This window comes from Streptacidiphilus fuscans, from assembly GCF_015690355.1.
Taxonomy (GTDB): domain Bacteria; phylum Actinomycetota; class Actinomycetes; order Streptomycetales; family Streptomycetaceae; genus Streptacidiphilus; species Streptacidiphilus fuscans.
Genome location: NZ_JADPRT010000002.1, coordinates 457715 through 507326 on the forward strand (window position 1 = coordinate 457715; position 49612 = coordinate 507326).

Genomic DNA, 49612 nt, shown 5'->3' on the forward strand with positions numbered 1-49612 from the left:
GTCTGAAGGCGGCGGCGTCCAAGGCGGAGGAGTTCACCACCGGCGGCTTCCGCCCGGTCATCGGCGACGACACGGTCGACCCGGCGAACGTGCGCAAGGTCGTGATCACGGCCGGCAAGTTCTACTACGACCTGGCCGCCGCCCGCACCGAGCGGGGCATCACCGACACGGCGATCGTCCGCGTCGAGCGGCTCTACCCGCTCCCGGTGAACGAGCTCCAGGAGGAGCTCAAGCGCTACGGCACGGACGTCCAGTACGTCTGGGCCCAGGAGGAGCCCTCCAACCAGGGCGCCTGGCCGTTCATCGCGCTGAACCTGGTGGACCACATCGACGTCGTCGTCGGCCCCTCCGCCAGCCGCCAGCGCCTCCGCCGCGTCGCCCGCCCGGCCTCCTCCGCCCCGGCGGTCGGCTCGGCCAAGCGCCACGCGCAGGAGCAGCAGCAGCTGATCGACGAGGTGTACACCCTCTGATCAAGCGGCCGATCAGGCGGTGACGCGTCACCGCTGACGCGCTGAAAGGACCCGGTACCCCGGTCGGGGTGCCGGGTCCCTTGTCTTCTGTCGGTGCGTAGACCCCCGCCCCGGCCCTCTGACGCCCGCCTGTAGCATCATTTCGGCCACGAAGAGATGTACACGACATCGGGAGGGTCGGATGGCCGGGGAAACACCAACCGCGTACTGGACCTGGCAGGTGGAACTGCCTACCGACGACGTCGTACGTGGCAGCCTGGATGCGGTCCTCACGGCCGTCTACCAGCTGGGTCGCGAACATCTGGCCGTCGCGGTGCCACACTTGACCATCCGTACGGGCGGAGTAGCCGCGGAATTCGCCGTGCAAGGCAGCTCCCTGGCCGAGAACGCGGAACGAATCGCAGATGAGGTACGGAACGCGGGCGGCGGTGCCCCGGACGGCGAAGTGACGATACTCGGTGACTGTGTCGGCACATGGGTCGGAGCCGATGGCGAATCACACCGGGAACCGCTGCTGACCCGCGTCCGCGCGGAAGCACGTGCCGGACAGTTGTCCATCGCCGTCGGGGCATTCGGCGACGCCTTCCTCCCCTGGGATCTGTCCGGCGCACCGCAGCCTGCGGTCTACCAGCGGAACGCGCCACGTCTCGCCGCCGCCCTGTCGGCGATCACCGTGGCACTGCGTTCGCCGATCCAGCCCGGCGACGAGACAGCGTTGGCTGTGCCCACTGCGGGCGGAGCAGTGAACCGGCTCAGCGCAGACGGCGAAGTGCTGGACCTGACCGCGCCCTTGGCACGGCTCACGCCGAGCACCCCCCTCTACGTGCCGACGCACCCCAGCGACGACCAGATGGTCTTCGAGCTTCTGGACAGTCCCGAGGGCGCGGTGCCGGTCGCTTTCACGTCGCTCGACCTGTTGATCGAACGGCTCGGATCTTCACAGCCATGGACCGCCGTGCGCGCAGAAAAATTCATCACGCTGATGGAGCGTCTTGGAGCCCCTCCGATCCGTCTTGACCCGCCGGTAGAACCAGAAGCGCGACGTTGGACGGCGGACGATGTACTCGCCTATGAGGAGGAGTTGAGTCGTGGGTAACGGCTATCAGGTCGTACTGGCGGATTTGGCCGCCATGGCGAAGACCTACCACACGCAAGCAGACGACTATCGCTCTCTGAAAATGCAGGTCACCCCACCCCTGGCGGACGGCGGCGACCCCGGGTTCAATGACGCACTGCAGACCATCATGAACGCCGTAGATTCACTGCATACCAAGGTGGGGGACAGGATCGCCGACCATGGCGACAAGCTCGGCTACGCGCATGACTCCTATCAACGTCGCGATGTGGACGTGCACGGCGTCTTCGAAGATCTGATGCCGGACTCATGAGCGGGGGAAGCAACAACTGGATCGGCGGCGACTTCGCCGGGCTCCAGCACATGGGCGCCACCCTGACCGGCGCCGTGGAGCCCCTTCAGACGGTAATCGCGTCCCTCGACAGCGGCGTCGACTCGCTGGTGAGCGCAGCCGGCTGGCAGGGTGACGCAGCCACCCAATTCCGGAAAGCCTGGACGACGGACTCGATCACAGCGGGCGGATACTCCGACCTGGTCGGCTCCGTTGGCAAGACATTGAGCAGCCTGGGCGACTCCCTCTCATCGCTCAACGACGCCCTCTACAACGCAGCACAGACCGCGAAGAGCAAGGGCCTCCAAGTCGGCCCGCACGGCGAACCGCTGACCACGGTGGCGAACGCGAGCGACGGCACGGCGCTCAACGAGTACACCCAGGTGTACGAAGCCATCACGCTGCAGGCGGAGAACGCTCGCGTTCAAGCCGCGACAGCCCTGCAGGGGTTCTACGCGGGAATTGACCCAGACCAGCCGATGCAAGCGAGCGACAAGATGACCGTCGCCGCGTTTCTCCGAGATCTCTACGCCACCAGCGACGACCGCAAGAGCGCGGCAGCCGACAAAGCGAACGAGGAGCTGGAGGAAGCCGAGAGGTCTCGGGACGCCGCTCGAGCTGCACTCAAAACCGAAGTCGCCTCGCTCGGTAAGAAGATGGAAGGCGTCCGGACAGACCTGAGCTCGTTCAAGGACTACAAGTCGGCCGTCGCCGACTTCAAGGCGAGCGAGACCGAACTGAATGCCGCCCTGGACAGCCGGAACGCCTTCTCGAAGCTCGTGAACTTCAAGACCGGTGACCTCGACGGCCTGAGTGAGTTGCTGTCTAAGTTCAAGTACGCTCCGGACTTCCTCAAGGACATCCCGGTGTTGGACGTGGCCGCAGCGCTGACCGGCTCGGGGTTCGAGGCAATAAAAGACCATGACGAAGGTTGGTCATGGACCCACTCGATCCTGGTGGACGGCGGCGCGGCGGTGGGCGGTGTGCTCGCTGGGGTTGGCCTCGCTGCTGCCGCCCCTGAGGGCCTGGCCGGTGCAGCCTATGTAGGCGCGACTTCATTGGAGCTGGCGGGTGCGGTCGCTGTTGGCGTCGGCATCGACAAAGCGGTCCATGAACACTGGAGCGAGGACGTCCACGACCACGGCGTCGTCGGCGGGCTGGCCTACGGGAGCTGGAACGTCGTCAAGGGAACCGGAAAATCTATGTGGGGCGATGTGACGGGAGCATGGCATGGAATCACCAGCCTCTTCTAAGGAGTACGCGCAGTACGCACCAACACCGTTGCGGGTGCAGTTTCTCGGCACGTCCTGGGTACAGCGGGGACCCGGGTACTGGGCGAGGCGGACGCTGCTGACCCTCGTAAGGTGCATCCTCATGGTGGCCATCGCGACCGTCGCCGGATCAGCGTTCTACGGCGTAGGGAGCTCCCACCTTCAGCCAACGGTCCGTGACCTGACGCTCGCCGCCATGGGAGTGCTCGTCCTGGTGGGCCTTGCATTCGGCGTCCGGGAGTCCGTTCTCGTCAATCGGACCACACTCACGCCCGAGGAGTGGCGTCAGCGCCGGCAGGAGGCTCGACGCCGCCTCCCCTGGCCGGTCAAGATGATGATGAATTCGGTCGTCCTCATCCTCTTGCTGCCTGCCACCGGGCCGGTGCTCTTCGGCTTCGCGCTCTCATGGCTGCCCGGCACCACGCTCGGACGGGAACTGCCGGAGGAGCGCGGCGCCCGTGCGCGCCTGCAAGCGGATCAGCAGCGCTACGACCGGCTCTTCCACCGCGACCCCGCCTGAGCTGTCGTACCCTTCGGGCGAGGACTTCTGCGAGAGGAAAAGCAACAGCCGTGTACTTCACCGACCGTGGCATCGAGGAGCTGCAGAACCGCCGGGGCGAGGAGGAGGTCAGCTTCGACTGGCTGGCGGACCGGCTGCAGGAGTTCGTGGACCTGAACCCCGAGTTCGAGGTGCCGGTGGAGCGGCTGGCGACGTGGCTGGCGCGGCTCGACGACGAGGACGACGAGTAGCGGCTCAGCCGATCCCCGAGTCGTCCCCAAGTCATCCCCGAGGTGACCCCGACACGATCCCGGACGCGACCCTGAGATTCGCGATATAGCTTGACTCCTGGCGAGTGCGATATATCGTGAAGAGCAGAAGGCCGCGCCCGGGTCGGCGCGGTGCAGCCGCGGCTACGCCGCACGCATCGGGGAGACCGGTATGTCGGAGCACTGGACGATCAGCGAGCCACGGAAACTCGTCTTCGACGAGCCGGTACGACGCCTCAAGGTGCGTACCATCGCCGGCGCGGTCAACGTGGTCGCCGGTGAGGGGCCCGCGCGGTTGGAGGTCACCGAGATCGAGGGGCCGCCGCTGCTGGTGAGCCTCGACGGGGGCGAGCTCGTGGTCACCTACGAGGACCTCACCATGAAGGACTTCCAGTGGAAGGCCATCGGCCGCTGGATCGAGGGTCTGCGGCAGAAGCGCCACGCCGTGGTCTCGCTCGTGGTCCCCGCCGACGTCGCGGTCGACCTCGGGTCCGCCTCGTCCGACGCGGTCGTCTCCGGGGTGACGGGGAAGGTCCACGCCAACACCGCCAGCGGCGATGTGACGCTGGTTCGGGTGAGCGGACCGGTCGACGCCAACACGGTTTCGGGCACGGTGGAGGCGCACGGCACCTCCGGAGGGCTTAAGATCAATACCGTGTCCGGCGCGCTCACCGTCTTCGCCGGCACCAGCGGCGCGCTGAAGGCCAACTCCGTCAGCGGCGCGATGACGGTCGACCTCGACCGTCCGACGGCCGCCGACGTGGAGCTGACCAATGTCTCCGGCGAGGTGGCCGTACGCATCCCCGCTCCGGCGGACGCCGAGGTCAGGGCCGACACGACGAGCGGCGACATCTCCTCCTCCTTCGACCAGTTGAAGGTCGGCGGCGCATGGGGCGCCAAGCGCATCACCGGGACGCTGGGCAAGGGCACCAGCCGTGTGAAGATCACCACGGTCTCCGGCTCCGTCGCCGTCCTGCGCCGCCCCAGCGACGAGGACGACGCCGCGCAGGACGCTCCCCAGGACGCCACTCCCGACTCCCCGCTCGCGATCGACTTCCAGAAGGGGGCTGACGAGGCATGAGCCGCCCTGTCTTCGCTCACGGACGCCTGCGCCTGTACCTGCTCAAGCTGTTGGACGAGGCTCCGCGCCACGGCTACGAGGTGATACGCCTGTTGGAGGAGCGCTTCCACGGCCTGTACGCGCCCTCCGCCGGAACGGTCTACCCCCGGCTGGCCAAGCTGGAGCAGGAGGGCCTGGTCGAGCACTCGGTCGAGGGCGGCCGCAAGGTCTACCGGATCACCGACGCCGGCCGCGCCGAACTCGCCTCCAGGGCATCCGAATTGGCCGAGCTTGAGGCCGAGATACACGACTCCGTCTCGCAGTTGGCCGACCAGATCCGCGAGGACGTCCGCGACTCCGCGCAGAGCCTGCGCGAGGAGATGCGCGCCGCCGCCCGGGAGTCGCGCCGCCAGGTGCGCTTCGGCGACGAGACCTGGCGCGCCGACCGTGAGTCCTGGCAGCGTGCCAAGGAGGAGTGGCGCGTCGCCAAGGAGCAGGCCAAGGAGCAGACGCGGGAGGCCAAGGAGCAGGCCCGGTCCGCCCGCGAGGAGGCCCGCGAGGCCAAGGAGCAGGCCCGCGCGGTGCGCGAGCAGGCCCGTCGCGAGGCGAGCCGGATCGGCGATCAGATCCGCTCGCACATCAAGAGCGGCGACTGGCCCACCGGCCTTTCCGAGGGCCTCTCGGAGCTGACCCGCACCCTCAGCGGCCTTGCCGATCCGAGCCGTTGGACTCCCCCGGGCAGCCCGGAGGGAAGGACACCGCCCGGCCGCCCCGTCGGCGAGCCGGTGGACGAGCCGGTCGACTTCGGCAAGTCCGGCCAGGACGACGAGGTGCCTGCGGACCTGCCCGGTTGGGCGACGGTTGACGAGTCCGGCGAGCCGCTGCGCGAACTGAGCGGCCTGCTGGACCGGTTCCGCGACGAGGTGCGCGACCAGGCACGCGACGCGGGCGTCACCGCGGACAGCCTGCAGCGCGCCCGATCGGTCCTGGCGGATGCCGCGGCGCGACTGCGTCGGCGGTAACTCCAAAGACCGGCCCGGGGGTTACGGGGGCAGATCGGCCAGGGACGTGGGGGCCCTGGCCGATCAGGCGTACGAGGGTGCGCCGCTGCGGCGTCCTACGGCTGCGACGGCTGCGACGGCTGCGACGTCCTACGGCTGCCGCACCCTACGGCTCCAGAACGATCTTTCCGAACACGTCGCCCTTGGCGATCCGCGCGAAGCCCTCGCGTGCCTCGGCGAGCGGCAGCACCGAGTCGATGACCGGGCGCACTCCCGCCGTCCGGCAGAAGTTGAGCAGGCCGGCCAGCTCCTCCTTGGTGCCCATGGTCGAGCCGACCACCTTGAGCTCCAGGAAGAAGATGCGGGTCAGCTCCGCCGCAGGCGGGTTGGGGCCGCTGGTGGCACCGGAGATGACCAGCGTCCCGCCGGGCCGGAGCGACTTGATCGAGTGCGACCAGGTCGCCGCACCGACGGTCTCCATGACGGCGTCGACGCGCTCGGGCAGCCGGGCCCCACTGGGGAACCAGGCGTCGGCGCCCAGTTCGACCGCACGGGCGCCCTTGGCCTCGTCGCGGCTGGTCGCCCAGACCCGCAGGCCCGCCGCCTTGCCCAGCACGATGAGCGCCGTGGCCACGCCGCCGCCCGCGCCCTGGACCAGGACGGTGTCGCCGGGCTTCACGCCCGCGTTGGTGAAGAGCATCCGATACGCCGTCAGCCACGCCGTCGGCAGGCAGGCCGCCTCCGCGAAGGAGAGCTCGGCGGGCTTGGGCAGCAGGTTCCAGGTCGGGACGGCGACCTTCTCGGCGAAGCTGCCCTGGTAGTGCTCGGTCAGGATGGACCGCGGCTCCTTGGGCCCGACGCCGTGACCGGTCTGGCCGATGACGGAGTGCAGGACGACCTCGTTGCCGTCCTCGTCGATGCCCGCGGCATCGCAGCCGAGGATCATCGGCAGCTTCTCGGCGGGGAGCCCGACCCCGCGCAGGGACCACAGATCGTGGTGGTTGAGTGAGGCGGCCTTGACGGTGACGATGCTCCAGCCGGGCCGCGCCTCGGGCTCGGGGCGCTCCCCCAGCTCGAGACCGCTCAGCGGGTCGTCCGGTGCGATACGGGCGGCATAGGCGGCGAACATGCCTTGACCCTAGAACCGCGCGCGACCGCCGGGGAACCGCGCCACGATGTGATCTACGGCTCCGCGACGGTCGCGGGGTGTGCGTGCTAGGACGCCGGGCGCCCAGCCTCAGGCGCGGGCGACGCCCTCGGCGCGGGCAGCCTCGGCGACCGCCTTGGAGACGGCGGGCGCGACCCGCGGGTCGAACGGGCTCGGGATGACCATGGCAGCGGACAGCTCGTCACCGACCAGCTCGGACAGCGCGGTGGCCGCGGCGATCTTCATGCCCTCGGTGATGCGCGAGGCGCGCACCTGGAAGGCGCCGGCGAAGATGCCGGGGAAGGCCAGCACGTTGTTGATCTGGTTCGGGAAGTCCGAACGACCGGTGGCCACGACCGCCGCGTACTTGTGCGCGACGTCCGGGTGCACCTCGGGGTTCGGGTTGGCCATGGCGAAGATCATGCAGTCCTTGGCCATGGTCGCCACGACGTCCTCGGGCACGGTGCCGCCGGAGACGCCGATGAAGACGTCGGCGCCGGCCAGCACGTCGGCCATCGAACCGGTCAGGCCACCGCGGTTGGTGAGCTCGGCGATCTCGCGCTTGACGTCGGTCAGGTCGGTGCGGCCGACGTGGACCACGCCCTTGCGGTCGCACAGGGCGACGTCGCCGATGCCCGCGCCGACCAGGATCTTGGCGATGGCGATGCCCGCCGCGCCCGCACCGGAGATGACGGCACGCAGGTCGGCCAGGGTGCGACCGGTCAGCTTGGCGGCGTTCCGCAGCGCGGCCAGGGTGACCACGGCGGTGCCGTGCTGGTCGTCGTGGAAGATCGGGATGTCGAGGGCCTCCTGCAGGCGGCGCTCGATCTCGAAGCAGCGCGGCGCGGAGATGTCCTCCAGGTTCACCCCACCGAAGGAGGGCGCGAGCCGGATCACGGTCTCGACGATCTCGTCGACGTCCTTGGTGTCCAGCGCGATCGGCACCGCGTCGACGCCACCGAACTGCTTGAACAGGATCGCCTTGCCCTCCATGACCGGGAGGGAGGCCTGCGGGCCGATGTCGCCGAGGCCGAGCACGGCGGTGCCGTCGGTGACGACCGCGACCACGTTGGAGGTCCAGGTGTAGTCGTGGACCAGCTCAGGGTGCTCGGCGATGGCCGTGCAGACCCGGGCGACGCCCGGGGTGTAGGCGAGGGAAAGGTCGTCCGCGTCACGCACCGGAACGGTCGCGTTGATCTCCATCTTGCCGCCGCGGTGCAGGGCGAAGGCGGGATCGATCGGATCCTTCTCGTCGAGGGGACGGGGACTGATGATCTCGGCTGCCACGAGGACCTCTTCGTCGTCGTTCTGTGAGGGTTGGTTTGTCTGGTGATGCGTCCGGTTCGATGCCGATCTCGACACTAGTCGCGGCGCTGGCGCCACAGCTTCGTCTTTTCGTCCCCCAGGTTCGGGGTCCAAGCTCGGTCGCGTCGTGAGATCCGCCCGCACAGACGGGACGCGAACCAGCAGATATGGACGAACGGTACAAACACCGCGAGCGGCGAGAGGCCGGATTACGGACCGGTGCCTCGGATCCGGAGCGCTGTCGTGCTTCCGGTCCTGCGCACCACCCGGATCGGTGCCGATCCGGTGGGCCTACTCGACTGACGGGGGTCACCCGTGAGCTGATTTTGGCACAGTCGCCTCGATCCTGGGCAACGAGCCCGCTCGAGATTCGGTCTTGTTCATCACATGTTCCGTTCAACCGCCATACTGCGGACGCCGTCCGCGCCCGGAGGTACGCGCATCGGAACCGATCGTAATACCCTGGCGGAGAGTACAGTCATTACCAGCGAGTACCACCGCACCACCCGGCACCACACTGCGCCCACCACGCGGTACCACCGGCGGCAGTCGGTGCCGGTCTGTCAGCTTTCACGGGACACGGACACCTCGGGACGACTCATGGAACTCACCACCTACGCGGAGTTCGCCGTCAGGCTGGTCAACACCGAGGAACCCGAGCGCGGCAAGGACGAACTGACCACGGTCGACGAGGTCCGCCGCCTGTTCAGCGCGGGCGGCCGGGGCACGAAGCTGGTCGAGGAGGCGGACGTCCCGCAGTTGCGGGCGGTCCGGCGACGGCTGCGGTCGGTCTTCGAGTCGGCGGCGGAGGGCGACCAGACGCGCGCCGTCGACATGCTCAACGAGCTGCTGATCGAGTACCCGGTCAGCCCGGTCATCTCGGGCCACGGATATCTCGACGAGAACGGCCGCCCGCTGTGGCACCTGCACCTGGCGGAGAACGCCTCGACCGCGACCTCGCTTTACGCGGCGCTGGCCAGCATGGGCCTGGCGATGCACCTCACCGCCCACGGCGCGGACCGTCTCGGCCTCTGCCAGGCGGCACCGTGCCGCAACGCGTATCTCGACACCTCCACCAACCGCAGCCGCCGCTACTGCAGCGACCGCTGCGCGACCCGCGCCAACGTCGCGGCGTACCGCGCGCGGAAGCGCGAAGCGGCTTCCGCCTAGGGGCGGGGATCTGGGCGAGCAACCACCGATGAGCGGATGGCCCTGTTCGTTCGGTGCTCGACCTGGGTGGGTGGCTTGTCGCGCAGTTCCTCGCGCCCCTAGAGGTGCAACTGGCCCGTCTGCCTAGAGGCTCGGGAGGCGGCGGAAGTCGCCGAGGCGGCGGGACATCGCGTACGGGAGGGCGCGGAGGGCCGGTTGCCACCAGGTGGAGGGGGCGAGCCAGGCGGGGCGGGGGGCATAGCGGAGCAGGACTCGGCCGAGGACCAACTCGTCCGGGACCGGGCCGTAGTCGCGGCTGTCGCTCTCGACCGCGCTGTTGTCGGAGAGGAGCCACCACCCGCCCGGGCGACGTTCCACCGCGCGCTTGACCACGATCAGGTCCTGGCGGAGCGGATGCTGTGCCACCACCACCGCGCCCGGCCGAAGTCGCGCGCCGTAGTGGCAGACCAGGCGATCGCCGTGGGACAGCGTGGGCGCCATCGACGGTCCGTCGACCACCAGCACGCCGAACCGGCCCTGGACCGCACCGCCCTCCGGGGGCTCCTGCGGCTCCCGCACCTGCGACTGCGGCTGTGGCTGCCCGCCGGGTTCACCCACTCGCTCGGCCATTCCGTTCATCCTCGCCCACCGCTCGGGACCCGTTCGGTTCCATCTTCGCAAGCCTGCGGGGCAAGTCCACCTCTCTTCTGCGTCTTCTACGTCTTCTACGACCTTTGCCCTAAGCCCCCGGGGCGGACGCGAGTCCGACGCCTTTCGGCGGTAACCTCCTCCTGGGAAGACGATCACAGGAAGGACTCCCATGTTCTCTCGGCTTTTTGCACCGCGGGTCACTGTCCACGCTCACTGCGACCTCCCCTGCGGCGTCTACGACCCCGCCCAGGCACGCATCGAGGCTGAGTCGGTCAAGGCCGTCCAGGAGAAGTACCAGGCCAACGAGGACCCGCACTTCCGCGCTCGCGCCACCGTGATCAAGGAGGAGCGCGCCGAGCTGGCCAAGCACCACGTCTCGGTGCTGTGGAGCGACTACTTCAAGGCCCCGCACTTCGAGAAGTACCCCCAGCTGAGCCAGCTGGTGAACGACACCCTGAAGGCCCTGTCCGCGGCCAAGGCCTCCACCGACCCGGCGACGGGCCAGAAGGCGCTCGACCTGATCGCGGAGATCGACAAGATCTTCTGGGAGACCAAGAAGGCCTGAGTCCACGGACTCTGAGGCTGGTACACGTGGGGCCCGACCGAGCAATCGGCCGGGCCCTTCGCCGTTCCCACGCTGCGTGCAGCGCCGCGGGCTCCGGCGGCGTCAGCCGATGACGACGGTGACCGTGTAGGTGCCCTGGCCGTCGGTGCAGCGGCGGGCCTCGCCGCAGGAGGTGCGGGTCTCGGTGATGGTGACCGTCCCGGCCTGGCGGGCAACGAAGCGGGTGGACTTGGTGCCGCAGCCGCTGCCGGGGTGGCAGTCGGTGCCGGGGCCGATCTCGGGCAGCCCGAGCGGCGACAGGTCGGCCGGGTTGGAGACCTTCGGCGTGCTCCAGGTGATGTTGTGCATGGTCAGCAGGACGGTGCCGCCGACGGGTACGTGCACCGTGTGTCCCTTGGCGTTCTCGTCGAGCTTGAGCACCGTCCCGGTACTGCTCGAACCGGTAGCCGAGGCGGACGGTGTCGCGACGGCGGACGCGGAGCCGGTCGCCGGGCCCGAAGCCCGGCCGGACGAGCCGGAAGACGAGCCGGAGGACGAACAGCCCGACAGCGCCACCCCTGCGGCGAGGCCGAGGGCCGCCACCGACAGCAGACGGAGGCGCTTCGACGACCGCGGAGCCGACGAGTCCGGAGCCCCGGAAGTGGTAAGGGCCTTGGTCATGTGCTTGCTCCTCTGTGCGGGCAGGATCCGGTTGACGGACAACTGCCGATTGGATGCGCTGGCCTGCGCATCGGTTCCCCTCCCGCTCCCCCTGTCCCCTGCCTCCGGGCTGTCTGCGGGTTGTCTCCCGGTCGGCGCGGCCGGGCCGGAGGCACCCCCCTCGAGTGCCTCCGAACCCGCCCGATCCGCGCGACATGAAGCGCCCGCCCGAACCGCACCCGGAACGCAGGCCGGGGGCCGGCCAGCGGCCGACCCCCGGGTGGTGCTGGTGACTGACTGGACGTCAGGAGACGTTCAGCGCGGTGTCGTCGATGACGAAGCTGGTGTTCGCCACGCCGTCCTGGGTGCCCGTGAAGGTGATGGTCACGGACTGACCGGCGTAGGAGGAGAGGTCGAAGCTCTCCTGGGTGTAGCCGGTGTTGGCGTCCAGGTTGGAGAACGAGCCGACCGTGTTGCCGTTCACCGTGACGACGAAGGTGTCGTGCGCAGTGCCGTCGGTCTGCGTGGTGTCAATGTGCTGCCAGTAGCTCAGCGTCGCCTTGCAGCCGCTCGGGATCTTCACCGTCTGGGAGACGGTGTCGGTGTGAGCGGTGCCGTAGCCGTCGAGCCAGGCGTCCCAGCTACCGGAGTGGGCCGGCTCCTGGGAGGAGTTGTTCAGCACGCCCGCGGTCGTGGTCCACGGAGCGGCGGTGCCGGTCTCGAAGCCCGCGTTGCCGAGCAGCTGGGCCGAGGTGCAGCCGGTCGGGGCGGCGGCCACGGTCCAGGAGAAGGTGGCGGTGCCCTTGGCGCCGGTGCCATCGGTCACGGTGACCGTCACCGAGGAGGTGCCCGCGGCGGTCGGGGTGCCGGAGATCAGGCCGGTCGAGGAGTTGATCGACAGGCCGGCCGGGAGGCCGCTCGCCGCGTAGGTGAGGGTCTGACCGGTCGCCGAGTCCGACGCCTTGACCTGCAGCGAGGCGGCGGTGCCGACGGTGCCGTTCTGGCCGGCCGGGGTGGTCACCGTGACGGTGTCGCCACCGGTGCCGCCACCGTGGGTCAGGATCGTGTGCGAGATGGCGCAGGAGTTGGTGTCGTTCGACCAGCTGGCCTGCTCGGCGAAGGTGCCGGTGCCCATGGTGACGTTGGCGGCGCCGCCGGCGGTGCCGGGCTGCAGCCAGGCGCACTCGTCCGAGTTCTCCTGGCCGTTGTACGACGAACCGGAGACGTGGTTGGTCCAACCACCGGCCGGGTACGTGTCCGACATCATCTCGTGCCACTCGTGGCCGAGGGTCATCGTGTACCCGTCCAGCTCACCAGCGGACGCGCCGTTGATGAAGCCGACGCCGCAGTTCTGGCCGGCGTCCATGTTGTACGGCTGGTTGGAGAAGGCGATGTCGCCGTAGGGCGAGGTCGCCGCACCGCCGCTGAGGGTGGTGTCACCGTTCCAGTCGTGCCAGGCGCAGTAGCCGGTGTTCGGGTCCTGGTAGCCGTCCGGGTCGGTGCCGTGGGGCGACAGGACGACGTAGTACGCGTAACGGTTCGACGCGGCGGTGGTGTTACCGAAGTGGCCGGCGGCCTTGATGGCCTCCTGGGCCAGCTGGTTGCCGGTCGCGTTGCTCGGCTCGGCGGCCGAGTTGTCGTTCCAGACACCGGCGAGGACGCCGCCGCTCTGGTACGGGACGAAGTTGGCGTTGGTCGGGCAGCTGGTCGCGCCGTTGGTGACACTCGCGCCGTCGCACCACTGGGTCAGGTCGGCCGACCAGGTCTCGCCGCCGGTGCCGATGCCCTTGAACATCTCCTGGGCGACCGGGGCCGCGCCGTCGACGTCACCGGAGAAGGTGGCGTCGCCCTTGGAGTTGGTGCTCTGGGTGCCCCACTGGTTACCGTCGAAGATCAGGTAGACCTTGACGTGGCCGCTCATGACGCCGACACCGTCGGTGCCGCCGCCGTAGGAGAGCGTCTCCTGGCCGGTGGCCGCCGCCGTCGCCTGGTGCGCGAGACGGTTGCGCTGCTGGGCCTCGTACTGCTTGAGCCCGGCGGTCTTGCTCGCGTTCAGCGAGGAGCTGTACGGGTTGAACTCGTTGCTGAAGGTGGCGTTGCCGCCGACCATGGCCGCGTTGTGGTGGGCCTGGCCGGAGTCGTGGTGGCCACCGCTCGCTGCCAACGCCGGGGAGGCGGCGAAGGAGAGCCCTGCCGCAGCGAGGGAAAGCGAGGCTATGCCGGCGACAGCCGCGCCTCTGAAGCGGGTGTTGCGCATGTGGGGAGCGTTCCTCTCTCGTCGCGGACGCCGTGGAGACCGCGCGGGGGTGACCCGCACGCGCTCGGGGAGTGCGCCCGCTTGCCCTGGGAGAACCGAAGGCTTCAAACCAGCTCGCACACGCCAACTCGCGTGCAAACGACCCGAGTTGGCATACTGTCACCACTTGTTGTGGTGCTCTCCGCCTTCGTGGGGGACAGCAAAGCAGGGTTGACGAATTTGGGTCAACAGGCGTCTCACAGGAAGAAATCACATGACGACTCACACCCGACCCACAGGTGAACAAACGGCGAGCTCAGCGCGCCACAACGCGCGTAGCCCGCCGCTCAGGGGTTTTTCGCCCCTCCCCTTGGGGGATTGTCGCTTCGTGCACGTCTGTGGCAGATATCAAGGCTGGGATTGCACCGCATGCGCACGGGCCTTGTCCACAACGGACCGCTCGCTGACGGTGCCCGCCAACGGGCAAGCAGGCAGCGGGTACTCGGGCAGGTCGATCGCCTCGGCCTGTCGGGTGGTCAGCCGGTCGAAGAAGCCGCTCATCATCCGGCTGCAGAGCATCCGGTAGATCCGGTTGCGCTGCCGGAGCTTGCCCGCCGTGGCCGGTGCCAGGAACGGCCCGGCTCCCCTGCCCTGCTTCTGGCATCCCGTCACGTACGGACGCATCCGCTCCTCGTAACGCCGGAGCACCACCGCCAGTCCCGTCGCACTCTGCGAGCCCCGCCCTGCCGCGAGTTCCGCCGCCAACTCCCCTGCCAGGACGTACGCGCCGACCACCGCGAGACCGTTGCCGAAACCGCCGGGCGCGGGCGCCCAGGCCGCGTCGCCGAGCAGCACCACGCGTCCCTGCGACCAGCGGTCCATCACGATCTGGCTGATCGAGTCGAAGTAGAAGTCGGGCGCCGTCCCGACCGACCGCAGCACCGCAGGGACGGCCGACCAGGACGCGTCGGCGTAGCGCTCACGGACGATCTCCCGCTGCCCGGCCACGTCCCGGTAGTCGTGGCGGAGGCCCGGGGCGTGGAAGACCAGCATCGCGCCGTCCTCGCCCAGGGTGTTGGCCAGTCCGACCATCCGGCCGGGGTCGTTCCAGATCACCCCGGAGTCGCGCAGCCCGAGCGAGGCCGCCGGCCCGGTGGAGAAGTCGGTGGAGAAGGTGGCGACGAACCAGCCGGAGTCGCGACGGAAGCGGGACTCCTCGCCGAAGACCAGCCGCCGGGTGACCGAGTGCATCCCGTCCGCGCCGACGACCAGGTCGAAGTCCCGGGTGGGGCCGTGCTCGAACTCGACGGTGACGCCGTCCGCGTGCTCGGTCAGGGTGCGGACGGAGTCGCCGAAGACGTAGCGGGCGAACGGCAGGCTGGCCTCGTAGAGGGTTCGGGCCAAGTCGCCGCGGGTGACTTCCAGTTCGCCGCTCATGAAGGAGGCCGGCAGCCGCAGCCGCTCGCTGCCGTCCGGGTGGAGCAGCACCTGGTCGCCCATTCCGGTGTCCAGGCCGCGCAGGGTTTCCAGGACGCCCATCCGCTCCAGCACCGTGCGGTGCACGGATCCCCGGTAGTCGACCGCGCCGCCGCCCTCGCGGAACGTCGCGGCGCGCTCGACGACGGTGACGTCGTGGCCGCACCGGCCCAGCCAGAGGGCCAGGGCGGGCCCGGCGATGCTGGCGCCGGAGATCAGGACCCGGAGGGTCGGTGTGGTGGCGTGCTGCCGCATGGTGGTTCACCTCGTCCGTCGTGCGCGGTGTTCGGTCGCCGCGCTCACGGGAACGAGCGTCGCCCGCAACGCTGACCGCGCACTGACCGCGCACGCACCGCGCGCGCACCGCCCACGCACCGCCGAGGGCACGTTGCAGTCACCGCAGGGGACCTCACTCCTCGACGTGGACCATCAGCGCCTCCTCGAAGTCCAGTTGGCGCACCAGCCGCCGCAGCGTCTCGTCGTCGATCCGTTCCTCCCCGCGCAGGCGGACCAGCGCGCGGCGCTCGGCGGCGAGCGTCTCCCGGGTCAGGCGGCGGTACGCGCTGTCCACCGACTCGCCGGTGGACTCGTGGACGGGCGCGCCCATCCGCTCCCAGACGGCGTTGCGCCTGCGGTCCAACAGGCGGCGCAGCCGTGCCTCCAGCGCCTCCGGGAGGCGGTTGCGCGGGTCCTCCAGCAGCTCGTCCAACCGTGCCTCCGCCACCGCGCTGGCGTCGTACTGGGCCTGGGCCTCGCGCAGCGTCTCGGTCTGCCGGTCACGCGGGGGCAGCGGGAGCCGCTGCACCAGCCACGGGAGGGTGAGCCCCTGCACCAGCAGCGTGCCGATGACCAGCGCGAAGACCAGGAAGAGCAGCAGATCCCGGTCCGGGAAAGGGGATCCGTCATGGGTCGTCTCGGGGATGGAGAAGGCCACCGCCAGCGAGACCACACCACGCATCCCCGCCCAGGCGACGATGAACGGGCGCGTCCAGGAGGGCCGTCCCTCCCGCTCCAGGATCCGCTTGCTGAGCAGGCCCGGCAGGTAGGTCGCGGGCCAGGACCAGACGAACCGCAGCCCGATCAGGGCGACCAGCAGCACCACCACCCAGACCGTCAGCTGCCCGGCCGACCAGCCGCCCAACTGCCGTACCACGACCGGCAGCTGGAGCCCGATCAGGGCAAAGACGGAGGATTCCAGCAGGAACGAGACCATGCTCCAGACCGACTCCTCCTGGAGCCGCACCGCGAAGTCCACGCAGTTCGCGTAGTGGCCGAGGTAGAGGCCGACCACCACGACGGCGATCACACCGGACGCGTCCAGCGCCTCCGCCGCCGCGTAGGCGGCGAAAGGGACCAGCAGCGAGAAGGTGTTGAGCAGCAGCGGGTCCCGGAGCCGGGTCCGCAGCCACTGCAACGGCAGCATCAGCACCAGCCCGACCGTCGTTCCGCCCAGCGCGGCCAACAGGAACTGCCCGAGCGCGCTGCCGAACGAGAACCCCTCCCCCACGGCCGCCGCGACCGCCACCCGATAGGCGGTGATCGCGGTCGCGTCGTTGACCAGGCTCTCGCCCTGGAGGATCGAGACCAGGTTGCCCGGCAGTCCGACCTTGCGGGCGATCGCCGTCGCCGCCACGGCGTCCGGCGGCGCGATCACCGCGCCGAACACGAACGCGGCGGCCAGCGGCAGCGACGGGATCAGCGCGTGCGCCACCAGGCCCATGGTCAGCGTGCAGAAGAGCACGTAGCCGATGGAGAGGAACAACACCGGACGCAGGTTCCGGCGCAGGCTGCGGAACGACGCGTCCTGCGCCGCCGAGTAGAGCAGCGGCGGCAGGACCAGCGGCAGCACGATGTCCGGGGCCAGCGTGTAGTCGGGCACCCCCGGCAGGTACGCGGCGCCGAGCCCGACGACGACCAGCAGCAGCGGCGCGGAGAGCCCGAAACGGCGGGCCACGCCCGCCACGGCGGTACTGCCCGCGACCAGGACCAGCAGCGCGCTCGGTCCGCTCACGACGCCCTCACTCCCGACCCTGTGCGCGGTGGGCGCGGTGCGCACGGAACGCACGCTGCGCACCGTGCGCACGGAACGGCGCGATGCCTGAATTGTCCCGTCGTCCTCATCGGCTCACAGAACCACACGGGAACCGCCCCCCGCCGTACCCTGAGGCCATGTCCCCCGCACGCGCCTGTCCGCACCTCGCCGAACTGCCGGGCGAGGAGCCCGCGGAGCTCAGCGTCGGCTGCGAACACTGCCGCGACCTGGGCCAGCGGCCGGTCGCGCTGCGCAAGTGCCTGGAGTGCGGCCACATCGGCTGCTGCGACTCGACGCCGGGCCGCTGGGCCCGCCACCACCACGCGCAGACCGGGCATCCGGTGATGCGCAGTTTCGAACCGGGCGAGGGCTGGCGCTGGTGCTTCGAGGACCAGCGACTGGTATGAACGCCCCTTCGGCATTTCGAGCTTCGGGAACGGCGTTTTAGGCTTCAAGAATGATCCGACCCGCAAGGCCCGACGACGTCGCCGAGATCCACGCCATGGTGCGGGAGCTCGCCGACTACGAGAAGTCACTGCCCGAGGCCAAGGCGACCGAGCAGCAGCTCCACGATGCCCTCTTCGCCGAGCACCCCGCCGTCTTCGCGCACATCGCGGAGGAGGTCCAGGAGGGAGCGGACGGACAGGACGGGGCCGTCCGCACGGTCGGCTTCGCGCTCTGGTTCCGCAACTACTCGACCTGGACCGGCGTCCACGGCGTCTACCTGGAGGACCTCTACGTCCGCCCGGAGTCGCGCGGCGGCGGTCACGGCAAGGGGTTGCTGGCCGAGCTGGCCCGGATCTGCGTCGAGCGCGGCTACGGTCGCCTGGAGTGGTCGGTCCTGGACTGGAACGAGCCCTCGCTGGCGTTCTACAAGGCGCTGGGCGCGGTGCGGATGGAGGAGTGGACGGTCCACCGACTCACCGGCACCGCACTGGAGTCCCTCGCGTCACAGGCGCGCTGAGACACCGGCGTCCGGACCGTACGGATTTTCCCTCCCCGGGACAAGATTCGGTCACCCCCATTGCCACGGTCCGTATATGGAGACCTACTATGAGTCACCACGGGGGTCGCGCTTCCGGGATGGGCGACACGACGCGCGGGATCGCGATAGCGTCACCGGTCACGGGCCGGTGAGCCCGTCGCTCCCCGGCACGAGCCAGGCAGCAACGCCCGGCGAAGGCAACAGCACAGCTCCACCCAACAGCACAGCACGGAGGTGAGGGTGTCCCAGATCGACGGCGAGCCCGACGCGCAGGACTTCGTCGAGGTCCGACTGCCCGCGGCGGGTGCCTACCTCTCGGTTCTGCGAACCGCGACAGCCGGTCTCGCGGCGCGGCTGGACTTCACGCTGGACGAGATCGAGGACCTGCGAATCGCGGTGGACGAGGCCTGCGCGATCCTGCTCCAGCAGGCCGTGCCGGGCTCGGTCCTCAGCTGCGTGTTCCGCCTGGTCGGCGACTCGCTCAGGGTGACCGTCTCGGCGCCGACGACCGACGGCCGCGCCCCCGAGCGCGACACCTTCGCCTGGACGGTGCTCTCCGCACTGGCCGGCGAGGTGGAGTCGACGGTCGAGCCGGACCGGACGGTGACCATCAGTTTGCACAAGAAGCGCGGTGCCGGCCCCGGCCAGCCATGACGCCAGGAAACGGGAGCGGGGGATCGCGGTGAGAGACCTGAACCACAAGCCCGGAGCCGACCGGGCCGTCGTGCCCGCGCAGGCGGACGCAGGCGACCAGCAGCAGACGGAGGCAAGGGTGTTCGCGGACGATCCCGAACGCGCCGACGCGGCGCGGGCGTTCGTGGCGGAGTCCGACGCGCCCGAGCAGATCACGGCGACGGACGGAACGACCGCCACGGCTGCGGCCACTGTGGCCGGGACGGACGAGACCGACGAGTTCGACCTCCCGGTCGAGGGCGACGCGGCCGACCTCGACGTCGACGCGGACGCGGACGCGGATGCAGAGGTCGAGGTCGAGGCCGACACGGACGGTGACGCCGACGGCGAGGCGGTCAAGCCCGCCGAGGCGTGGGGTCCGGGCGTCCGCGTGCCCGGACCGCAGCGGCACGGCGCGCCGGACCGCGAGGCCGCACGGGTGCTCTTCGTCCGCCTCGCCTCGCTGCCCGACGGCTCACCGGAGCGGGTGGAACTGCGGAACCAGCTGGTGCGGATGCACATCCCGCTGGTCGAGCACCTGGCCCGCCGTTTCCGCAACCGCGGCGAGCCGCTGGACGACCTGACCCAGGTCGCCACCATCGGCCTGATCAAGTCGGTGGACCGGTTCGACCCCGAGCGCGGCGTCGAGTTCTCCACCTACGCGACGCCGACCATCGTCGGCGAGATCAAGCGCCACTTCCGCGACAAGGGTTGGGCGGTCCGGGTCCCCCGCCGACTGCAGGAGCTGCGGCTGGCGCTGACCACGGCGACCAGCGAGCTGTCGCAGCGGCACGGGCGCTCCCCCACGGTCCACGAGCTGGCCGAGCACCTGGGCATCTCCGAGGAGGAGGTGCTGGAGGGCCTGGAGTCCGCCAACGCGTACAGCACGCTCTCGCTCGACGTACCCGACACCGACGACGAATCCCCCGCCGTCGCGGACACGTTGGGCGCGGAGGACGACGCGCTGGAGGGCGTGGAGTACCGCGAGTCGCTCAAGCCGCTGCTGGCTCAGTTGCCGCAGCGCGAGCAGCGGATCCTGGTGCTCCGGTTCTTCCGGAACATGACGCAGTCGCAGATCGCGTCGGAGGTCGGCATCTCGCAGATGCACGTCTCCCGGCTGTTGGCCCGCACGCTCGCCCAGCTCCGGGAGAAGCTCCTCATCGAGGAGTGAGGTTCAGCTGTTCTCAGCGACCCGAGGGCCACAGCGCAGCGGTGGTCCTCGGGTGCAGCAGCAGCGCGACGCCGACCAGGCCGGCCACGCCGATGGCGATGCCGAGCGCGAGCTGGGCTCCGCCGTTCTGGACGGTGAACCAGGTCACCGCGAGGCAGAGCGTGTCGATCATGACGGCCGGGCTGCGGCCCCACTTCTGCAGCTTCAGCAGTGCGCGCCCCGCGGCGAGGGGCAGCAGCCCCATCAGCAGCAGGATGCTCCCGGCGTACTCGGCCATGCCGACGCCGGTCTTGGCCGTGGCCGACAGCGGGCCGACCATGACGAAGATGCCGTAGGCAGCGATGACGACGCCCTGGGCAAGGGAGAAGCAGGCCCCGACGGTCAGCGTCCAGGGACGGACGACGGCGGGGCGGGCAGTCACAGTGGCATTCGCGGTCACCGCACCAGGCTACGCCGTGCCGCACGGGCGCCCTCTCGCCGGGCCGGTCAGTCGCACCTCAACGGCGCGGGGCTCTGCTGATGCGCGGCTCCGCCGCGTGGGCGTGCGAGACCTATAGGTAATGTGTGGCCATGCGTGCCCTCCTGGTCGTCAACCCGAAAGCGACTACCACCAGCGGTCGGACCAGGGATGTCCTGACGCACGCCCTCGCCAACGATCTCAAGCTCGACGTCGCCGCGACCGGCTACCGAGGACACGCGCGCGACCTCGCGCGCGAGGTTGCGCGGGACGGTTCGCACGATCTGGTCGTCGCCCTCGGTGGGGACGGGACCGTGAACGAGGTCGTCAACGGACTGCTCCACGACGGCCCCGGCGAACACCTGCCCAAACTGGCCGTCGTGCCGGGCGGGAGCACGAACGTCTTCGCGCGGGCGCTCGGCCTGCCCAACGATCCGGTCGAGGCCACCGGCCAACTGCTGCAGGCGCTGAGCGAGAAGCGGTCGCGCTCCATCAGCCTCGGGTGCGCCGGAGGCGAGGGGCTGCCGGACCGGTGGTTCACCTTCACCGCGGGGTTCGGGTTCGACGCCGGCGTGGTGGGCCGGGTCGAGGAGGCGCGGCGCAGCGGTCGGCGCTCGACGCACTCCCTCTATGTGGGGCAGGCCGTGCGCGCCTTCGCGGGGGAGCGCCGGCACCGGAAGGACGGACCGATCACTTTCCGTGCCGAGGGCATGGAACCGGTCGGGGGTCTGGCGGTGTCCATAGTCTCCAACACCTCACCGTGGACTTACCTGGGCAACCGACCGGTCTACGCCTCACCCGAGGCGGGGTTCGACACGAACCTCGACCTGTTCGGCATGACCCGGATGTCACTCCTTCAGACGCTGCGCACAATCCCGCAGCTCCTGGACTCGGCGGGGGTCGGTCCACACGGCAAACACGTGGTCGCTTACCACGATCTGGCCGAATTCACCTTGCATTCGCAGGAACCGCTGCCGTTCCAGGTCGACGGGGACCACCTTGGAGAGCGGAAGACCATCAGCTTCACAGGTGTATCTCGGGCACTGCGTGTGATTGTGTGAACGGAAGAGCCGTTCGGCCTTCGTCTCGAACGCGCGACTGCCTTCACTCCATCGAAGTACAGGGTGTGACCCAAGCGACACCGACGAATCAAAATTTCCTACCCGAAGGGGGTTGTATCCGGGGTCGAGGTTTGCGAACCTTTACCTGGCGATCGGGACAGTCCGTTACCGGAACCCGCCTGAGTCGCCCGAATCCACCGCAACGCCGCGAGCACCCGCACGCCGACTCACCCGTCGGCCCTGCGCCCGCCCATGGGTTCGTGAAAGCGTTCACATTCACAAGCTGCCATTGACGCAGGTGGGGCACCCCCTGCCTTTTAGAGGAGTTGGACAATCATGGACTGGCGCCACCGTGCCGTCTGCCGGGAAGAGGACCCCGAGCTGTTCTTCCCGATCGGCAACACTGGCCCCGCCCTGCTGCAGATCGAGGAGGCGAAGGCCGTGTGCCGTCGCTGCCCCGTGATGGAGAGCTGCCTGCAGTGGGCGCTGGAGACTGGCCAGGACGCGGGCGTCTGGGGTGGCATGAGCGAGGACGAGCGTCGTGCGATGAAGCGTCGCGCCGCCCGCAACCGTGCTCGTACCGCCTGACACGCTGCGTAGTCGCAAGGCCTGCACCGCAAGCACCATGCTGTACCTGCACCACCTTTGATCAACTTGTGATCGAGTGCCGCGGCGTTTCCGTCACCACAACGTTGTGACCGCGCCACGCACTTTCCAAGCAACGCACACCCGCTGCGTTGCTCACCGGCCCCGCGGATTTGATACCGTCGGAGCCGAGGGCAGTCGTTCGTGCCGTGCACGGAGCGCAACCCTCACCCTGGAGCCCCTGCTCCGGCCGACTCCCCCCGACGGCCGGAGCAGGTCAAGAGGCCCTGCCGAACCTCCCCCCCGTTCGGCAGGGCCTCGCTTTGTCTTCAGGGCCCCGGTTGTCGTGAGCCCCGGTTGCCTTCAGGGCCCCGGTTGCCTTCAGGGCCCCGGCCGAAGCCGGGGCCGCAGCCCGGCCGGTCAGCTCCAGCGGCGGACGGGGTTGCCCAGCCAACGCGTGCCGGCCGGGACCGACTCGCCGCGCATCACCAACGAGGACGGGCCGACCACGGCGCCCTCCCCCAGCGTCGCGCCGAGCAGCACGATCGAGTTCGGGCCGACGGTCGCGCCGGCCTCGATGTCGATCAGGTCCATCCGCATCAGCCGGTCGTGGAAGAGATGGGTCTGCACCACCACACCGCGGTTGACGGTGGCTCCGTCACCGATGCGGATAAGGTCCGTCTCCGGGAACCAGTGCGACTCGCACCAGACTCCGCGTCCGATCTCGGTGCCCAGGCTGCGCAGCCAGGCCGTGAAGAACGGCGTGCCGATCAGCGAGGCGCCCAGCCACGGCATGGCCAACTCCTCGACGAAGGTGTCGAACAGCTCGTTGCGCCAGACGAACGAGGACCACAGCGGGCGCTGGCTCTCACGGAACCGGCCCATCAGCAACCACTTGGCCACGGTGGTGATCAGACAGGCCGTCACCCCGAGCGCGAGCAGCATCACACCCGCCAGCGCGACGCACGCGGTCAGGCCGTCCCAGTCGAAGAGGGCCTGCAGTCCGGTCGCTCCCAGGTCGCCCAGCAGCACCGCGATCAGCACCGGCAGCAGTCGGCACAACTCGACGCAGGCGCGGGCGAGGACGAGTCGGCGCGGCGGGTCGTAGGTGCGGGCGGTGTCCTCGCCGCCCTCCGCCACGCGCTGGACGCGCATGCCCGGACGACCCAGCCAGGAGCTGCCGGGCTCGGCGCCCACGGGCGCGTCGGAGAGCACGCCGACCAGCGAGTCGTCGGGCAGCGCCCGGCCTGGCGCGACGATGCCGGAGTTCCCGACGAAGGACCGCTTGCCGACGCTGGAGACGCCCAGCCGCAGCCAGCCGCCTCGGCTGGCGAAGGAGCCGACCATGGTGTCGTCGGCGAGGAAGGCGTGGTCGTCCACGCGCATCAGGCCAGGGAGGCCGATGACGGTCGAGGCCTCCACCTTGCGTCCGACCTTCGCGCCGAGCGCGCGCAGCCAGTACGGGGTCAGCAGGCTCGCGTAGAAGGGGAACAGGACGACCCGGGAGGAGGCCATCAAGCCGTGGACGGCCCAGACGCAGAAACCGACCCTGCCGTGGGCCGGATGCAGCCCCGGCTTGATCGGGACGGACAGCAGTCGGACCGTCACCACCACGCCGAGGGCGTAGATCAGCATCGTGACGACCGCGAGCGGCACCGACGCCAGCACGATCCGGTCGAAGACGCCTGTGTAGGACGGGTCGGTCCCTATCAGCACCCAGAGCGCGTAGACGGCGGGCAGCGCCGAGACCAGGGGAAGCAGCTGGAACCCGGGCAGGGCCAGGGTGTAGGCGAGGTTCCAGAACCGCGAGCGCCGGTGCGCGGGCGCCGGCCACTGCTCCTCGAACGGCACCGGACACTCGTCCGGCCGTGCCGGGTTGCCGTGGACGCGGGCGTGCGGCGGGACCTTGCCGACCACGCAACTGCCGGGCAGCACCTCGGCGTCGTAGCCGATCTCCGCGCCGGGCATCAGCATGGTGCGGGTGCCGACGCGGGCGTCGCGTCCGATCCGGACGGTGCCCAGGTGCAGCACGTCGCCGTCGAGCCACCAGCCCGCCGTGTCGACCTCGGTCTCCACCGCGCAGCCGTCGCCGTAGACGGCCATGCCGGTGACCGGCGGCATGCTGTGCAGGTCGACGTCGTCGCCGACCCGGCAGCCGAGCCAGCGCGCGTACCGGCGGGCCAGCGGGGTGCCGAGCACGGAGGCGATGTTGAACGCGCCCACCAGCCGCTCGGCGGTCCACAGTCGCAGGTGGGCCGCGCCCGCGCGGGGGTAGCTGCCGGGCTTCAGACCGGCCGTCAGCAGCCGCGCACCGAGCGCGCCGATCAGGGCACGGCCGAAGGCGCTGGAGAACAGCAGCCAGCCGCAGCCGATGAGCCACCAGGAGGTGTGGGGAGCCCAGGGCAGCGGCCCTATCACGTCGTCGACCGCCGCCAGCGCCAGCACCCAGCGCAGACCGGTGACCGTGAACAGCACGGCCAGCACGACGGCTTGGTAGAGCCCGACCCAGCGCGGCACCGGCCGCACCTCGCGGTGCTCGACCGCGTCGTCGGCCTGGCCACCGTAGTGGTCGGCCAGCTCCTGGAGCCGGGGCTGCTGGTAGAGGTCGGCGACGGACGCGCCGGGGTAGCGGCCACGCAGCAGCGAGACGAGCTTGGCGGCGGCGAGGCTGGTGCCGCCGAGGGCGAAGAAGTCGCTCTCCGGACCGACGGGGACGCCGAGCACGGCCTGCCACTGCTCGCCGAGCCAGGCGGCGGTGCCGTGCAGCTCCCCGCCGCTCGTGACCGCGTCGGCGCCGACGCCGGGCAGCGGCCAGGGCAGCGCCTTGCGGTCGACCTTGCCGGAGGTACGGGTGGGCAGCTCGGCGACGACGGCCAGCACCGGGACCAGCGCCTGCGGCAGCCGGTCCAGCAGCGCGGTGCGGAGGGCGGCGAGATCGAGTCCCCCGACCGGGCCCTGCGCGGGGATGCCGGACGCGGGCGGCTCGGGCACCAGGTAGCCGACCAGGACCTGGCCGCCCACCGGCGTCTCCTTGACGGCGGCGGCAGCGGCGCGGATGCCGGGCAGCGCCTGCAACGCCGCGTCGACCTCGCCGAGTTCGATGCGTCGGCCGCCCAGCTTGACCTGCTCGTCGGCGCGGCCGACGAAGACCAGCCCCTGCGGGTCGGCGCGGACCAGGTCGCCGCTGCGGTAGACCCGCTCCGGTCGGCCGTGCCAGGGCTGGGCACCGAACTTCTCGGCGTCCTTGGCCGGGTCAAGATAGCGGGCGGTGCCGACACCGCCGATGACCAGCTCGCCGATCTCGCCCCACGGCACCGGCCGGTTCTGCTGGTCGACCACGGCCAGCTCCCAACCGTCCAGCGGCGCGCCGATCCTGACGGGCTGTCCGGCCCGCATCAGCGAGGCGCAGGCGACGACGGTGGCCTCGGTCGGGCCGTAGGTGTTCCAGAACTCGCGTCCTGGCACGTCGAGTCGCTCGACCAGCTCGGCCGGGCAGGCCTCGCCGCCGACGATCAGCAGCCGCACCCGGTCCAGCGCCTCGGCGGGCCAGAGCGCGACCAGGGTGGGCACGGTGGAGACGACGGTGATGCCCTTCTCGACCAGCCACGGGCCGAGATCCGTCCCGGCCTTGACCAGTGCGCGGGGCGCGGGGACCAGGCAGGCGCCGTGCCGCCAGGCCAGCCACATCTCCTCGCAGGAGGCGTCGAACGCCACGGACAGGCCCGCCAGCACCCGGTCACCGGGGCCCATCGGGGCCTGCCGCAGGAAGAGCCGTGCCTCGGCGTCGACGAAGGCGGCGGCGCTGCGGTGAGTCACCGCGACGCCCTTGGGACGCCCTGTGGTGCCGGAGGTGAAGATGATCCAGGCGTCGTCGCCGATCCGGGGCGTGCCGGGCTCGCCTCCGGTGGGGCTGGGACCGGGCCAGACCTCCAGGCCGCCGTCGCCGTCCGCGCCCATGACGGCGCAGACGCCCGCGTCGGTCCAGATCATCTGGGCGCGCTCGTCCGGGTCGTCGACGTCCACCGGCACGTAGGCCGCACCGGCGCGCAGCGCGCCCAGGATGGAGAGGTAGAGGCCGGGCGTGCCGCTGGGCACCCGGATGCCGACCCGGTCGCCCGGGCCGATGCCGACTCCGGCCAGCCCGGCCGCGATCCCGTCGATCTCGCGCACCAGCTCGCGGTAGCTGAGCACGGTGCCGCCCGCGTCGAGCGCGGGGGCGTCGGGGTGACGCCATGCGGTCTCGTCGAGGATGTCCATCAGGGTCCGGGCCGGGGCCGGGTCCGCCAACGGCCAGACCGCGCCCGTCTGCCAGGCCGGGGCCGTGACGGTGCCCACGCCGTATACGGCGGGGTCTGCGGGCGCGATGAAGTTCTGTTGTTCCACGTATGTTCTCGCCAGGCGTCGGGTGGTGGTCCTGAGTGGCGCCGTCGAGATCATCGTGTGATCGCCACTGTGGCACCTGGGACGTTAGACGAGCCAATATCCCTTTTGGTTGGGGCCCAAGAGGTGAGTAACCGGTAAAAACCGTCCGACGGTCAATCAAACGGGATTTCGAGTATTACCTTTGTGCCCCCACCGGGTGCCGGAGCCATGTCGAAGCGTCCGCCCAGTTCGCCCGTCGCCAGTGTACGGACGATCTGCAGCCCGAGATTTCCTGCCGTGTGCGGGTCAAATCCGTCCGGCAGGCCGGAGCCGTCGTCGGTGACCGTGATGTGCAGCACACCGTCCGCTCTGCGGGCAGCAACCTCGACGATACCGCCCGCTTTGGGACCGTATGCGTGCTCCAGGGCATTCTGCAGGATCTCGGTGAGGATCATCGACAGGGGGGTCGCCACCTCGGCCGAGAGGATGCCGAAACTGCCGGTCCGCCGGGCGGTGACGCGGCCGTCCTGTGAGAGTTCCATCACCATCGCCAGCACCCGGTCGGCGATCTCGTCGAACGCCACGTGCTCGTCCAGCGCCATCGACAACGTCTCGTGCACGATGGCGATCGAACCCACCCGGCGCACCGCCTCGTCGAGCGCGCCCCTGGCCGCCTCGGAGTCGAGCCGGCGCGACTGGAGCCGCAGCAGCGCGGCGACGGTCTGCAGGTTGTTCTTGACGCGGTGATGGATCTCACGGATCGTCGCGTCCTTGGTCATCAGCTCGCGCTCGCGCCGCCGCAGTTCGGTGACGTCGCGGAGCAGCACCAGCGAGCCGATGTGCTCGCCCTTGGGCTTGAGCGGGATGGCCCGCAGCTGGACGACCGCCTCGGGGTGCTCGACCTCGGTGGTCCGCGGGGCCCAGCCGCTGGCCAGCTTGACCATCGCCTCGTCGACGGCGCCCTTGGTGGGCGGGATCAGGTCGGCGGTGGCCTGGCCGAGGTGGAGGCCGACCAGGTCGGTGCTGAGGCCGAGACGATGGTAGGCGGAGATGGCATTGGGGCTGGCGTAGGTGACCAGGCCCTCGGCGTCCAGTCGGAGCAGGCCGTCACCGGCGCGCGGCGAGGCGTCCATGTCGACCTGCTCGCCGGGGAAGGGGAAGGTGCCCGCGGCGATCATCTGGGCCAGGTCGGACGCGCTCTGCAGATAGGTGAGCTCCAGCCGGCTGGGCGTGCGGACGGTCAACAGGTTGGTGTTGCGCGCGATCACCCCGAGCACGCGCCCCTCGCGCCGGACGGGAATCGACTCCACCCGAACGGGTACGTCCTCGCGCCACTCGGGGTCACCCTCGCGGACGATCCTGCCCTCGTCCAGCGCCATGTCCAGCAGCGGGCGGCGGCCACGCGGGACCAGGTGGCCGACCATGTCGTCCTGGTAGGAGGTCGGGCCGGTGTTGGGCCGCATCTGCGCCAGCGAGACGTAGCGGGTGCCGTCCCTGGTCGGCACCCACAGCACGAGGTCGGCGAAGGAGAGGTCCGAGAGCAGCTGCCATTCGGAGATGAGCAGGTGGATCCACTCCACATCGGCGGGTTCCAGCGCGGTGTGGTGGCGCACCAGCTCGTTCAGGGAAGGCATGCTGCGAGCGTATCCCCAGGCAGGGGGTAGGACTCCGTCCGACCGCCCGGTGAACGGCACGCCAACCCTGGCCGCGACCTCCGCCTTCCTTGCCTTTCCCTTGTCTTTCCCCGGTCACTGGTCTGGACAAGGGTGAATGGTCTAGTCCACAATCGAGACAGCACCAAGGGAGCGACGAGCCTGCGCCATCTGCCCTGACCGCGCGGCTGCCGCTCCCCCACCGTCGGCCGAACCCGTCGCGCGTCCCGGGCCCGCACACCCGCCACGCGACGACGGAGTCCTCCTCCGACGAGGCCGAAGGCCGCGGCGCGCCGCGACGGGTTGAGGGTCCCGTCCCCGGCTCCCGCGGCCTTTTGCATGCCCGCCGCTCGCCTGCCCGCCTCGCCACCTCGCCACCTCGCCACCTCGCCACCGGGCGGGTCACCCAGGGCGAGGTCACGAGGCGAAGTCACGGGGTCAGGTCACGGGGCCAGGTCACCACGCGAGCCGGACGGTCATCTCCCGGTCCGCCGCCTCCGCTGCCTGCTTCGGATCCCGGCCCTCCAGCACCGGGGTGAGGAAAAGGGTCACCACCGGGTTCGGGCTCTCCTCGACGTTCCCCCAGGTCGGCACGAGCGGCGTGTAGCCCGCGTACGGCACGGACTTGGCCGCGGCCTGCGCGTACGCGTTCCCGGCCAGCGCGCCGTACAGGCTCGCGCGGTTGGGCAGGAAGCCCGAATCCTTGGCCATCAGCGACTCGTTGGCGTCGTCCAGGGCGATCTTCAGAAAGCCGAGCGCCAGCACCCGGTGCTGGCTGTTCATGGCGACGGTCAGGTCGGAGCCGCCCAGGAAGGTCCGGGCCGGGGCCTCGGCGGTCCGGCCGGGGATGGGGAACCAGCCGATCTGACCGGCCAGCGCCGGGTCGGCCTTGACCACCTCGTCGCCCTCGTAGCCCATGGCGATCATGCAGCCGACGTCCCCCTTGGCGAAGGCCTGGTACTGGTTCGCCTCGTTGCCGTCCTTCGGCGCGTTGCCGAAGGCCTGGAGCTTCTCGAACAGCGCCGCGGCCTGGAGCGCCGCCGGACTGTCCAGGTTGCCGTCCCAGGCGCGGCCGTTCTGCCGGACGATCTGGGCGCCGTCGTCCTGGAGGAAGCCGTCGAAGGCGTACCAGTTCTGGCCGGGCAGCCAGAGCGCCGAGGAGACGCCCGCGGTGTTCTGGAGCCGGGTCAGGTCGGCGACCCACTCGTCCTGGGTGGCCGGCGGGGTGGTCAGGCCCGCCTTCTTCCAGAGCAGCTTGTTGTACATGACGACGCGGTTGCCCGCGTACCACGGGGCCGCGTACTGCCTGCCCTGGTAGACGGTCGACCGGTCCATCGACGCGGTCCACTGCGAGGCGCCGAGCTGGGACAGGTAGGGCGTCAGGTCCAACAGGCCGCCGGTGGAGGCGTAGTAGGGCGTCTGGGTGTTGCCGATGTCGACGACGTCGGGCGGCGTGACGGTGGCCAGCGCGCTGTCCACTGTGGTCTGGATGCCGCTCCACTGCTGGACGTCGACCTCGACCGTGGCGCCCGGGTACGTCCGCTCGAACTCGGCGGTGACGGCCGACACCCACGAGGGCGGGTTGTCGCCGCTCATCAGCCAGACGACCAGCTTCTGCCCGCGCCAACTGGTGGGCGAGGGACTGCTCGCGGCACTGCCGAGCCCGAGCGGTCCGCAGGCGCTCAGCGCGAGTGCGACCACGGCCGCACCGATCCCTCTCAGAACACCCCGATGTCTCATGGCGCACCACTCTCCCCAATGGTCTCTACCAATTGGGGAGAGCTTGGACTAGACCAGTCGGGACGTCAACAATGCTGTGGGGCTGAAGTGGTGACTGTTATTCGACTGGAATTCGACGCAATATGAAATGCTCTCGACAAAAGCGCGAGCCTCGGTGATTCCCAGGGAATTCCCAGGAAAAAGAACCCGGGAGACCCGGAAAAACGGCGCAGGGCACGGGAATTCACCCGTGCCCTGCGCTCCCCTCCTGATCCCCCCTGCTCCCGCGCAATGCGGGAGCAGCTCACGGGTGCGGCGTCGGCTGCCCCGTCGGCTGACCGGTCAGCACCTCCACCGCCGCCAGGCCGCAGACGCGCGCCGCGCCGTGGGTGGCGATGTGCAGCGCGCCGCGCGCCGAGGCCCGCGGGACGCCCATCTCGACGACGGCGGTGTCCGGCCGTTCGGCGAGCACCCCGTCCAGCGCGCGGGACATCCACGCGTGCCGGTGCAGGTCGCGCACCACGACGACCAGCGGCCGTCCGGCCGACTCGCGCCGGATCCGGTCGACGAGCGCGGGCAACAGCTCCGGCGTGGCGTCGTCCGGGCCGACGCTCTCCGCGTGCGTCCCGGGGAAGCGGGCGGCCAGCATCCCGGCCACGCCCCAGGGCGTCTGGTCGCCGACGGCGATGTTCGGCACCGGGCTGAACGAGAGCACGTACGGCCGCTCGGTCACCGGGGCGAAGCCCGCACCCGGCTGCCGGGTCACCCGCAGCGCCCGCCGGGCCGCGCGCAGGCCGATGGCCAGGTCCGGCGCGAGCCGGCCGCTGACCTCGCCCTGCTCGGCGGTCCACTCCCCCAACTCCCGCACCCGGGCCGCTGCTTCGGCCAGGCGCTGCTCGGGCAGCTCACCCTCGCGCACCGCAGCCACCAACGCGTCGCGCAGGTGCAGCACGGTCTCCTCGTCGGCCAGCCCGCCGCCGACGCAGATCGCGTCCACGCCCGCGCCGACGGCCAGTACCGTGCCCCGGGCGACGCCGTAGGTGTCGGCGATGGCGCCCATCTCGATGCCGTCGGTGACGATCAGCCCCTGGTAGCCGAGGCCGCCTGCGGACGGCGCCTGGCGCAGCAGGTCGACCACCGCGCGGCTCAGCGTGGCCGGACGATCGCCGTCCAGCGCCGGGACCATGATGTGAGCGGTCATCACGGCCTTGGCGCCGGCGGCGATCGCCGCCTTGAACGGGACCAGGTCACGCGAGCGCAGCAGGTCCACGTCGATGTCCACCACCGGCAGACCCAGGTGCGAGTCGACCGCAGTGTCCCCGTGTCCGGGGAAGTGCTTGGCGCAGGCGGCCACGCCGACCGACTGCAGCCCCTCCACCCACGCGGCGGTGTGCCGCGCGCACAGGTCCGGGTCCGCGCCGAAGGAGCGGACGCCGATGACCGGGTTGTCGGGGTTGGAGTTGACGTCCGCCGAGGGCGCCCAGTTGTAGTTGACGCCGCACTCGGCCAGCGCCCGGCCCAGCTCGCGGGCGACGTCCCGGGTCAGCTCCGGGTCGTCGACGGCGCCGAGGGCCAGGTTGCCGGGCCAGGAGGAGCCGTTGCCGGCCTCCAGGCGGGTGACGTCGCCGCCCTCCTCGTCGATGGCGACCAGGACGTGCGGGTTCTCCCGGCGCAACTCGGCGGTGAGCGCCGCCAGTTGCTGCGGGTCCGTCACGTTGCGGGCGAACAGGGCCACCGAGCCGAGGCCCTCGCCGAGATGGCGGCGGAGCCAGTCCGGCGGCGTGGTCCCGACGAAGCCGGGCTGGAGCACCGTGAGCGCGTCGCGGTGCAGTCGGTCGTTCCGGTCGATCGTCCGGAGCGATTTCGTCCGAGTTGATGATGGTTCGAGGATCCCCACGTCCACGTCAGCCCTTCACCGCGCCGGCCGTCAGGCCGCCGACGGCCCGACGCTGCATGATCATGAACAGCACCAGCACCGGCAGCGCGAACAGCGTCGAGGCGGCCATGGTGGCTCCCCAGTCGCTGCCGAACACGCTCTGGAACTGGGTCAGCCACAGGGGCAGCGTGTAGTGGGCGGGGTCCTTGTTGAGCACCAGGACCAGCGGGTACTCGCCCCACGCGGTGATGAAGCCGAACAGCGAGGTGGCCATCAACCCCGGTGCCAGCAGCGGGAAGATGATCCGCCAGAAGGCGCCGAACCGGCTGCAGCCGTCGATCAGGGCGGACTCCTCCAGCTCCTTCGGGATCGCGGCGACGAAGTTGCGCAGCGTCCAGATCGTGAAGGGCAGCACCATCATCATGTAGAAGAGGAGCAGCGGGAGGATCGCGTTCAGCATGTTCTGGTCGCGGACGATCATGTAGATGGCGATCTGCATGACGGCCCAGGGGGCCATCTGCGCCACCATGATCATCAGGATGAACGCCTTGCGCCCACGGAACCGCATCCGGGCCACCGCCACCGAGGCCAGCAGCGCGATCACCAGCGCCGCCAGCACCGCGCCGACGGTCGCGGTCAGGCTGTTGACCCAGTAGTTGCCGAAGAACTGCGCGTGCATCGCGGTGGTGAAGTGCGCGAACGTCGGGCTGGTGGGCACCCAGACCGGCGAGCTGCTGATGATCTGGTTGTTCGGCTTGAACGCCGTCGTGACCATCCAGTAGACGGGGAAGACGAAGACCACGGTCAGCACCAACGCGACCGCGTTGAAGCTGATCCGGCTGACGAGTGAGGACCTCACAGTTCGTCCTCCTGCTTCAGGATGATGCGGAAGTAGTACGACATCATCAGACAGAGCATGACGATGGTGACGACGGCCACCGCGGCGCCCATCCCGTAGGACTGCTGGCCGACGCCGACCAGGTAGGCGTAGACCGGCAGGGTGGCGGTGCTGTCCTGCGGTCCACCGCCGCTGATCGCCAGGACCTGCGGCAGCGCGCCGAAGATCCAGATGATCTCCAGGAAGGTGGTGGAGAGGAAGAACGGCTTGAGGATCGGGAAGATGACCGAGCGGAAGATCCGCCAGGAACCCGCGCCGTCGAGCCGGGCCGCCTCGTAGAGCTCGGTCGAGATGGTGGTCAGACCGGCGTAGAGGTTGAACGCCACGAAGGGGATCGACTGCCAGACCAGCAGCAGCGCGATCACGGTGAAGGCCGAGAGCTGGCTGTTCAGCCAGTCGTAGTGGGCCATGCTCTTCCAGCCGAGCTGGGAGAGCATCCAGTCGACGACGCCGTAGTTCTGGTCGAAGAGCCACTGGAAGACCGTGGTCCCGGCCAGCACCGGCATCGCCCAGGCGAAGACCAGGGCCAGCGAGAGCACGAACCGCATCTTGTTGCCGAGGCGGTTGAGCAGCAGGCCGACCAGGCTGCCCAGCACCATGATCAGGAAGACGTTGACGGCGGTGAACAGGACCGACCGCTCGACCGAGTGCCAGAAGTCCGAACTGGTCAGGATCGTCTGGTAGTTCTGGAAGCCGTTCCACTCGGTGACGTGCTGGATCAGCTCGAACGCGTTGAGCCGCTGGAACGAGATGAGGATCTCGCGGATCGCCGGGTAGACCAGGAAGACCGCGGTCGCCACCAGCGCCGGGAGCAGCAGCAGGTACGGGGTGATCCCGTCGTTGCCGGTGTCTCTGCGCTTGCCGCCGAGTTTCCCGGTGAACTTCCCGGCCGGTCTCCCTCGTACCGGGTCGTCCGAATGCTCCGACGTCCCGACCGCGGTCCCTCCGTCGTCCCGGAGCTGAGCCGGTGCTCCCTTGGATGGCATGGCGATGTGTCTCACCTTCGTCAGGCTCTACTGGTTCACAGGCCCTGCTGGCTGACAGGCCCTGCCACTTCGCAGGCCCTGCTGGTTCAGCCGGGCGGAGCCGCCCGCCCGGCTCAGGGTTCGGCCGGGCGGGCGGCTCCGGAGGAGGCGCTACTGCTGCTGGTTCAGCCGCGAGGCGATCTGCGCGTCCGCGGCGGCAGCGGAGGCGGCCGGGTCCTTGCCCTCGAGGATCGGGGTCAGGAACAGCGTGGTGATCGGGTTCGGCGTGTTCTCCACGTTCGCCCAGGTCGGGACGAGCGGGGTGTAACCGGCGAACGGCGCGGCCTTCTCGTAGGCCTCGGCGTAGGCGTTGCCCGCCAGGGCGGCGTAGTCCGCCTGGTTGTTCGGCAGGAAGCCGGAGTCCTTGGCGAACATGGACTCGTTCTTGTCGCTGAGGGCGACCTTGAGGAAGCTCTCGGCCAGCGTCTTGTTCTGGCTGTTCTGCGAGATGGCCAGGTTGGAGCCGCCCATGAAGGTCTTGGCCGGCTGGGAGGCGGAGGCGCCCGGGATCGGGAACCAGCCGATCTGCGAGGCCACCTTCGGGCTGTCCGTCTGGACCGTCGCCGCCTCGTAACCCATGGCGATCATGGAGGCCACGTCACCCTTGGCGAAGACGCCGGCCTGCGGCGGGGTCGCCTCGTTCTGGTCCTTGGGCGCGTTGCCGAAGGCCTGGAGCTGCTTGAACAGGTTGGCGGCCTGGAGCGCCTGCGGGCTGTTCAGGTTGCCGCTCCAGCTGGAGCCGCTCTGGGTGGCGATGGTGGCGCCGGCGTCCTGCAGGAAGCCGTCGAAGGCGTACCAGTTCTGGCCGGGCAGGTAGAGCGCGGAGGTGACGCCCGAGGTGGCCTTCAGCTTGGTGAGGTCCGCGATGTACTCGGCCATGGTGGTCGGGGTGGAGGTGATCCCGGCCTTGGCCCACAGCGCCTTGTTGTACATCACGGCACGGCCACCGGCGTACCACGGCGCGGCGAACTGCTTGCCCTGGTAGAGGGTGGAGTTGTTGAAGGACTGGGTCCAGTTGTCGCCGCCGATGGACGACTTGACCGAGGTGAGGTCCATCAGACCGCCGCTGGCCGCGTAGAACGGGGTCTGGGTGTTGCCGATGTCGATGACGTCCGGCGGGTTGTTCTCCGAGAGGGCGGTGGTGACCTTCTGGGTGATGCCGGTCCACTGCTGGATGACGATGTTGAGCTTGGCGCCCGGGTTGGCGGCGTCGAAGTCCGCGGTGACGCTCTTGACCCAGTCGGCCGGGTTGTCACCCGTCATCAGCCAGACGGTGAGGGTCTTTCCACTAGCGGAGGTGCTGGAGCTGCTTCCCCCGGAGGAGTTGGAGCTGGAGCTGCATGCGGCCACGCTGACCAGCATGGCCGCTGTCCCTACTGCGGCAATAAGTCGACGGTTCACGCCATCCTCCTGGGATGCCCGGATTTCCCCCCATCCGTTCCGGTACGACTCCCTGCACGGAGCAGGTCGAGGGCGCCGCTTCCCAGCGATGGGTCGGGGATTGTTGATTGGTCGCTGTGTGGTTTAGACCAGTGCCTGGAGCTTGGCCTAGACCAAAGATGACTGTCAACGGGTTGCCACGAGAAGAACGGGAGCCGTTACCAAGCCGACACCAGCCATGCCCCGCGACGTGATCGATTGGTACACCCACTGACCTGGACCGGTCGGGGCTGCCCGAATCGAGGGTCTTGCCAAGAACGGCGTTTGAGGTCTAGACCATGCTGGTACACCTGGCCTGGACCAATCCGCACCGAGGACCCCGCGCCCCCGAGCGGACAGGCCTCCGCGCCGGGTGCCGCGCATGCCCTCGCCGGGACGGACGTGTCACCATGAGTGCCGCACGCGCGGCGACCACAGCGCCGCACGGACCACCAGAGACACCAACATCAGAGACACCAACAGGGGACAGGAAGCAGGAGCGGTGATGACGACCGATGGAGGCCAGGGGACGGCCTCGGCCGAGGAGGCCCAGGCGGGGGCGTCCACCGCTCGCGTCCCGAAGTACTACCGCCTCAAGCGCCACCTGCTGCAGATCACCCAGACGCAGGCGCCCGGCACCCCGGTCCCGCCGGAGCGGACGCTCGCGCTGGAGTTCGAGACGTCGCGGACCACCGTCCGCCAGGCGCTGCAGGAGCTGGTGGTCGAGGGCCGGCTGGAGCGGATCCAGGGCAAGGGCACCTTCGTGGCCAAGCCCAAGGTCTCCCAGGCGCTGCAGCTCACCTCGTACACCGAGGACATGCGCGCCCAGGGCCTGGAGCCCACCTCCCGCCTGCTGGAGGTCGGCTACGTCACCGCCGACGACCGGCTGGCCGAGCTGCTGGACATCCGTCCCGGCGGCCGGGTGCTCCGGGTGGAGCGTCTGCGCCTGGCCAACGGTGACCCGATGGCCATCGAGACCGCGCACCTGAGCGCCAAGCGGTTCCCCGCGCTGCGGCGCAACCTGGTCAAGTACAACTCGCTCTACACCGCGCTGGGCGAGGTCTACGGCGTCCACGTCGCCGAGGCCGAGGAGACCATCGAGACCTCCCTGGCCACCCCGCGCGAGGCGGGCGTCCTCGGCACGGACGTCGGCCTCCCGATGCTGCTGCTCTCGCGTCACTCCTTCGACGCGGACGGCGAACCGGTCGAGTGGGTCCGCTCCGTGTACCGCGGCGACCGCTACAAGTTCACCGCCCGCCTCCGCCGCCCCGAGGCCTGAAAGGCCTCGGGGGGCGCGGGGAACTGCGCGAGAAACCACCCTGTGCGGACGGCCCTGCACGTTCGGGGCTCTACCTCTCAGGGTGGCTTGTCGCGCAGTTCCCCGCGGCGCCAGATAGTGCAAGCCGACCCCTGATCAACGTGTCTGCAGTGGTGACGTGAGCGCGTCGAAGGTCTAGATTCCCTTGGTCAACAGATCGTCAAAGTTGCCAGGGGGAGCCGCCGTTCATGTCCGAATCCGCCACCGCAGCAGCCACCCCGCCGCTGGTCACGCCCGTCCGCGTGATCTGCGCGGTTCTGCTGCTCGCGCCCTTCGTCGCGCTGCTCTGGGTCAGCTCCTATTCACGGCTGACCCCAGCCTTCATCGGGATCCCGTTCTTCTACTGGTACCAACTCCTCTGGGTGATCCTCTCCGCGCTGATGACCGGCGTCGCCTACGTCCTGTTCACCCGTGAGGAGAAGCGCCGCAAGGCCGAGGCGAAGGCAGGTGCCGTCAAGTGAAGACCAACTGGACCTCGTTGACGGTCTTTCTGTTCTTCTTCGTCCTGGTCACCGCCGTCGGCTTCGTCGCCGCCCGCTGGCGGCGCGCGCAGGACGCCAACCACCTGGACGAGTGGGGCCTGGGCGGTCGCGGCTTCGGGACCGTGGTCAGCTGGTTCCTGCTCGGCGGCGACCTGTACACCGCGTACACGTTCATCGCCGTTCCGGCGCTGGTCTACGGCGTCGGCGCCGCAGGCTTCTACGCCGTGCCGTACACGATCATCGCCTGGCCGCTGGTCTTCCTCTTCCTGCCGCGGCTCTGGTCGGTGGCGCGCAGCAAGGGGTACGTCACCCTGGCCGACTTCGCGCGCGGACGCTACGGCAGCAAGAGCGTCGCGCTCGCCGTCGCGGTGACCGGGATCGTCGCGACCATGCCCTACATAGCGCTCCAACTGGTGGGCATCCAGGCCGTTCTGACGACCATGCACGTCGGCGGCAGCAGCGGCTGGAGCAAGGACCTGCCACTGCTGATCGCGTTCGCCGTGCTGGCCGCGTACACCTACAGCTCCGGCCTGCGGGCGCCCGCGCTGATCGCGTTCGTCAAGGACACGCTGATCTACATCGTGGTGCTGGTCGCGATCATCTACATCCCGATCCGGCTGGGCGGCTACGGCCACATCTTCCACGACGCGGCCACCGCGCTCTCCGCCAAGAACCCGACCACCGGCAAGCCGCGCGGCAGCCTGGTCTCCGGGCCGTCCGCGCAGTGGACCTACGCGACCCTCGCGCTCGGCTCGGCGATGGCGCTGTTCATGTACCCGCACTCGGCGACGGGCGTGCTGGCCGCCAAGGACCGGCTCACGGTGCGCCGCAACCTGGCGATCCTGCCCGCGTACTCGCTGATGCTGGGCCTGCTGCTGATGCTGGGCTTCATGGCCATCTCGGCGGGCGTCGGCAAGGGCGTGGCCGGCTACGACAAGAACCTGGCCATCCCGCAGCTGTTCCAGCAGATGTTCCCGAGCTGGTTCGCGGGCGTCGCCTTCGCCGCGATCGGGATCGGGGCGCTGGTCCCGGCGGCGATCATGTCGATCGCCGCCGCCAACCTGTTCACCAGGAACATCTACAAGGACTTCTTCAAGCCGGACGCGACCCCGGCGCAGGAGGCCAAGGTCGCCAAGCTGGTGTCGCTGCTGGTGAAGTTCGGCGCGCTGGCCTTCGTGCTCACCCTGGACCAGTCGTTCTCGGTCAACTACCAGCTGCTGGGCGGGATCTGGATCCTGCAGACCTTCCCGGCCATCTTCGCGGGGCTGTTCACCCGGTGGTTCCACCGCTGGGCGCTGCTGGCCGGCTGGGCCGTCGGCATGGTCTACAGCACGTGGGAGAGCTGGGGCAGCCTCTCCGGCGGCAAGCCCGGCACGCACTTCGGCAACACCGTGAACATCCCGGGCATCGGGCAGATGGGCTACATCGGCCTGAATGCGTTGGTGCTCAACCTGGCCGTCGCCGTCGTGCTGACCGTCGGCCTGCGGCTGATCAAGTCGCCCGAGGGCGTCGACGAGACCGTCCCGGCCGACTACGTCGCCGACGTGGACGACACGGAGCACTCCGAACCGGTGATCGCCCCCGTCACCACCTGATGCGCCCTTAGAACGTGCCGCGCGCTCCCGCACACTGGGGTCGCGGCCCGTTCTGCATTCCCGCGACGGGCCAGTCGAGATCCCCAGGGGGCCCGACGTGGCACTGACCGAGCACTATCCGAAGGCACAGCGGACGGCTCCGCGCCGGCTCTTCCCGGGGCTGCCGGGGCCGTTGACCCTCACCGCCGTCCGGCACGGCCAGAGCACCGCCAACGCCGCCTTCCAGGCCGCGGAGGCGGTCGGCGCGCTGGACGTCGGCATCACCTGCCGGGACGCCGACCTCTCGCTCACCGCGCTGGGCCGCGAGGAGGCCCGCGCTCTGGGCCGCTGGATCGCCAGCCGCTCCGAGGACGGCCTCCCGCAGAGCCTCTGGGTCTCGCCGTACCTGCGCACCCAGGAGACCGCGGCGCTGGTCGTCGAGGAGCTGGACCGGGCCGGGCTGCCGCTCCCCGAGATCTGCACCGACGAGCGGCTCCGCGACCGCGAGCTGGGCGTCCTGGAGATGCTGACCTCCGCCGCGATCGAGCTGCGCCACCCGCAGGAGGCCGCCCGCCGTCGCCTGCTCGGCGAACTGCGCTGGCGTCCGCCGGGCGGCGAGTCGCTCACCGACGTCGCCCAGCGCCTGCGCAGCGCGCTCCGCGACCTCTACGAGGGGGAGGCCAACCGCCGGGTCCTGGTCGTCGCGCACGACGCGGTGGTGATCATGCTCCGCCACGTCGTCGACGACCTCCAGGAGGGCGAGCTCCAGGAGCTGTCCGAGGGCGGCGCGGTGCTCAACACCTCGGTCACCCGCTGGGTCCGCGACGCCAAGGGCGCCCTCGCCCTGGACTGCTGGAACGAGCGCCCGCACCTGGAGGGCTAGCGCCCGCCCGCGGCTCGGATCGGGGTCACCGGGAGTGCCCGCCGGCCACTATGCCGGTCACCCGGAAGTAGAGCGGGTTGGTGACCCCGACCGGCCAGGCCTGCGTCGTGCCCGACGGCGCGCCCTTGCCGGGCTTGGTCTGGAGCGGCGCGTAGGCGACCGCCAGGGAGAGCCAGTCCCCCGTCGGCGCGCTGCGGGTCAGCCGCATCCGCAGCGTCAGCGCCGCCGTGGCGCCGGGACGGAGGCTGAGTCCGCTGCGTGGTCCCACCTCGCCCGCGAGTTCGCCGAGCGCCGCGTCGACCCCGACCGACCGCCACCGTCCGGAGAGCCGGGTCTCCAGCCGCAGCGCGTCGACGCGCAGCGAGCGGGACCGTGCGCCGTAGACGAGCACCGGCTTGAGCTGCCCGCAGACGGTCCGGGTGCGGTTGTGCAGCGTCAGCCGCAGCGTCGCCCACCCGCCGCCGCGCACGTAACCGCGGCGGACCCCGGTCAGCGTGACCGCGATCGGGTTGGGCTGGGCCGCCCCCGCGCAGACCGGGGCGGTCCTGGCGGCAGGCCGAGGCTTGGCGGCCGGCGTTGCGGCGCTCGCCTGCGTCGTGGTCCCCGCGAGCAGCGCCGCCGCGGTCATGACGGGGAGACAGCCGAGTATCAGGGCGCGGCTGCTGCGCCCGTTCGCATCACGCTTCGCTTGGTACATCACTCAACGAACATGGCACGTGACCTTCCGTCGCGCCGCTCGGCGCACCCCCGCACGGAGCAACCGGGGAGCGGTCAGGCACACTTCGAGGATGAGCATCATCGTCCGCCCTGCCCACCCCGACGAGTACGACGTCGCAGGTCACCTCGTCGCCGAGGCCTTCATCAGCGACGGCCACACCGAGCGGGACGGCGACTACGCCAAGCTGCTCCGTGATCCGCGCGACCGGGCCGAGAAGGCGGAGCTGCTCGTCGCGGTGGACGAGGGGACGGGCACGGTCCTCGGCTCGGTGACCTTCGCGCCGCCCGGCTCCCCCTACGCGGACTTGGCACAAGGTCAGGAGGGCGAGTTCCGGATGCTGGCCGTCGCCCCGGACCCGGCCGCGCGCGGACGCGGCGTCGGCGAGCTGATGGTCCGCGCCGTGATCACCCGCGCCAAGGAGCTCGGGCTGCCCCGGATCGTCATGTCGTCGCAACAGCAGATGGCTTTCGCGCACCGGATATACGAGCGTCTCGGCTTCGTCCGGACCCCCGAACGCGACTGGTCCCCGATCCCCGGCATGGTCCTCTTCACCTACGCACTGGAGCTGTCCGGCTCGCCTGCGTGATGCCCGCAGGCAGGAGCCGCGACGCCGCTGTCGGTGCACGGAGTGCGCCGCGTCACGTGCCCCGGCGCGCAACCGAGTGATCGAACTGCTACTCGAACGAATCACGCCGCGACACAACATCTGGTGGTGCGTGACGCACCTGCCCCTAGATGTATGCTCATGCTCGCTGTCGAAGCAGGGGAACCCGGTGCGATTCCGGGACTGCCCCGCAACGGTGAGCGGCTGCCGATCCGTCCTGGATCCGGCCTGTCCGCAAGTCCGATGACCTGCCGTCAGTGCGTCCTCGGCCTGCCCGGCCGCGGGCGCTGCCACCGGGCCTCGTGGGTGGGCCGACGGGCTGCTTCGCGCTGCCCTGCTCCCGCCTGCCTTCTCACGCGGCCCGTGCCTCAGCCACCGGCCGCCAACGAGGAGCGTGCGCGTACATGACGGACATCGCCGTCCCCACCCTGCCCCAGCCCACCCGTGAGCCCGACGCGCGCGGCAACGCCGCTGACGCTCCCGGCACCGCGCTGCTGGTCACGCTCACCGAGCGCTCCGCGGACCTGACGCAGGTCGACCCGGGCCGCGTCGCCGCCGCCGCGCTGCGCGGCCGCAGCGCCCGGGCCGACTACGCGGAGCTGCGCGGCCTGGCCATCGAGGCCGCCGCCGCGCTGATCGCCGAGGACCCGCAGTACTCCCGCCTGGCGGCCCGGCTGCTGGCCGAGGAGGTCCGCGAGGAGGCGGCCGGCCAGGGCGCGACCTGCTTCGCCGAGTCCGTGGCCGTCGGCCACCGCGAGGGCCTGATCGGCGACGACACCGCCGCCTTCGTCGCCGCCCACGCCGACGCACTGGACGCCGTCGTCGACCAGCAGGCCGACGACCGCTTCGAGTACTTCGGCCTGCGCACGATCTACTCCCGCTACCTGCTGCGCCACCCGATCACCCGTCAGGTGATCGAGACGCCCCAGCAGTTCATGCTGCGCGTGGCGTGCGGCCTGGAGGTCGGAGGCGACGAGAAGTCGGTGGCCGAGGTCGCCGAGCTGTACGGGCTGATGAGCCGTCTGGAGTACCTGCCCAGCTCGCCGACGCTGTTCAACTCCGGCACCCGGCACCCGCAGATGTCCTCCTGCTATCTGCTGGACTCGCCGCTGGACGAGCTGGACTCGATCTACAGCCGCTACGCGCAGATCGCCCGACTCTCCAAGCACGCGGGCGGGATCGGCCTGTCCTACTCCCGGATCCGCTCGCGCGGCTCGCTGATCCGCGGCACCAACGGCCAGTCCAACGGCATCGTCCCGTTCCTGCGCACCCTCGACTCCTCCGTCGCCGCCGTCAACCAAGGCGGTCGCCGCAAGGGCGCGGCCTGCGTCTACCTGGAGACCTGGCACGCCGACATCGAGGAGTTCCTGGAGCTCCGCGACAACACCGGCGAGGAGGCGCGCCGCACGCACAACCTCAACCTGGCGCACTGGATCCCGGACGAGTTCATGCGCCGCGTCGACGCCGACGGCGAGTGGTCGCTCTTCTCCCCCGGCGACGTCCCCGAACTGGTGGACCTGTGGGGCGCCGAGTTCGACGCCGCCTACGTCAAGGCCGAGCAGGACGGCAAGGCCGTCCGCACCATCGCGGCCCGGACCCTGTACGCGCGGATGATGCGCACCCTGGCCCAGACCGGCAACGGCTGGATGACCTTCAAGGACGCCTCCAACCGCGCCGCCAACCAGACCGCGCTGCCCGGCCGCACGGTCCACTCGTCCAACCTCTGCACCGAGATCATCGAGGTCACCGACGACTCCGAGACGGCGGTCTGCAACCTCGGCTCGGTCAACCTCGGCGCCCACGTGCTGCCGAACGGCGAGATCGACTGGGAGCGCCTGGACGCCACCGTGCGCACCGCGGTGACCTTCCTGGACCGGGTCATCGACATCAACTTCTACCCGACCCCCGAGGCGGGCACGTCCAACTCCCGCTGGCGGCCCGTGGGTCTGGGCATGATGGGCCTGCAGGACGTCTTCTTCAAGCTCCGCCTGGACTTCGACTCCGCCGAGGCCAAGGCGCTCTCGACGAAGCTCTCCGAGCGGGTCATGCTGGCCGCCTACGAGACCAGCTGCGAGCTGGCCGAGCGCTTCGGCCGTCACGCCGCCTACGACGAGACCCGCGCCGCCCGCGGCCAACTCCACATCGACCACTTCGACGTGGCACCGACCTGGCCCGAGCGCTGGGACGCGCTGCGCGCCCGCGTCGCCGAGACCGGCCTGCGCAACGCGCTGCTGCTGGCCATCGCGCCGACCGCGACCATCGCCTCGATCGCCGGCGTCTACGAGTGCATCGAGCCCCAGGTCTCCAACCTCTTCAAGCGCGAGACGCTGTCGGGCGAGTTCCTCCAGGTCAACCCGTACCTGGTGGCCGACCTGAAGAAGCTCGGCCTGTGGAACGCGATCACCCGCGAGGAACTGCGCGAGGGCAACGGCTCCGCCCAGGAGATCACCGACCTGCCGGAGAACTACAAGCGCCTCTACCGCACCGCCTGGGAGCTCCCGCAGCGTGCGCTGATCGACCTGGCCGCGGCCCGCATGCCGTACCTGGACCAGAGCCAGTCGCTGAACCTCTTCATGGCCGCGCCCACCATCGGCAAGCTCAGCTCGATGTACGCGTACGCCTGGAAGGTCGGCCTGAAGACCACCTACTACCTGCGCTCGCGCCCGGCGACCCGGATCGCCCGCGCTGCCGCCGCCCAGACGGTGCAGGAGGCGGAAGCCGTCGCCTGCTCCCTGGAGAACCCTGAGTCCTGCGAGGCCTGCCAGTAATGAGCACCGGTAACACCAGCACCAGCACAGCGAAGACGAAGAAGAACATCCTCGACCCGGGCTTCGAGCTGACGCTCCGTCCGATGCGCTACCCGGACTTCTACGAGCACTACCGGAACGCGATCAAGAACACCTGGACCGTGGAGGAGGTCGACCTCCACTCCGACGTCGCCGACCTCGCCAAGCTCAGCGCCGGTGAGCGTCACATGATCGGCCGCCTGGTCGCGTTCTTCGCGACGGGCGACTCGATCGTCTCCAACAACCTGGTGCTGACGCTCTACAAGCACATCAACTCCCCGGAGGCGCGGCTCTACCTCTCGCGCCAGCTCTTCGAGGAGGCCGTGCACGTCCAGTTCTACCTGACCCTGCTGGACACCTACCTGCCCGACCCGGAGGACCGCGCGGCGGCCTTCGACGCGGTGGAGAACATCCCCTCCATCCGCGAGAAGGCGCAGTTCTGCTTCCGCTGGATGGACAGCGTCGAGAAGATGGACCGGCTGGAGTCCAAGGAGGACCGCCGCCGGTTCCTGCTCAACCTGATCTGCTTCGCGGCGTGCATCGAGGGCCTGTTCTTCTACGGCGCCTTCGCGTACGTCTACTGGTTCCGCAGCCGCGGCCTGCTGCACGGTCTGGCGACCGGCACCAACTGGGTCTTCCGCGACGAGTCCATGCACATGGACTTCGCCTTCCAGATCGTCGACACGGTCCGGGCCGAGGAGCCCGACCTGTGGGACGACGAGATGGGCAAGCGGGTCACCGCGATGCTGGAGGAGGCCGTCGAGGCCGAGCTCCAGTTCGCCCGCGACCTGTGCGGCGAGGGCCTGCCGGGCATGAACACCGACTCCATGCGCGAGTACCTGCAGTGCGTCGCCGACCAGCGCCTGGCCCGCCTGGGCCTGCCGGTCCGCTACGGCTCAGAGAACCCGTTCGCCTTCATGGAGCTGCAGAACGTCCAGGAGCTGACCAACTTCTTCGAGCGCCGGGTCTCCGCGTACCAGATGGCCGTCGAGGGCTCGGTCTCCTTCGACGACGACTTCTAGGCACAGCCGGTCACAAAAGAGGGCGTTCACCCGTGCGGGTGAACGCCCTCTTTCGCTGTCCCGCTGTCACTCGTTCGGCACGACCTCGTACCGCGGCGTCAGCTCGGCCATCTGCCGAAGCGCGTCCTTGCGGTCCCGCTTGGAGAGCCGGTCGATGTAGAGGTAGCCGTTCAGGTGATCCGTCTCGTGCTGCAGGCAGCGCGCGAAGAAGCCGTTGCCCTCCACGACGATGTCCTTGCCGTCCTTGTCCTGGCCGCGCACGACGGCGAAGTCCGGACGGGGCAGCTCGGCGTACGCGCCGGGCACGGAGAGGCAGCCCTCGTTGCCGTCGTCCAGGTTCCGCCGCGACGGGTCCAGGTCGTCCAGCACCGGGTTCACCACGACGCCGATGTGCCGCACGTTGTCGTCGTCCGGGCAGTCGTAGACGAACACCCGCTGCCCCACACCGATCTGGTTGGCGGCGAGGCCGACACCCTCGGCGGCGTACATGCTCACGAACATGTCGTCGATCAGCGCGTGCAGCTCGGGCCCGAACTCCGTCACCGTGGCACACGGGTGATGCAGGACCGGATTCCCGACCACCGTGATCGGCCGCGCGGTCCCCCGCGAGGTGTCCGGCTCCTCCCCGACCACCTGCTGCGGCTCGGTGGCTTCCAACTGCTCTTCCGACATGCTCTCGCCTTCAAACGATCTCAGCTCTTCGCTCAAAGGGTAACCACCTCGGCGGCGCGAGGCTCCGCTGATGTGCGGCTCCGCCGCTTCGCTCCCGCCGGTGGTTGCACTATCCAGGGGCGCGGGGAACTGCGCGAGGAACCACGGACATGCGGATGGCCCTGCGCGTCCGGGGCTCTACCTCGCAGGGTGGCTTGTCGCGCAGTTCCCAGCGCCCCTGAGCAGAGTGCAACTGATCGTAATCAGCAGACCTCTTCGAGGTCCCGGTACGCCCGCCGCGCAGGCGACTCCGCCACCCAGCGGTCGAGCAGCTGCTCGACCAGCCCGGCCGGCGCAGCCACCCCGCACTCGCGCTCGGGAACCCACAGTTCCCCCTGCGCGTGGTGGCTCAGCCGCCCCAGTGGGCCGTCGTCGTGGGGGTCGTGGGCGCCGCTGTGGCCGTCGTCCGAGGCCATCCGGCTCTCGCTGCAGGCCCGGCAGAGCAGCCGCACCGAGGACGTCCAGTCCTCCGCCGCGTAGCCCGCCTCGGAGACGATCCGCTCCAGCGCGTCACGGTCACTCTCGGTGCTCGCCTGCAACAGCACCACGTGCGTCGGCACCGGCGAGGGCGCCCACAGTTCGATCTCGTCGAAGACCGGGTACGGGACCCCGTCCGCGACCCGCTCGCCGTGCGGCGAGCCGTCGTGGAGGACGACCTCGCCCCATCTGCGGCCGGAGGACGGCAGCGGGATGCTCAGCACCTCGACGCGCGCCGGGTCCAGGCGTCTGCCCCAGACCACCTCGGACTCGCCCTCCGGCGACAGCCTGACCGGCGTCATGCCGTAGTCGATCCGGACCGGGCCGTCACCGGGCGGGACGCGCAGGCCGTACGCCTGCCACGCGCGGCGGGCCAGCGCCCAGTCCTGGAGCGCGGTCGCCGCGATGCCCAGGTTCCACCAGTCCGGCGCGCCCGAGCCGGTGCCCCGGTCCAGCAGCGCCACCGCGCGCAGCCCCGCCGCGCGGGCCTGGTCCCAGTCCCGGCGGAACTTGTGCAGCAGCGCCAGGTTGAACCACGAGTCGGACAGCCACGGCTCCAGGTCCGTCGCCCGGACCAGGAGTGCTCCTGCGTCGTCGAGCCGACCGTCACCGATGAGCGTGAAGGCGCGGTCGGTGGTCTGCCGCCAGGTGGCGGACGGCCTCTGCCGTGCTCGATTGAAGATCTTCACCTCAGCCTGCCGCTTGTCGGTCCCCTGCACTGTCGCGTGCACATGTGGCATTGCCTGCGTTGCTACATCCATAGGTCGACACATGGACCCGCAAGGCCCTGCATCAGCATCCAACCACGAGCGCACCCTCGCTCGCTGCCTACCCAGGCATCCGCTGGCAAACACGAGCCAATGCCTCGACCACACGGGGTTCGTACTCCTGCGCTGTCTCCTCCCGCAACTGCGCGAGCACCTCCTCCCGCCGGGCCGGTCCCGGGTCGTCGCACGCCAGGTCGTCGTACGCGTTGGCGACGCGGACAATGCGCGCCGCGAGCGGGACGTCGCCGTCCCGGCTGCCGTCCGGACGACGGTACGGCTCGGCCAGTCGGGCCACGATCTCGGCGACTTCGGGCGGAACGCCGGTCCTGCGGATCACCTCGCTGCCCAACTGCCCGATCCGCCGCTGCTCCGTCCGCGAGAGCAGCGCCGTCGCGCCGCCGGGAATCGGGTCCACCAGCGAGAGTTGACCGATGTCGTGCATCAGCGCCGCGTACTCCAGCAGCAGCAGTTCGCCCTCGTTCAGCGCGAGTTCGCGGCCGACCCGGCAGGCGAGCAGGGTGACGCGCTGCGCGTGGCCCGGCAGGGTGTACCCGGCGACCTCGGTGGCTCGGGCCAGGCTGGCGATCGTCTGCCTCTGGGTAGCCCGGATGGCCGCGTAGCGGCGGAAGCCCGCCTGGGTCAGCAACAGCGGCACGGAGAAGAGCGGCAGCGCCCAGAGTCCGATCTCTCCTGCCGCGATGGCGATCACGACGCCGGTCGCGACTATCGCCGAGCCGATGCGCAGCAGCGCGCAGGACTCGTCGCGCAAGGCGTGCGTGAAGCGCGCGCCGGAGTGCGCTCCCGCCAGCAGCGCCGCCAACCCCATGTCGGCCAGGGCCGCGACCCCGGCGCACACCGCCAGATACGCGCCGTTCGCCGGGCCGTGCTCCAGGCCGTGCCGCAGCAGCACGCCACGGTTGTAGAAGGGCTGGAACAGCAGCGCGGCCACCCCGACCGAGAGCACCCGCCGGGCCACCGAGTCCCAGCGCGGCTGCCGCCCACGGACCACCCGAGGCACCATGCCGACCATCGCCGCGCCCGTGGTCACCACCACGACCTGGGCCACCCCGTGATGCGTCCGCTCCCCTGCCAGCGCGCCGAGCAGCGCGTACGCCAGCGCCCCCGCCGCGCCGAGCGGCGCCTGTGCGCGGTCGCCCGGCAGAGTGGTCCGCATCAGTTCGCCGACCGCCACGAACGTCCCGAAGGCCAGGGCGATCCACGGCTCCACGAATCCGTAGACGGCCAGCCACGCCCCGGACGCGACGACCAACCCCACGGCGGAGACGTAGACGGCCACGATCCGACGCGGCAGCCGGCCGACCCGCGCCGCGTCTATCGTCGGCGGGGCACCGGCGGCACCCGGACGCAGACCGCTGGTACCGCCCGCCGACCCGGCCTGCTGCATCGGCACGGCCGGTCGGCGCACCTCCCACTCCTGCGCCCGGACGTCCCGGGCGAGGAGCCGTTGACGACGGCTCAACGCGCCACCCTGGTAGCCGCGTTCTTCACCCCTGAGGCACCGGAACCCGGAGTGCCGGGGGTGCCAGGGGCTGCGCCACCCCCAGCGCCGGCTCCGGCCGGACGCCTCGGCTCCCGGATTCCGAGCGGCAGGTCCGGCGCGGCCTCGTCGGCCGCCGTCGGAGCCGCCGGCTGCCAGCCGTGGCGACGCACCGCCCGTACCAGCGCCTCCACCATCACCGGGTCGAACTGGCTTCCGGCGCACCGCTCCAGCTCCACCACCGCCTCGGTGACCGGCCGACCGCGCCGGTACGAGCGGGTGGAGGTCATCGAGTCGAAGGCGTCCGCCACCGCGATCACCCGGGCGAACTCCGGGATCTCCTCACCCGTCAGGCCGGACGGGTAGCCGCGCCCGTCCATCCGCTCGTGGTGGTGCAGGATGCCCTCACGCGCCTCGCCCAGGAATCCGATGCCGCGCACCATCTCGTGCCCGAAGGTCGGATGCAGCTGCACAGCCTCGTGCTCGTCGTCGGTCAGCGGACCGTTCTTCCGCAGCACCCGCGTCGGCACGCCCAACTTGCCGATGTCGTGCAGGACCCCGGCCACCCGCAGCGAGGCGACACGCTCCTCCGCCATCCGCAGCTCGCGCGCCATCAGCACCGACGCACGGCTGACGCGCTCACTGTGGCCCCGGGTGTACTCGTCCTTGATCTCCACCGCCTGCACCAGCGCGCTGACCGTCGCCTGGTGCGCGGCCTCCTCCTGCTGGAACTGGACGTACACCCAGGAGGAGACCGTCAGCGGCAGCAGCACGAGCACGGCGGCCAAGCCGCCGTAGGAGCTCCACAGGACGGCCATCATCAGCCCGATCAGCCCGTACCCCAGGCACGGCAGCAGCGACCGGAGCAGCGCTCCGCGCCACACCGTGTACGGGTCCGCCCGCTCGGCGGCGACCCTGATCCCGCCGACCAGCAGCGCCGTCACCAGGCAGAACGCCAACGCGGCGAGCAGCGTCGGGCCCAGCACCTCAGGGAACTGACGCTGAGTCAGCTCACTGCTCCCGCCCGTCGCGTCGAACACCTCGGCCGCCGCGCAGGCGGCCAGCGCCAACTGCGCCGCGTTCCAGGCACGCCGCAGCGCACGCGGCGGCTCGGCGGGCGCGAGCACCGCGCCCAGCACCGGCACCAGCGCCGCCGCCCCGGGCCGCAGCAGGGTCGCTGCGGCGAGCAGCACCGGGAAGAACGCGGTCCACCGCGTCTGCGTCTCCACCCCACCTGCGGCGCTGAGCGCCTGACGCCGCACCAGCCACTCGCAGGCGACGTACAGCGCGCCCAGCACGAGCACCTGGCTCCACGGGCTGCGGCCAACCCCGAACTCCAGCGGACAGACGAGCGCCGCCGTGATCACCGCGACCACGTAGCAGCGCCCTACGAGCCCAAGAGGTTCCCCGCCCCCGGCCGCAGTCGAGCCCGCGATCTCCGCATCCGCCACCGACTCCGACTCCGCTCCGCCTTCGCCAGGTCCGGGCCTCAGTTCATCGCACAGCGCCCGCACAGGGGCAGACGTTCCGCGAAAAACGCCACGAACGGGTGACTGGATACCCCTGACCCTCGGGTTTGAAGCGCGAGAAGTGGCACGTTTTCATCGGCGGTGCTGCCGCGGGCAGTTGCAAACGTCAGAGGCGCGGGGGGGGGGGGGGGGGGGGCGGCGGGCAGCCCCCCCGAAGGCCAGCAAAAAAACCCAACGAACACGCA

General features: G+C 70.3%; 43 protein-coding genes and 1 riboswitch (1 of these 44 only partly in view). Of the genes, 23 read left to right on the forward strand and 20 right to left on the reverse strand.

Going from position 1 to position 49612, the window contains the following annotated elements:
• The 8 genes from I2501_RS05715 to I2501_RS05750 all read left to right on the forward strand — a co-directional run.
• Positions 1 to 470, forward strand: partial view of a multifunctional oxoglutarate decarboxylase/oxoglutarate dehydrogenase thiamine pyrophosphate-binding subunit/dihydrolipoyllysine-residue succinyltransferase subunit gene (locus tag I2501_RS05715; RefSeq protein WP_196192709.1) — the final stretch only. 3427 nt of this gene lie to the left of the window's left edge; the window shows 470 of its 3897 coding nt (coding positions 3428-3897); its start codon lies beyond the left edge, outside the window; the stop codon is at positions 468 to 470.
• Positions 471 to 651: 181 nt separating this feature from the next.
• Positions 652 to 1566, forward strand: a complete 915-nt coding sequence (locus I2501_RS05720) for an SAV_915 family protein (RefSeq protein ID WP_196192710.1) — start codon at positions 652 to 654, stop codon at positions 1564 to 1566.
• Positions 1559 to 1858, forward strand: a complete 300-nt coding sequence (locus tag I2501_RS05725; protein ID WP_328806223.1) for a DUF6317 family protein — start codon at positions 1559 to 1561, stop codon at positions 1856 to 1858. Before I2501_RS05720 ends, I2501_RS05725 begins: the two co-directional genes overlap by 8 nt.
• Positions 1855 to 3129 carry a WXG100 family type VII secretion target gene (locus I2501_RS05730; protein ID WP_196192711.1) on the forward strand — a complete coding sequence of 425 codons (1275 nt, stop codon included), beginning with the start codon at positions 1855 to 1857 and terminating at the stop codon, positions 3127 to 3129. Before I2501_RS05725 ends, I2501_RS05730 begins: the two co-directional genes overlap by 4 nt.
• A 121-nt stretch (positions 3130 to 3250) precedes the next feature.
• Complete coding sequence (locus tag I2501_RS05735) at positions 3251 to 3667, forward strand: hypothetical protein (protein ID WP_196192712.1); 417 nt, start codon at positions 3251 to 3253, stop codon at positions 3665 to 3667.
• A 50-nt stretch (positions 3668 to 3717) separates the two neighbouring features.
• The gene (locus tag I2501_RS40515) at positions 3718 to 3897 is read left to right on the forward strand and encodes a DUF6104 family protein (RefSeq protein ID WP_196192713.1); all 180 of its coding nucleotides are present in this window, start codon (positions 3718 to 3720) and stop codon (positions 3895 to 3897) included.
• A gap of 190 nt (positions 3898 to 4087) precedes the next feature.
• Positions 4088 to 4996 carry a DUF4097 family beta strand repeat-containing protein gene (locus I2501_RS05745; RefSeq protein WP_196192714.1) on the forward strand — a complete coding sequence of 303 codons (909 nt, stop codon included), beginning with the start codon at positions 4088 to 4090 and terminating at the stop codon, positions 4994 to 4996.
• Complete coding sequence (locus I2501_RS05750; RefSeq protein WP_196192715.1) at positions 4993 to 5997, forward strand: PadR family transcriptional regulator; 1005 nt, start codon at positions 4993 to 4995, stop codon at positions 5995 to 5997. The genes I2501_RS05745 and I2501_RS05750 overlap by 4 nt, the downstream gene beginning before the upstream one ends.
• A gap of 145 nt (positions 5998 to 6142) precedes the next feature.
• Here the strand turns inward: I2501_RS05750 and I2501_RS05755 are convergent, their stop codons facing one another.
• Entirely contained in the window at positions 6143 to 7105 is a 963-nt protein-coding gene (locus tag I2501_RS05755) for a zinc-binding dehydrogenase (RefSeq protein ID WP_196192716.1), read from the reverse strand.
• 108 nt (positions 7106 to 7213) lie between these two features.
• The gene (locus I2501_RS05760; protein WP_328806224.1) at positions 7214 to 8410 is read right to left on the reverse strand and encodes an NAD(P)-dependent malic enzyme; all 1197 of its coding nucleotides are present in this window, start codon (positions 8408 to 8410) and stop codon (positions 7214 to 7216) included.
• 618 nt (positions 8411 to 9028) lie between these two features.
• Between I2501_RS05760 and I2501_RS05765 the strand changes: the two genes are divergently transcribed.
• Positions 9029 to 9598: a CGNR zinc finger domain-containing protein gene (locus I2501_RS05765; RefSeq protein ID WP_196192717.1), complete on the forward strand. Its 570-nt coding sequence runs from the start codon at positions 9029 to 9031 to the stop codon at positions 9596 to 9598.
• A 123-nt stretch (positions 9599 to 9721) separates the two neighbouring features.
• Here I2501_RS05765 and sodX read toward each other — a convergent pair whose 3' ends face one another.
• Entirely contained in the window at positions 9722 to 10207 is a 486-nt protein-coding gene (gene sodX, locus I2501_RS05770) for a nickel-type superoxide dismutase maturation protease (RefSeq protein WP_196192718.1), read from the reverse strand.
• A 190-nt stretch (positions 10208 to 10397) separates the two neighbouring features.
• Between sodX and sodN the strand changes: the two genes are divergently transcribed.
• Positions 10398 to 10793, forward strand: a complete 396-nt coding sequence (sodN, locus tag I2501_RS05775) for a superoxide dismutase, Ni (RefSeq protein ID WP_196192719.1) — start codon at positions 10398 to 10400, stop codon at positions 10791 to 10793.
• A 102-nt stretch (positions 10794 to 10895) separates the two neighbouring features.
• Here the strand turns inward: sodN and I2501_RS05780 are convergent, their stop codons facing one another.
• From I2501_RS05780 to I2501_RS05795, 4 genes are all read right to left on the reverse strand, one after another.
• Positions 10896 to 11453, reverse strand: a complete 558-nt coding sequence (locus tag I2501_RS05780) for a hypothetical protein (protein ID WP_196192720.1) — start codon at positions 11451 to 11453, stop codon at positions 10896 to 10898.
• Positions 11454 to 11736: 283 nt separating this feature from the next.
• On the reverse strand, positions 11737 to 13689 hold the full coding sequence (locus I2501_RS39045; protein ID WP_196192721.1) for a putative Ig domain-containing protein: 1953 nt from the start codon (positions 13687 to 13689) through the stop codon (positions 11737 to 11739).
• Positions 13690 to 14076: 387 nt separating this feature from the next.
• Entirely contained in the window at positions 14077 to 15399 is a 1323-nt protein-coding gene (locus I2501_RS05790) for an FAD-dependent monooxygenase (RefSeq protein ID WP_196192722.1), read from the reverse strand.
• A 154-nt stretch (positions 15400 to 15553) separates the two neighbouring features.
• Positions 15554 to 17155 (reverse strand): Na+/H+ antiporter, encoded by a 1602-nt coding sequence (locus tag I2501_RS05795; RefSeq protein WP_328806225.1) that lies wholly within the window; start codon positions 17153 to 17155, stop codon positions 15554 to 15556.
• Between the two features lie 158 nt (positions 17156 to 17313).
• On the opposite strand from I2501_RS05795, the gene I2501_RS05800 reads away from it, so the two are divergent.
• The 4 genes from I2501_RS05800 (at position 17314) to I2501_RS05815 (ending at position 20004) form a co-directional block, all read left to right on the forward strand.
• Positions 17314 to 17583 carry a UBP-type zinc finger domain-containing protein gene (locus I2501_RS05800; protein WP_196192723.1) on the forward strand — a complete coding sequence of 90 codons (270 nt, stop codon included), beginning with the start codon at positions 17314 to 17316 and terminating at the stop codon, positions 17581 to 17583.
• A 50-nt stretch (positions 17584 to 17633) separates the two neighbouring features.
• Positions 17634 to 18140: a GNAT family N-acetyltransferase gene (locus I2501_RS05805; protein WP_196192724.1), complete on the forward strand. Its 507-nt coding sequence runs from the start codon at positions 17634 to 17636 to the stop codon at positions 18138 to 18140.
• 261 nt (positions 18141 to 18401) lie between these two features.
• On the forward strand, positions 18402 to 18815 hold the full coding sequence (locus I2501_RS05810) for an ATP-binding protein (protein ID WP_196192725.1): 414 nt from the start codon (positions 18402 to 18404) through the stop codon (positions 18813 to 18815).
• A gap of 28 nt (positions 18816 to 18843) precedes the next feature.
• Positions 18844 to 20004, forward strand: coding sequence for an RNA polymerase sigma factor SigF (locus I2501_RS05815; protein WP_328806226.1), 1161 nt, complete (start codon positions 18844 to 18846; stop codon positions 20002 to 20004).
• Positions 20005 to 20017: 13 nt separating this feature from the next.
• Here the strand turns inward: I2501_RS05815 and I2501_RS05820 are convergent, their stop codons facing one another.
• On the reverse strand, positions 20018 to 20443 hold the full coding sequence (locus tag I2501_RS05820) for a hypothetical protein (protein WP_196192726.1): 426 nt from the start codon (positions 20441 to 20443) through the stop codon (positions 20018 to 20020).
• Positions 20444 to 20574: 131 nt separating this feature from the next.
• Here I2501_RS05820 and I2501_RS05825 point away from each other — a divergent pair, with 131 nt between their 5' ends.
• Positions 20575 to 21522 (forward strand): diacylglycerol/lipid kinase family protein, encoded by a 948-nt coding sequence (locus I2501_RS05825; protein ID WP_196192727.1) that lies wholly within the window; start codon positions 20575 to 20577, stop codon positions 21520 to 21522.
• A 336-nt stretch (positions 21523 to 21858) separates the two neighbouring features.
• Positions 21859 to 22110 carry a WhiB family transcriptional regulator gene (locus tag I2501_RS05830; protein ID WP_030257455.1) on the forward strand — a complete coding sequence of 84 codons (252 nt, stop codon included), beginning with the start codon at positions 21859 to 21861 and terminating at the stop codon, positions 22108 to 22110.
• Positions 22111 to 22527: 417 nt separating this feature from the next.
• Here I2501_RS05830 and I2501_RS05835 read toward each other — a convergent pair whose 3' ends face one another.
• From I2501_RS05835 to I2501_RS05865, 7 genes are all read right to left on the reverse strand, one after another.
• Entirely contained in the window at positions 22528 to 26364 is a 3837-nt protein-coding gene (locus tag I2501_RS05835; protein WP_196192999.1) for a Pls/PosA family non-ribosomal peptide synthetase, read from the reverse strand.
• A gap of 278 nt (positions 26365 to 26642) precedes the next feature.
• A complete protein-coding gene (locus I2501_RS05840; protein ID WP_196193000.1) occupies positions 26643 to 28094 on the reverse strand; it encodes a sensor histidine kinase in 1452 nt (483 codons plus the stop codon).
• Positions 28095 to 28577: 483 nt separating this feature from the next.
• Positions 28578 to 29822 (reverse strand): extracellular solute-binding protein, encoded by a 1245-nt coding sequence (locus I2501_RS05845; RefSeq protein ID WP_196192728.1) that lies wholly within the window; start codon positions 29820 to 29822, stop codon positions 28578 to 28580.
• 322 nt (positions 29823 to 30144) lie between these two features.
• Positions 30145 to 31737: a glycoside hydrolase family 3 protein gene (locus tag I2501_RS05850; protein WP_328806252.1), complete on the reverse strand. Its 1593-nt coding sequence runs from the start codon at positions 31735 to 31737 to the stop codon at positions 30145 to 30147.
• 7 nt (positions 31738 to 31744) lie between these two features.
• Positions 31745 to 32575, reverse strand: a complete 831-nt coding sequence (locus I2501_RS05855; RefSeq protein WP_196192729.1) for a carbohydrate ABC transporter permease — start codon at positions 32573 to 32575, stop codon at positions 31745 to 31747.
• Positions 32572 to 33600: a carbohydrate ABC transporter permease gene (locus I2501_RS05860; protein ID WP_196192730.1), complete on the reverse strand. Its 1029-nt coding sequence runs from the start codon at positions 33598 to 33600 to the stop codon at positions 32572 to 32574. The genes I2501_RS05855 and I2501_RS05860 overlap by 4 nt, the downstream gene beginning before the upstream one ends.
• Positions 33601 to 33750: 150 nt before the next feature.
• On the reverse strand, positions 33751 to 35040 hold the full coding sequence (locus tag I2501_RS05865) for an extracellular solute-binding protein (protein ID WP_196192731.1): 1290 nt from the start codon (positions 35038 to 35040) through the stop codon (positions 33751 to 33753).
• 523 nt (positions 35041 to 35563) lie between these two features.
• Here I2501_RS05865 and I2501_RS05870 point away from each other — a divergent pair.
• From I2501_RS05870 to I2501_RS05885, 4 genes are all read left to right on the forward strand, one after another.
• On the forward strand, positions 35564 to 36337 hold the full coding sequence (locus tag I2501_RS05870) for a GntR family transcriptional regulator (RefSeq protein WP_196192732.1): 774 nt from the start codon (positions 35564 to 35566) through the stop codon (positions 36335 to 36337).
• Between the two features lie 227 nt (positions 36338 to 36564).
• Positions 36565 to 36837: a DUF3311 domain-containing protein gene (locus I2501_RS05875; RefSeq protein WP_196192733.1), complete on the forward strand. Its 273-nt coding sequence runs from the start codon at positions 36565 to 36567 to the stop codon at positions 36835 to 36837.
• Complete coding sequence (gene mctP, locus I2501_RS05880; protein WP_196192734.1) at positions 36834 to 38453, forward strand: monocarboxylate uptake permease MctP; 1620 nt, start codon at positions 36834 to 36836, stop codon at positions 38451 to 38453. The genes I2501_RS05875 and mctP overlap by 4 nt, the downstream gene beginning before the upstream one ends.
• 97 nt (positions 38454 to 38550) lie before the next feature.
• Positions 38551 to 39315: a histidine phosphatase family protein gene (locus I2501_RS05885; RefSeq protein WP_196192735.1), complete on the forward strand. Its 765-nt coding sequence runs from the start codon at positions 38551 to 38553 to the stop codon at positions 39313 to 39315.
• A gap of 25 nt (positions 39316 to 39340) precedes the next feature.
• Here I2501_RS05885 and I2501_RS05890 read toward each other — a convergent pair whose 3' ends face one another.
• The gene (locus tag I2501_RS05890; protein WP_196192736.1) at positions 39341 to 39943 is read right to left on the reverse strand and encodes a hypothetical protein; all 603 of its coding nucleotides are present in this window, start codon (positions 39941 to 39943) and stop codon (positions 39341 to 39343) included.
• Between the two features lie 160 nt (positions 39944 to 40103).
• Between I2501_RS05890 and I2501_RS05895 the strand changes: the two genes are divergently transcribed.
• The 3 genes from I2501_RS05895 to I2501_RS05905 all read left to right on the forward strand — a co-directional run bounded on the left by I2501_RS05895 (position 40104) and on the right by I2501_RS05905 (position 44445).
• Positions 40104 to 40619 carry a GNAT family N-acetyltransferase gene (locus I2501_RS05895; RefSeq protein ID WP_196192737.1) on the forward strand — a complete coding sequence of 172 codons (516 nt, stop codon included), beginning with the start codon at positions 40104 to 40106 and terminating at the stop codon, positions 40617 to 40619.
• Positions 40620 to 40762: 143 nt separating this feature from the next.
• A riboswitch (cobalamin riboswitch) is annotated at positions 40763 to 40907 on the forward strand.
• Between the two features lie 134 nt (positions 40908 to 41041).
• Positions 41042 to 43405 carry a ribonucleoside-diphosphate reductase subunit alpha gene (locus I2501_RS05900; RefSeq protein WP_196192738.1) on the forward strand — a complete coding sequence of 788 codons (2364 nt, stop codon included), beginning with the start codon at positions 41042 to 41044 and terminating at the stop codon, positions 43403 to 43405.
• On the forward strand, positions 43405 to 44445 hold the full coding sequence (locus tag I2501_RS05905; protein WP_196192739.1) for a ribonucleotide-diphosphate reductase subunit beta: 1041 nt from the start codon (positions 43405 to 43407) through the stop codon (positions 44443 to 44445). The genes I2501_RS05900 and I2501_RS05905 overlap by 1 nt, the downstream gene beginning before the upstream one ends.
• Before the next feature lie 66 nt (positions 44446 to 44511).
• Here I2501_RS05905 and def read toward each other — a convergent pair whose 3' ends face one another.
• From def to I2501_RS05925, 4 genes are all read right to left on the reverse strand, one after another.
• Positions 44512 to 45117 carry a peptide deformylase gene (gene def, locus I2501_RS05910; RefSeq protein ID WP_196192740.1) on the reverse strand — a complete coding sequence of 202 codons (606 nt, stop codon included), beginning with the start codon at positions 45115 to 45117 and terminating at the stop codon, positions 44512 to 44514.
• Between the two features lie 242 nt (positions 45118 to 45359).
• Positions 45360 to 46322: a tetratricopeptide repeat protein gene (locus I2501_RS05915; RefSeq protein ID WP_196192741.1), complete on the reverse strand. Its 963-nt coding sequence runs from the start codon at positions 46320 to 46322 to the stop codon at positions 45360 to 45362.
• Between the two features lie 139 nt (positions 46323 to 46461).
• On the reverse strand, positions 46462 to 47880 hold the full coding sequence (locus I2501_RS05920; RefSeq protein ID WP_236045884.1) for an HD-GYP domain-containing protein: 1419 nt from the start codon (positions 47878 to 47880) through the stop codon (positions 46462 to 46464).
• Positions 47877 to 49274, reverse strand: coding sequence for an HD-GYP domain-containing protein (locus tag I2501_RS05925; RefSeq protein ID WP_328806228.1), 1398 nt, complete (start codon positions 49272 to 49274; stop codon positions 47877 to 47879). Before I2501_RS05925 ends, I2501_RS05920 begins: the two co-directional genes overlap by 4 nt.
• Positions 49275 to 49612: the final 338 nt, after the last annotated feature.

Excerpts from the sequence above, each read along its gene's own strand:
- I2501_RS05720 (WP_196192710.1), top strand. The coding sequence starts at position 652 with ATGGCCGGGGAAACACCAACCGCGTACTGGACCTGGCAGGTGGAACTG.
- I2501_RS05730 (WP_196192711.1), top strand. The coding sequence starts at position 1,855 with ATGAGCGGGGGAAGCAACAACTGGATCGGCGGCGACTTCGCCGGGCTC.
- I2501_RS05735 (WP_196192712.1), top strand. The coding sequence starts at position 3,251 with ATGGTGGCCATCGCGACCGTCGCCGGATCAGCGTTCTACGGCGTAGGG.
- I2501_RS05745 (WP_196192714.1), top strand. The coding sequence starts at position 4,088 with ATGTCGGAGCACTGGACGATCAGCGAGCCACGGAAACTCGTCTTCGAC.
- I2501_RS05750 (WP_196192715.1), top strand. The coding sequence starts at position 4,993 with ATGAGCCGCCCTGTCTTCGCTCACGGACGCCTGCGCCTGTACCTGCTC.
- I2501_RS05755 (WP_196192716.1), bottom strand. The coding sequence starts at position 7,105 with ATGTTCGCCGCCTATGCCGCCCGTATCGCACCGGACGACCCGCTGAGC.
- I2501_RS05765 (WP_196192717.1), top strand. The coding sequence starts at position 9,029 with ATGGAACTCACCACCTACGCGGAGTTCGCCGTCAGGCTGGTCAACACC.
- sodX (WP_196192718.1), bottom strand. The coding sequence starts at position 10,207 with ATGGCCGAGCGAGTGGGTGAACCCGGCGGGCAGCCACAGCCGCAGTCG.
- sodN (WP_196192719.1), top strand. The coding sequence starts at position 10,398 with ATGTTCTCTCGGCTTTTTGCACCGCGGGTCACTGTCCACGCTCACTGC.
- I2501_RS05780 (WP_196192720.1), bottom strand. The coding sequence starts at position 11,453 with ATGACCAAGGCCCTTACCACTTCCGGGGCTCCGGACTCGTCGGCTCCG.
- I2501_RS39045 (WP_196192721.1), bottom strand. The coding sequence starts at position 13,689 with ATGCGCAACACCCGCTTCAGAGGCGCGGCTGTCGCCGGCATAGCCTCG.
- I2501_RS05790 (WP_196192722.1), bottom strand. The coding sequence starts at position 15,399 with ATGCGGCAGCACGCCACCACACCGACCCTCCGGGTCCTGATCTCCGGC.
- I2501_RS05800 (WP_196192723.1), top strand. The coding sequence starts at position 17,314 with ATGTCCCCCGCACGCGCCTGTCCGCACCTCGCCGAACTGCCGGGCGAG.
- I2501_RS05805 (WP_196192724.1), top strand. The coding sequence starts at position 17,634 with ATGATCCGACCCGCAAGGCCCGACGACGTCGCCGAGATCCACGCCATG.
- I2501_RS05825 (WP_196192727.1), top strand. The coding sequence starts at position 20,575 with ATGCGTGCCCTCCTGGTCGTCAACCCGAAAGCGACTACCACCAGCGGT.
- I2501_RS05830 (WP_030257455.1), top strand. The coding sequence starts at position 21,859 with ATGGACTGGCGCCACCGTGCCGTCTGCCGGGAAGAGGACCCCGAGCTG.
- I2501_RS05835 (WP_196192999.1), bottom strand. The coding sequence starts at position 26,364 with ATGGACATCCTCGACGAGACCGCATGGCGTCACCCCGACGCCCCCGCG.
- I2501_RS05860 (WP_196192730.1), bottom strand. The coding sequence starts at position 33,600 with ATGCCATCCAAGGGAGCACCGGCTCAGCTCCGGGACGACGGAGGGACC.
- I2501_RS05870 (WP_196192732.1), top strand. The coding sequence starts at position 35,564 with ATGACGACCGATGGAGGCCAGGGGACGGCCTCGGCCGAGGAGGCCCAG.
- I2501_RS05875 (WP_196192733.1), top strand. The coding sequence starts at position 36,565 with ATGTCCGAATCCGCCACCGCAGCAGCCACCCCGCCGCTGGTCACGCCC.
- I2501_RS05890 (WP_196192736.1), bottom strand. The coding sequence starts at position 39,943 with ATGACCGCGGCGGCGCTGCTCGCGGGGACCACGACGCAGGCGAGCGCC.
- I2501_RS05895 (WP_196192737.1), top strand. The coding sequence starts at position 40,104 with ATGAGCATCATCGTCCGCCCTGCCCACCCCGACGAGTACGACGTCGCA.
- I2501_RS05900 (WP_196192738.1), top strand. The coding sequence starts at position 41,042 with ATGACGGACATCGCCGTCCCCACCCTGCCCCAGCCCACCCGTGAGCCC.
- I2501_RS05905 (WP_196192739.1), top strand. The coding sequence starts at position 43,405 with ATGAGCACCGGTAACACCAGCACCAGCACAGCGAAGACGAAGAAGAAC.
- def (WP_196192740.1), bottom strand. The coding sequence starts at position 45,117 with ATGTCGGAAGAGCAGTTGGAAGCCACCGAGCCGCAGCAGGTGGTCGGG.